The organism is Streptomyces bullii, from assembly GCF_042657145.1.
Lineage (GTDB): Bacteria > Actinomycetota > Actinomycetes > Streptomycetales > Streptomycetaceae > Streptomyces > Streptomyces bullii.
In genome coordinates this window covers 113,003-170,146 of the sequence record NZ_JBHSNY010000015.1, presented here as the reverse complement: position 1 = coordinate 170,146, position 57,144 = coordinate 113,003, and the positions used below count along the sequence as shown (strand labels likewise).

General features: G+C 72.7%; 46 protein-coding genes and 5 pseudogenes (2 of these 51 only partly in view). 24 read left to right on the top strand and 27 right to left on the bottom strand.

Annotation, left to right across the window (positions count from 1 at the left end; all coding sequences use genetic code 11):
- The 3 genes in view from ACFPZJ_RS35360 to ACFPZJ_RS35350 are tightly spaced (each overlapping or abutting the next) and all read right to left on the bottom strand, a layout consistent with a single transcriptional unit that may run on beyond the window.
- Positions 1–976, bottom strand: the 5' portion of a protein-coding gene (locus ACFPZJ_RS35360; RefSeq protein ID WP_381030437.1) for an aldo/keto reductase. The gene continues 11 nt to the left of window position 1, outside the view; the window shows 976 of its 987 coding nt (coding positions 1–976); the start codon lies at positions 974–976; the stop codon falls past the left edge of the window.
- A complete protein-coding gene (locus ACFPZJ_RS35355; protein WP_381030434.1) occupies positions 973–1,728 on the bottom strand; it encodes an SDR family NAD(P)-dependent oxidoreductase in 756 nt (251 codons plus the stop codon). The genes ACFPZJ_RS35360 and ACFPZJ_RS35355 overlap by 4 nt, the downstream gene beginning before the upstream one ends.
- Positions 1,725–3,074: an L-fuconate dehydratase gene (locus ACFPZJ_RS35350; RefSeq protein ID WP_381030432.1), complete on the bottom strand. Its 1,350-nt coding sequence runs from the start codon at positions 3,072–3,074 to the stop codon at positions 1,725–1,727. The genes ACFPZJ_RS35355 and ACFPZJ_RS35350 overlap by 4 nt, the downstream gene beginning before the upstream one ends.
- Positions 3,075–3,243: 169 nt before the next feature.
- On the opposite strand from ACFPZJ_RS35350, the gene ACFPZJ_RS35345 reads away from it, so the two are divergent.
- The 4 genes and pseudogenes from ACFPZJ_RS35345 (at position 3,244) to ACFPZJ_RS35330 (ending at position 7,476) form a co-directional block, all read left to right on the top strand.
- Positions 3,244–4,008: a FadR/GntR family transcriptional regulator gene (locus ACFPZJ_RS35345; RefSeq protein WP_381030429.1), complete on the top strand. Its 765-nt coding sequence runs from the start codon at positions 3,244–3,246 to the stop codon at positions 4,006–4,008.
- Between the two features lie 349 nt (positions 4,009–4,357).
- A pseudogene (locus ACFPZJ_RS35340) lies at positions 4,358–5,254 on the top strand (alpha/beta hydrolase family protein); the annotation flags it as partial.
- 262 nt (positions 5,255–5,516) lie between these two features.
- Positions 5,517–6,887, top strand: coding sequence for an amidase (locus tag ACFPZJ_RS35335; RefSeq protein ID WP_381030427.1), 1,371 nt, complete (start codon positions 5,517–5,519; stop codon positions 6,885–6,887).
- A 169-nt stretch (positions 6,888–7,056) separates the two neighbouring features.
- Complete coding sequence (locus ACFPZJ_RS35330) at positions 7,057–7,476, top strand: VOC family protein (protein ID WP_381030425.1); 420 nt, start codon at positions 7,057–7,059, stop codon at positions 7,474–7,476.
- Between the two features lie 35 nt (positions 7,477–7,511).
- Here the strand turns inward: ACFPZJ_RS35330 and ACFPZJ_RS35325 are convergent, their stop codons facing one another.
- Together ACFPZJ_RS35325 and ACFPZJ_RS35320 are read right to left on the bottom strand one after the other, a co-directional pair.
- Positions 7,512–7,994, bottom strand: coding sequence for a GNAT family N-acetyltransferase (locus ACFPZJ_RS35325; RefSeq protein WP_381030422.1), 483 nt, complete (start codon positions 7,992–7,994; stop codon positions 7,512–7,514).
- Positions 7,995–8,074: 80 nt separating this feature from the next.
- Entirely contained in the window at positions 8,075–8,248 is a 174-nt protein-coding gene (locus tag ACFPZJ_RS35320; protein ID WP_381030420.1) for a hypothetical protein, read from the bottom strand.
- 460 nt (positions 8,249–8,708) lie between these two features.
- On the opposite strand from ACFPZJ_RS35320, the gene ACFPZJ_RS35315 reads away from it, so the two are divergent.
- Positions 8,709–9,143, top strand: a complete 435-nt coding sequence (locus ACFPZJ_RS35315; protein ID WP_381030417.1) for a hypothetical protein — start codon at positions 8,709–8,711, stop codon at positions 9,141–9,143.
- A 276-nt stretch (positions 9,144–9,419) separates the two neighbouring features.
- Here ACFPZJ_RS35315 and ACFPZJ_RS35310 read toward each other — a convergent pair whose 3' ends face one another.
- The 6 genes from ACFPZJ_RS35310 to ACFPZJ_RS35285 all read right to left on the bottom strand — a co-directional run bounded on the left by ACFPZJ_RS35310 (position 9,420) and on the right by ACFPZJ_RS35285 (position 18,545).
- Positions 9,420–10,904 (bottom strand): SDR family NAD(P)-dependent oxidoreductase, encoded by a 1,485-nt coding sequence (locus ACFPZJ_RS35310; RefSeq protein WP_381030415.1) that lies wholly within the window; start codon positions 10,902–10,904, stop codon positions 9,420–9,422.
- Between the two features lie 104 nt (positions 10,905–11,008).
- A complete protein-coding gene (locus ACFPZJ_RS35305) occupies positions 11,009–12,412 on the bottom strand; it encodes a wax ester/triacylglycerol synthase family O-acyltransferase (protein WP_381030413.1) in 1,404 nt (467 codons plus the stop codon).
- Positions 12,413–12,557: 145 nt separating this feature from the next.
- Positions 12,558–15,179 (bottom strand): PA14 domain-containing protein, encoded by a 2,622-nt coding sequence (locus ACFPZJ_RS35300; protein ID WP_381030411.1) that lies wholly within the window; start codon positions 15,177–15,179, stop codon positions 12,558–12,560.
- Positions 15,180–15,331: 152 nt separating this feature from the next.
- A complete protein-coding gene (gene glgC / locus ACFPZJ_RS35295; protein WP_381030408.1) occupies positions 15,332–16,552 on the bottom strand; it encodes a glucose-1-phosphate adenylyltransferase in 1,221 nt (406 codons plus the stop codon).
- Between the two features lie 51 nt (positions 16,553–16,603).
- Complete coding sequence (gene glgA / locus ACFPZJ_RS35290) at positions 16,604–17,755, bottom strand: glycogen synthase (protein ID WP_381030405.1); 1,152 nt, start codon at positions 17,753–17,755, stop codon at positions 16,604–16,606.
- A 40-nt stretch (positions 17,756–17,795) separates the two neighbouring features.
- Positions 17,796–18,545, bottom strand: a complete 750-nt coding sequence (locus ACFPZJ_RS35285; RefSeq protein ID WP_381030654.1) for a (2Fe-2S)-binding protein — start codon at positions 18,543–18,545, stop codon at positions 17,796–17,798.
- Positions 18,546–18,785: 240 nt separating this feature from the next.
- On the opposite strand from ACFPZJ_RS35285, the pseudogene ACFPZJ_RS35280 reads away from it, so the two are divergent.
- Positions 18,786–19,646 (top strand): annotated as a pseudogene (locus tag ACFPZJ_RS35280) (DMT family transporter); the annotation flags it as partial.
- 796 nt (positions 19,647–20,442) lie between these two features.
- On the opposite strand, the gene ACFPZJ_RS35275 reads toward ACFPZJ_RS35280, so the two are convergent.
- On the bottom strand, positions 20,443–21,717 hold the full coding sequence (locus tag ACFPZJ_RS35275; protein ID WP_381030404.1) for a transglycosylase family protein: 1,275 nt from the start codon (positions 21,715–21,717) through the stop codon (positions 20,443–20,445).
- A gap of 445 nt (positions 21,718–22,162) precedes the next feature.
- Here ACFPZJ_RS35275 and gndA point away from each other — a divergent pair, with 445 nt between their 5' ends.
- Positions 22,163–23,602 (top strand): NADP-dependent phosphogluconate dehydrogenase, encoded by a 1,440-nt coding sequence (gene gndA, locus ACFPZJ_RS35270; protein WP_381030402.1) that lies wholly within the window; start codon positions 22,163–22,165, stop codon positions 23,600–23,602.
- A gap of 620 nt (positions 23,603–24,222) precedes the next feature.
- Here the strand turns inward: gndA and ACFPZJ_RS35265 are convergent.
- From ACFPZJ_RS35265 to panD, 3 genes are read right to left on the bottom strand one after another with little or no spacing between them, the layout of a single operon-like run.
- A complete protein-coding gene (locus ACFPZJ_RS35265) occupies positions 24,223–24,915 on the bottom strand; it encodes an aspartate/glutamate racemase family protein (RefSeq protein ID WP_381030651.1) in 693 nt (230 codons plus the stop codon).
- A 20-nt stretch (positions 24,916–24,935) separates the two neighbouring features.
- Entirely contained in the window at positions 24,936–25,280 is a 345-nt protein-coding gene (locus tag ACFPZJ_RS35260; protein ID WP_381030400.1) for a GNAT family N-acetyltransferase, read from the bottom strand.
- 32 nt (positions 25,281–25,312) lie between these two features.
- The gene (gene panD, locus ACFPZJ_RS35255) at positions 25,313–25,732 is read right to left on the bottom strand and encodes an aspartate 1-decarboxylase (protein WP_381030397.1); all 420 of its coding nucleotides are present in this window, start codon (positions 25,730–25,732) and stop codon (positions 25,313–25,315) included.
- A 763-nt stretch (positions 25,733–26,495) separates the two neighbouring features.
- Between panD and ACFPZJ_RS35250 the strand changes: the two are divergent.
- Positions 26,496–27,101: pseudogene (locus ACFPZJ_RS35250) on the top strand (response regulator); the annotation flags it as partial.
- A gap of 125 nt (positions 27,102–27,226) precedes the next feature.
- Here ACFPZJ_RS35250 and ACFPZJ_RS35245 read toward each other — a convergent pair.
- From ACFPZJ_RS35245 to ACFPZJ_RS35235, 3 genes are read right to left on the bottom strand one after another with little or no spacing between them, the layout of a single operon-like run.
- Positions 27,227–28,471: a beta-ketoacyl synthase N-terminal-like domain-containing protein gene (locus ACFPZJ_RS35245; RefSeq protein ID WP_381030394.1), complete on the bottom strand. Its 1,245-nt coding sequence runs from the start codon at positions 28,469–28,471 to the stop codon at positions 27,227–27,229.
- On the bottom strand, positions 28,468–29,691 hold the full coding sequence (locus ACFPZJ_RS35240; protein WP_381030393.1) for a beta-ketoacyl-[acyl-carrier-protein] synthase family protein: 1,224 nt from the start codon (positions 29,689–29,691) through the stop codon (positions 28,468–28,470). Before ACFPZJ_RS35240 ends, ACFPZJ_RS35245 begins: the two co-directional genes overlap by 4 nt.
- Positions 29,684–29,962, bottom strand: a complete 279-nt coding sequence (locus ACFPZJ_RS35235) for an acyl carrier protein (RefSeq protein WP_381030390.1) — start codon at positions 29,960–29,962, stop codon at positions 29,684–29,686. Before ACFPZJ_RS35235 ends, ACFPZJ_RS35240 begins: the two co-directional genes overlap by 8 nt.
- A 301-nt stretch (positions 29,963–30,263) precedes the next feature.
- On the opposite strand from ACFPZJ_RS35235, the gene ACFPZJ_RS35230 reads away from it, so the two are divergent.
- Positions 30,264–31,283 (top strand): ketoacyl-ACP synthase III family protein, encoded by a 1,020-nt coding sequence (locus tag ACFPZJ_RS35230; protein WP_381030388.1) that lies wholly within the window; start codon positions 30,264–30,266, stop codon positions 31,281–31,283.
- Positions 31,284–31,429: 146 nt separating this feature from the next.
- Here ACFPZJ_RS35230 and ACFPZJ_RS35225 read toward each other — a convergent pair whose 3' ends face one another.
- Positions 31,430–31,642 carry an acyl-CoA carboxylase subunit epsilon gene (locus ACFPZJ_RS35225; RefSeq protein ID WP_381030385.1) on the bottom strand — a complete coding sequence of 71 codons (213 nt, stop codon included), beginning with the start codon at positions 31,640–31,642 and terminating at the stop codon, positions 31,430–31,432.
- An 11-nt stretch (positions 31,643–31,653) separates the two neighbouring features.
- A complete protein-coding gene (locus tag ACFPZJ_RS35220; protein WP_381030382.1) occupies positions 31,654–33,213 on the bottom strand; it encodes an acyl-CoA carboxylase subunit beta in 1,560 nt (519 codons plus the stop codon).
- Between the two features lie 203 nt (positions 33,214–33,416).
- On the opposite strand from ACFPZJ_RS35220, the gene ACFPZJ_RS35215 reads away from it, so the two are divergent.
- The 4 genes from ACFPZJ_RS35215 to ACFPZJ_RS35200 all read left to right on the top strand — a co-directional run bounded on the left by ACFPZJ_RS35215 (position 33,417) and on the right by ACFPZJ_RS35200 (position 36,429).
- Entirely contained in the window at positions 33,417–34,445 is a 1,029-nt protein-coding gene (locus ACFPZJ_RS35215; protein ID WP_381030379.1) for a ScbA/BarX family gamma-butyrolactone biosynthesis protein, read from the top strand.
- The gene (locus ACFPZJ_RS35210; protein ID WP_381030376.1) at positions 34,442–35,101 is read left to right on the top strand and encodes an HAD-IA family hydrolase; all 660 of its coding nucleotides are present in this window, start codon (positions 34,442–34,444) and stop codon (positions 35,099–35,101) included. The genes ACFPZJ_RS35215 and ACFPZJ_RS35210 overlap by 4 nt, the downstream gene beginning before the upstream one ends.
- 60 nt (positions 35,102–35,161) lie before the next feature.
- Complete coding sequence (gene fabG, locus ACFPZJ_RS35205; protein WP_381030374.1) at positions 35,162–35,866, top strand: 3-oxoacyl-ACP reductase FabG; 705 nt, start codon at positions 35,162–35,164, stop codon at positions 35,864–35,866.
- Between the two features lie 98 nt (positions 35,867–35,964).
- Positions 35,965–36,429 carry an ester cyclase gene (locus ACFPZJ_RS35200; protein ID WP_381030372.1) on the top strand — a complete coding sequence of 155 codons (465 nt, stop codon included), beginning with the start codon at positions 35,965–35,967 and terminating at the stop codon, positions 36,427–36,429.
- A gap of 332 nt (positions 36,430–36,761) precedes the next feature.
- On the opposite strand, the gene ACFPZJ_RS35195 is transcribed toward ACFPZJ_RS35200, so the two are convergent.
- Positions 36,762–37,346, bottom strand: coding sequence for a TetR/AcrR family transcriptional regulator (locus tag ACFPZJ_RS35195; RefSeq protein ID WP_381030370.1), 585 nt, complete (start codon positions 37,344–37,346; stop codon positions 36,762–36,764).
- Between the two features lie 167 nt (positions 37,347–37,513).
- On the opposite strand from ACFPZJ_RS35195, the gene ACFPZJ_RS35190 reads away from it, so the two are divergent.
- From ACFPZJ_RS35190 to ACFPZJ_RS35160, 7 genes and pseudogenes are all read left to right on the top strand, one after another.
- Positions 37,514–38,797 carry an alpha/beta fold hydrolase gene (locus tag ACFPZJ_RS35190; RefSeq protein ID WP_381030368.1) on the top strand — a complete coding sequence of 428 codons (1,284 nt, stop codon included), beginning with the start codon at positions 37,514–37,516 and terminating at the stop codon, positions 38,795–38,797.
- 139 nt (positions 38,798–38,936) lie between these two features.
- Positions 38,937–40,559, top strand: a complete 1,623-nt coding sequence (locus ACFPZJ_RS35185) for an MFS transporter (RefSeq protein ID WP_381030366.1) — start codon at positions 38,937–38,939, stop codon at positions 40,557–40,559.
- 378 nt (positions 40,560–40,937) lie between these two features.
- Positions 40,938–41,774: an AfsR/SARP family transcriptional regulator gene (locus ACFPZJ_RS35180; protein ID WP_381030363.1), complete on the top strand. Its 837-nt coding sequence runs from the start codon at positions 40,938–40,940 to the stop codon at positions 41,772–41,774.
- Between the two features lie 149 nt (positions 41,775–41,923).
- Positions 41,924–42,997 carry an SMP-30/gluconolactonase/LRE family protein gene (locus tag ACFPZJ_RS35175; RefSeq protein ID WP_381030362.1) on the top strand — a complete coding sequence of 358 codons (1,074 nt, stop codon included), beginning with the start codon at positions 41,924–41,926 and terminating at the stop codon, positions 42,995–42,997.
- A 54-nt stretch (positions 42,998–43,051) separates the two neighbouring features.
- A complete protein-coding gene (locus ACFPZJ_RS35170) occupies positions 43,052–44,032 on the top strand; it encodes an aldo/keto reductase (RefSeq protein WP_381030359.1) in 981 nt (326 codons plus the stop codon).
- A 27-nt stretch (positions 44,033–44,059) separates the two neighbouring features.
- Positions 44,060–44,704 (top strand): NAD(P)H-binding protein, encoded by a 645-nt coding sequence (locus ACFPZJ_RS35165; RefSeq protein ID WP_381030357.1) that lies wholly within the window; start codon positions 44,060–44,062, stop codon positions 44,702–44,704.
- A gap of 322 nt (positions 44,705–45,026) precedes the next feature.
- Positions 45,027–45,770, top strand: a pseudogene (locus tag ACFPZJ_RS35160) (zinc-binding dehydrogenase); the annotation flags it as partial.
- Between the two features lie 95 nt (positions 45,771–45,865).
- Here ACFPZJ_RS35160 and ACFPZJ_RS35155 read toward each other — a convergent pair.
- From ACFPZJ_RS35155 to ACFPZJ_RS35145, 3 genes and pseudogenes are all read right to left on the bottom strand, one after another.
- On the bottom strand, positions 45,866–46,150 hold the full coding sequence (locus ACFPZJ_RS35155) for a phosphopantetheine-binding protein (RefSeq protein ID WP_381030355.1): 285 nt from the start codon (positions 46,148–46,150) through the stop codon (positions 45,866–45,868).
- A 304-nt stretch (positions 46,151–46,454) separates the two neighbouring features.
- Positions 46,455–47,159, bottom strand: coding sequence for a 3-oxoacyl-ACP reductase FabG (gene fabG / locus ACFPZJ_RS35150; RefSeq protein ID WP_381030353.1), 705 nt, complete (start codon positions 47,157–47,159; stop codon positions 46,455–46,457).
- 4 nt (positions 47,160–47,163) lie between these two features.
- Positions 47,164–47,463: pseudogene (locus tag ACFPZJ_RS35145) on the bottom strand (globin domain-containing protein); the annotation flags it as partial.
- 273 nt (positions 47,464–47,736) lie between these two features.
- Between ACFPZJ_RS35145 and ACFPZJ_RS35140 the strand changes: the two are divergent.
- The gene (locus ACFPZJ_RS35140; protein ID WP_381030350.1) at positions 47,737–48,336 is read left to right on the top strand and encodes a YdeI/OmpD-associated family protein; all 600 of its coding nucleotides are present in this window, start codon (positions 47,737–47,739) and stop codon (positions 48,334–48,336) included.
- Between the two features lie 78 nt (positions 48,337–48,414).
- Here ACFPZJ_RS35140 and ACFPZJ_RS35135 read toward each other — a convergent pair whose 3' ends face one another.
- The gene (locus tag ACFPZJ_RS35135; protein ID WP_381030648.1) at positions 48,415–50,319 is read right to left on the bottom strand and encodes an ABC transporter ATP-binding protein; all 1,905 of its coding nucleotides are present in this window, start codon (positions 50,317–50,319) and stop codon (positions 48,415–48,417) included.
- A gap of 307 nt (positions 50,320–50,626) precedes the next feature.
- Here ACFPZJ_RS35135 and ACFPZJ_RS35130 point away from each other — a divergent pair, with 307 nt between their 5' ends.
- The gene (locus tag ACFPZJ_RS35130; protein WP_381030645.1) at positions 50,627–51,526 is read left to right on the top strand and encodes a lysylphosphatidylglycerol synthase transmembrane domain-containing protein; all 900 of its coding nucleotides are present in this window, start codon (positions 50,627–50,629) and stop codon (positions 51,524–51,526) included.
- Between the two features lie 34 nt (positions 51,527–51,560).
- Here the strand turns inward: ACFPZJ_RS35130 and ACFPZJ_RS35125 are convergent, their stop codons facing one another.
- A complete protein-coding gene (locus tag ACFPZJ_RS35125) occupies positions 51,561–52,283 on the bottom strand; it encodes an SDR family oxidoreductase (protein ID WP_381030347.1) in 723 nt (240 codons plus the stop codon).
- A 985-nt stretch (positions 52,284–53,268) separates the two neighbouring features.
- Between ACFPZJ_RS35125 and ACFPZJ_RS35120 the strand changes: the two genes are divergently transcribed.
- Positions 53,269–54,366 (top strand): mechanosensitive ion channel family protein, encoded by a 1,098-nt coding sequence (locus ACFPZJ_RS35120; protein ID WP_381030345.1) that lies wholly within the window; start codon positions 53,269–53,271, stop codon positions 54,364–54,366.
- A 19-nt stretch (positions 54,367–54,385) separates the two neighbouring features.
- On the opposite strand, the gene ACFPZJ_RS35115 is transcribed toward ACFPZJ_RS35120, so the two are convergent.
- Complete coding sequence (locus ACFPZJ_RS35115) at positions 54,386–55,936, bottom strand: M1 family metallopeptidase (RefSeq protein ID WP_381030342.1); 1,551 nt, start codon at positions 55,934–55,936, stop codon at positions 54,386–54,388.
- 211 nt (positions 55,937–56,147) lie between these two features.
- Here ACFPZJ_RS35115 and ACFPZJ_RS35110 point away from each other — a divergent pair, with 211 nt between their 5' ends.
- On the top strand, positions 56,148–57,144 hold the beginning of the coding sequence (locus tag ACFPZJ_RS35110; RefSeq protein ID WP_381030340.1) for an NADP-dependent isocitrate dehydrogenase. It continues 1,223 nt past the right edge of the window; 997 of the gene's 2,220 nt are visible here — the first part of the coding sequence; the start codon lies at positions 56,148–56,150; the stop codon falls past the right edge of the window.

Genomic DNA, 57,144 nt, shown 5'->3' with positions numbered 1-57,144 from the left:
CCTCGGCGGGTACGGGGGCCTCGGCCGGCAGCAGGCCCTTGTCGCGCAGCTCCTGCCAGAACGCGGTGGGCACCCGCGCCTTGAACTGGTGGGCGCAGTCGCGCACTTCGTGCGCCGAACGGGCGCCGACCAGGACGCTCGCGACCGCCGGGTGGGCGGCGCAGAAGGCCAGGGCGGCGGCGCGCAGGGTGGTGCCGTGGCGGTCGGCGACCGACTTCAGCAGCAGGGCCCGGTGGAGCAACTCGGTGGGGGCCGCCGTGTAGTTGTACGTCGCTCCCGGTCTCGGGTCCGCCAGCAGACCCGAGTTGAACGCGCCGCCGATGACGACCGACGTGCCGCGTTCGTGCGCCGCGGGCAGCAGTTCGGTGAGCGCGCTCTGGTCGAGCAGGGTGTAGCGGCCCGCGCACAGCACCACGTCGATGTCGGTGTCGCGGACGAAACGGGTCAGCATCCCGGCCTGGTTCATGCCCGCGCCGATGGCCCCGACGACGCCCTCCGAGCGCAGCTTCTCCAGGGCCGGGTAGCCCTCCCGGAAGGCTTCCTCGCCGTGCTCGTCGGGATCGTGGAGGTAGACGACGTCGACGCGGGCGAGACCGAGCCGCTCCAGGCTGGCCTCCAGGGTGCGCCGTACGCCGTCGGCGCTGAAGTCCCACACGCGGCGGTGGGTGGCGGGGACGGCGAAGCCGTCGGCCAGGTCGTCGCCGCCCCGGTCGACGGGTTCCAGGCGGCGGCCCACCTTGGTGGAGACGGTGTACGCCGAGCGCGGGTGCCGGCGCAGGACGGCGCCCAGGCGGCGTTCGGACAGGCCGAGGCCGTAGTGGGGCGCGGTGTCGAAGTAGCGGATGCCGCGCTGCCACGCCGCCTCCACGGCCTCCTGCGCCTGCTCCTCGCCGACCTCGGTGTACAGGTTGCCGATGGCGCCGGCGCCGAAGGCCAGGGGGCTGACCTCGACGCCGCTGCGGCCGAGCCGGTTCACCGGGCCACCGTCCGCGGTCGCAGGCCCTGCATGCCCCCGTCGACCGCGAGGGCCGTGCCGGTGGTGGCGCCGGACAGCGGACTGGCCAGGTAGGCGATGGCGCCCGCGACCTCGGCGGCGTCGACCAGGCGGCCGGTGGGCTGACGGGCCTCCAGGGCGGCGCGTTCGGCGGCCGGGTCGTCGGCCGCGTCGAGCAGACGGCCGACCCATGGGGTGTCCACCGTGCCCGGGTTGACGCAGTTGACGCGGATGCCCTCCCGCACGTGGTCGGCGGCCATGGCGAGGGTGAGGGAGTACACGGCGCCTTTGGTCGCGCTGTACAGGGCGCGCTGCGGCAGGCCGGCGGTGGCGGCGACGGAGCAGGTGTTGACGATCGCCGCGTGGGCGGAGGCGCGCAGGTGCGGCAGGCAGGCGCGGGCCGTGCGGACCATGCCGAGGACGTTGACGTCGAAGACGCGGTGCCACTCGTCGTCGGGGTTGTCCTCGACGGTGCCCCGGGCGCCGATGCCGGCGTTGTTCACCAGGACGTCCAGGCCGCCGAGGCCGGCTGCGGCGGCCGCGACGGCCTGGCGTACGGAGGTGTCGTCGGTGACGTCGGCGCGATACGCGAGCAGCGGCTCGTCGACCGTCGACGGGTCCAGGTCGAGGACGGCGACCTGGGCGCCACGTGCGGCCAGGAGTTCGGCGGTGGCCCGGCCGATGCCGGAGGCGCCGCCCGTCACCAGGGCTCTGAGGCCCTCGAAGTCGCTCATGACGCCTGCCCTTCCTTCCGCTTCGGGTCGGCGGCCCAGAAGGCGCCGCCGGGGTAGGTGTACCGCGCGATCGACTCGGGCCGCATGGCCGCCGAGAAGCCCGGCGCGGTGGGTGCCGCGTAGTGACCATCGCGGATCACCACCGGGTCGAGGAAGTGGTCGTGCAGGTGGTCGACGTACTCGATGACGCGGTCCTCGGTGGTGCCGGAGAGGGCCACGTAGTCGAACATCGACAGATGCTGGACGAGTTCGCACAGGCCGACGCCGCCCGCGTGCGGGCAGACCGGGACGCCGAACCGGGCCGCCAGCAGCAGGATCGCGAGGTTCTCGGAGACGCCGCCGACGCGGGCCGCGTCGATCTGGACGACGTCGACGGCACCGGCCTGGAGGAGCTGTTTGAAGACGACGCGGTTGTGGACGTGTTCGCCGGTGGCCACCTTCACCGGGGCGACGGCCCGGCGGATCGCCGCGTGGCCGAGCACGTCGTCGGGGCTGGTGGGCTCCTCGATCCAGTACGGGTCGAACTCGGCGAGGGCCGTGGTCCAGCGGATCGCCTCGTCGACGTCCCAGCGTTGGTTGGCGTCGATCGCCATGCGCACGTCCGGGCCGACGGCCGAGCGGGCGGCCCGGCAGCGGCGGATGTCGTCGTCGAGGTCCGCGCCGACCTTCAGCTTGACCTGCCGGAAGCCGTCGGCGACGGCCCGGGTGGCGAGCCGGGTCAGCTTGTCGTCGTCGTAGCCGAGCCATCCGGGAGAGGTGGTGTAGGCGGGGTAGCCGCGCTCCAGCAGCCGGGCCGTGCGCTCCTGGGCGCCCTGTCGGCCACGGCGCAGCAGGGCCAGCGCGTCCTCGGGGGTGAGGGCGTCCGTGAGGTAGCGGAAGTCGACCTGGCGTACCAGCCATTCGGGTTCGGCCTCGGCGAGCAGCCGCCACAACGGCCGGCGGGCGCGCTTGGCGGCCAGGTCCCACACGGCGTTGACGACCGCGCCGATCGCCATGTGCATCACGCCCTTCTCGGGCCCGAGCCAGCGCAGCTGACTGTCGCCGATCAGGTCGCGGGTCAGGGTGGACGGGTCGGCGCACAGACCGTCCACGGACCGCCCGACCACCTGTTCGCGCAGCGCCTCGATCGCGGCGACCTGCACCTCGTTGCCGCGCCCGATGGTGAAGGCGAAACCGTGTCCCTCGTGACCTTCGGCGGCGTCGGTGCGCAGCACGACGTACGCGGCCGAGTAGTCGGGGTCCGGGTTTATCGCGTCGGAACCGTCGAGCTCGCGCGAGGTCGGGAACCGGATGTCGTAGGTGTCGAGCGCGGTGACGCGGGCGCCGGCGGTGGGCGTCGGGGACACGGAGGGCCTTTCGGTGAGATCGGCAACTGTCCGCTTATTTATCAGACCACTTGGCATCTGTAACACCCCACGCCAAAGACACACCATCGATTTCCCGCCGCGCTTTTCGACATTGGTCGGACCACCTGGATGGCTAGACTGCGGCCCACCGGCGATCAGGAGGAACGGCGTGGACGAGAGCCCGGCAGACGGGGGGCGCGCGCAGCCCACCGCGTCCGCCGCCCGGAAGGGCACGGTGACGCAGCGCGCCATCGAGCGGATCAAGGCGATGATCGCCGATGGACGGCTGGAGCCGGGGCAGCGGCTGCCGACCGAGCGTGACCTGGCGGTCCAGCTGGGCATCTCCCGCAGCTCCATGCGGGAGGCGATCCGCGCGCTCACCGTCCTCGGGGTGCTGGTGGCCCGGCACGGCTCGGGCATCTACGTGACGCAGTTGCAGGCCGGGGACCTGCTGGAGACGTTCGGGGTGGTGGCCGACCTGTCGCGGGGCCCGCGTCTGGTCGAGCTGTTGCAGGTGCGGCGGGTCCTGGAGTCGACGGCCACCGCGCTGGCCGCCGCCCGCATCACCCCGGAGCAACTGGCCGAGGTCGGCCGGCACCTGGCGGCGATGAACGCCACCGACGACCCGGAGGAGGTCCTCGCCCACGACATGGCCTTCCACCGCACGATCGCGGCCGCCGCCGGAAACGAGACCATGGCCGCGATCCTGGACGGCCTGTCCTCCCGCACGTTCCGCGCCCGCGTCTGGCGTGGCTACGAGGAGCAGGACGCCTTCGAGCGCACCCGCCGCGAACACGCCGCGATCCACCGCGCCCTCGCGGCCCGTGACCCGGAGGCGGCCAGGGCGGCGGCGGCCGCGCACGTGGCGGAGGTGGAGGAGTGGCTGCGCGGTCGACTCGGGGACCAGGCCGTGTCATCGGCGGGTGAGAACTGAGGCGGCCCGGGGGTGCGGCAGGCTTCGGCTGCCTCTCATCCGAGGGCACTTTCCGACGCGAGCGCGGACCGTCCGACCGGTGAGAACCGACGCGGGCTTGCATCGCACGCCCCGGCCGCCTCCACGCCGAAGACGGTGCCGAGCCGATGCGGGCCCGGGGGCACCGGAGGCTTCGGCTGCCTCCACTCCGACGGCACCTTCCGCACGCCCCCCGAGGACCGTCCGACGGGTGAGAACGACCGGGGCCCGGCAATACGCACCCCTCCCCCGCCTCCACTCCGACGACACCCTCCGCACGCACCCCCGCCATCCGCTGTCGCCGTCCGGGCTACGGCGTGACAATGGGCGCATGCGGCCTCGGGGTACCGCCTGTGCCGTCGCCGGACTGCTGCTGGTCACCGTGACCGGCTGCGGCGGCGGCGAGGACGACGCCGGGCCGACGCGGGCCCCGACGTCGGCCCGGGCCGAGAGCACGAGCCCGGGCGCGACGCCCTCGCCGGCCCGGACGCCGGTCGACCCGGTGTCGATCCCCGGCCTGATCCAGCGCGAGCACCGTGGCTTCGGACTGCGGCTCGGCGCCGTGCTCGACCGGACCTCCACCTACACCCGGTACGCGGTGACGTACGAGTCCGACGGGCTGACGATCTCCGGCATCATGAACGTCCCCGAGGGCGGCGGGCCTTTCCCCGCCCTCGTCCTGGCGCACGGGTACATCGACCCGGACGTCTACTCCAGCGGCCAGGGCATGCCCCGGGAACAGGACCGGCTGGCCCGCGAGGGCTACGTCGTCCTGCACACCGACTACCGCAACCACGCCCGCTCCGACAAGGACCCCGACAACGACGTCAACCTCCGCCTCGGCTACACCGAGGACGTCATCGGCGCCGTGCTGGCGCTGCGTTCCTCCGGGCGTCCGGAGATCGACGGCGACCGGATCGGCCTGCTGGGCCGGTCGATGGGCGGCGGCGTCGTGTACAACACGCTGGTGGTCGCGCCCGGACTGGTCGATGCGGCCGTGGTCTTCGCCCCGGTGAGCACGCGCCCGCACGAGAACGTCGACCACTTCCAGCGCCGTGAGGGCGACCCGATCGCCGCCGAGATCGAGCAACGGCACGGCACTCCCGAGGAGAACCCGGTCTTCTGGCGGGCTATCTCGCCGCTGACGTACGTCGACCGTGTCACCGCACCCCTGCTGATCCACCACGGCACCGCCGACGACACATGTCCCCTGGCCTGGTCGCGCCGGACCGCCGCCGCGTTCGAGGCGGCGGGCAAGGACGTCGAACTGCGTACGTACGAAGGGGAAGCCACACCTTCGGCCCGCGGTGGCCGGACGCGATGGACGCGACGACGGACTTCTTCGACCGGCACCTGCGCTGAGCATTCCGGCCCGGGCCGGTACCCGCGGTCCGCGATCTCGACGCGGCACCCTTTCCACGGGCACAGTTCTCCCTACGTACTCGCCAGTACGCCCGCGTCCCGTGCACCGCAGCCCCGAGGAGCCCGCCGTGACCAACTGGGTCGGCCGCCCCGCCGCCGAGACAGCCGCCGCCGTCCGCGAGAAGCGGGCCACGCCCCGGGAGGTGGTCGCCGAGCACCTGGCCCGGATCGAGCGGCTCGACGGCCGGATCGGCGCCTTCCGCAGGGTGCGGGCCGAGGCGGCGCTGGCCGAGGCCGACGAGGTGGCCGCCCGGGCCGACCTCGCCGAACTGCCCCTGGCGGGCGTGCCGGTGGCCGTGAAGGACAACCTCGCCGTGCGCGGCGAGTCCACCCGCGTCGGCACCACCGCGACACCGGACACGCCCGCCGCGGCGGACCATGTCACGGTGGCGCGGCTGCGGGCGGCGGGCGCGGTGGTCGTCGGTCTGACGAACGTGCCGGAGCTGTGCGTGTTCGGCACCACGGAGGGCGTCCTCGGCACGGCCCGCAACCCGTGGGACCCGGCCCGCACGGCGGGTGGTTCGTCGGGCGGCAGCGCGGCCGCGGTCGCCGCCGGCATGGTGCCGATCGCCCTGGGCAACGACGGCATGGGTTCGCTGCGCATCCCGGCCGCCAACTGCGGTCTGGTCACCCTCAAGCCGGGACACGGAGTGATCCCGGCGGGCATCGGCGACGGTGACTGGTTCGGCATGTCCGAGAACGGGCCCCTGGCCACGACGGTGGAGGACACCCGCCTGATGTTCTCGGTCCTCGCCGGCGCGGAGGTCGTACCCGCTTCCGAGCCCGGCCCGCTCAAGATCGCCCTGTCACTGCGCAGCCCGCTGGCCGGCGCGGCGATCAGCAGACCGTACGCGGCGGCGGCCCGGACGGCGGCGGGGGTGCTGATGAAGGCGGGCCACCAGGTGCGGCGCGCCGACCCGCCGTACCCGATGTCGCTGGGCATGACGGCGCTGGCCCACTGGACGGCGGGCACGGCGGTGGACGCAGCGGGCCTCGACCCGCGCCTGCTGGCGCGGCGCACCCGGGTCCACGCGGCCCTGGGGCGGCGCTTCGTGCGCACGGTGCGCACCGGTGAGAGCCGGGAGCGGCTGCGCCGACGGCTGGAGCCGTTCTTCGCCGAGTACGACGTGCTGCTGACGCCCGCGCTCGCCCGCCGCTCCCCGCGGGCCGCGCCGTGGCACGAACGGGGCTGGCTGCGCAACGTGCTGGCCAACTCCGCCTACTCGCCGCTGACACCCCCGTGGAACCTGACCGGCTGGCCCGCGATGTCCGTCCCGTGCGGCACCCTGCCCTCCGGCGCCCCGTGTGCCGTGCAGCTCGTGGGACGCCCGGGGACGGAGACCCTACTGCTGGGCCTGGCGGCGCAGTTGGAGCGGCGCAGCCCGTGGCCGCGGACGGCGCCCCTGGACGAGCCCGGCCGGAAAACGCCGTTGTCGTGATCCACTGCCGGGCACTAGAGTCGGCCGGGTGACTGCCGGGTCGGCCGTAGGCCATGCACGAGTGAGGCACCCGGCCTCGGCGTGAGCCCGGGGCGGGGCAGAGCCCCGCCGTTCGTCTCCGCGTCTTCCCCTTCCCTGACGGATCCCAGACCCGGAGAAGAGTTTCCGTATGCCTCAGCACCCAGTCGACCTGCCCACCACCACCGTCCGTCTCGACCACACCGTCGTGCACGCCACGGACCGCCGTCTGTCGGCGGAGTTCCTCGCCGCGATCCTCGGCCTGGAGGTAGGCGCCCCGTTCGGGCCGTTCCTCCCCGTGGACCTGGGCAACGGCGTGACCCTGGACTTCTACGAGAAGCGGGACGAGCCGATCCAGCCGCAGCACTACGCGTTCCTCGTGCCCGACGACCGGTTCGACACGATGATCGCCCGCCTGGAGGCGGTGGGGACGACCTTCTACGCCGACCCCCGCCACACCGAACCGGGCCGTGTGAACGGTCTCTTCGGCGGGCGCGGCGCCTACTTCGACGACCCTGACGGCCACAACATGGAGATCATGACCCGGCCCTACGCCCGGCCCGGCTCCTGAGCGCGACTACAGCGCCCGGTACATGATGTGCGGCTCTACAGGGCCCTGTACATGATGTGCAGCCCCACCCGTCCGTGCCGGGGGTGGTCGAAGGCGTCCGGCACCGTGCCGAGGATCGTGAAGCCGAGGGAGGTCCACAGCTTCACGGCCGGGTTGGTCTCGACGACGGCGTTGAACACCATGCCTCGGTAGCCGGCGGCCCTGGCCTCGTCCAGGACGTGTGCGGCGAGGGCGCGGCCGATGCCGCGGCCGCCCTGGCCGGGGTCGACCATGAAGCCGGCGTTGGCGATCCGGGCGGCGGGGCCGCCGTAGTTGGGGGTGAGGTAGGCCGAGGCGACGACCGCCCCGGTGTCGTCCTCGACGACGAAGACGCGCTTCGCCGGGTGCATCCACAGGACCCGGGCGTCCTCCTCGGAGGTGCCCGGGTCCCAGGTGTAGGTCTCGCCCTCGGCGACGATGCGGTGCCAGATGGGCCAGATGCGCGGCCAGTCGTCAGCCGTTGCTTCCCTGATCAGCATGGGTGTGAGTCTCGCACGGCCATGCGTCGGCGATCGCGAGGGGGCGAGCGTGGCCCTCCGCTCGACGAGCGTGGGAGGGGTCAGTCCACGCTGGGCAGGATGTGGGGCTCGGCGAGGTCCTCCTCGTAGCCCGCCAGACGGATCGGGGCGGACCGGGCCCACACGTCGAGACTGCCGAGTTCCCCGGGCCTGCGGCCCGCGCGCTCCGCGCGTTCCTTGGGGCGCTGATCGCGATTCGTCTTCTCCGGTGTCACCGCGCACTCCTTATGTGTCGGTCACCCTCGGGACAGATCGGCCCAGTGTCCGGCCTGGTGCCTGGCGTCCGCTCGGGTCTGTTGGGAAATGCAGGTCGGACGCGGTGGCGCCGGCAACTCGTGTGAGATCAGGCCGTTGTGAACCGGCTTGTCCCATGACGGACCGTGGGTGTGGGTGGGACCCCGTGTGCTGTCCGTCGGCTCCAGATTAACCAAATGAGCGGGGGTCCGCTCGATGGGGCCGAAAACAAGGGGTAACGATCGCGCGTCACCCCGTGTTCGATCCGTCATCCTATGATCCTGTTTGTTACATGGCGAGTTGTTTGCGGGTCACCCATACGGGCTATCGAGGCCCGGTCCTCGGCGAGGTGGCCACGCAGTTCAAGTGCCGTTGGCCGCGCCGCAAGCCGGCCATGCTCTGCTGACGTGAGCAACGGCTGTCTCGCGGGAGGACTGACGCATGGAGCTGCGCAGCGTCGAGGAGCTGATGGATCTGCTGAACGCCTGCCGCGGCATCCGGGACCTCCCGGACCGCGGCGGCGCCCCGGTCGACCTGCACGAGCACGCCCTGCGCACGGCCGCGCTGCTGCGCCGCGGCCGTCCCGCCGACAAGGAACTCCAGGTGGCGGGCCTGGTGCGGCCCGTCGGCCGGCTGCTGTGGCCGGGCGACCCGGCCGGGGCCGCGGACCGCGCGGCCGACGCCGTACGGCCCCTGCTCGGCGAACGGGTCCGCGCCCTCCTGCGCGGGCGTCCGGCCGGCGACGACCTGCTCACCCTGCGCCAGGCGCACGAGGAGGCCCGCACCGCCGCCTTCGACGCCGGGGTCCTGGAGGACTGGCGCACGGTGCTGGAGCTGCTGGCGGCACGCAACTCGAGCCTCGGCGCCGTCGACTGACGACCCGTCATGAGTGTCCGACGGTGACGGCCGCCCTACGGGCTGCGGGCAGGGCCGCCGTGTGACGGGGGGCCACGCGCGGGATCGGGCAGGCCGTCGCGCGGGCGTCGGCCGAGGCGGGGGCACGGGGTGCTTGACCGCTCGTGACGCGGGCGACGTCCTGCGGACGGCGCGCGGGGTAGTGGGTCACGGGGGCGGTCCTGCCGGTGGACAGGGGACGCGGATGCGGGACCCGTCGGGCTCGGCTCCGTGCGCCGTCCACGACCGGCTACGGCGTCACCACTTGCCCGGCGCGTAGTCCTTCAGGAAGACGCCGTACAGGTCCTCGCCCGCCTCGCCGCGCACGATCGGGTCGTAGACGCGGGCCGCGCCGTCGACCAGGTCGAGCGGAGCGTGGAAGCCGGCCTCGGCGAGGCGGACCTTGTCGGGGTGCGGGCGTTCGTCGGTGATCCAGCCGGTGTCGACGGCCGTCATCAGGATGCGGTCCTTCTCGAACATCTCCTGGGCGCTGGTGCGCGTCAGCATGTTCAGGGCGGCCTTGGCCATGTTGGTGTGCGGGTGGCCGGCGCCCTTGTAGCCGCGGGCGAAGACACCCTCCATGGCGGAGACGTTCACGATGTACGTCCGGCGGGCCTGCGACGCCGCCATCGCCGGGCGCAGACGGCTGATGAGGATGAACGGCGCCGTGGAGTTGCACAGCTGGACCTCCAGCAGCTCGACCGGCGTGACCTCCTCGACCGTCTGCACCCAGCTGTTGGTGTCGTGCAGGTCGGGTACCAGCCCGCCCGCGTCGATGGCCGTCCCGGCGGCGATGCGCTCCAGGGAGGCCGAGCCGGAGACGAGGGCCAGGTCGGTGACGTCCTGCGCGGTGAGCGCGCCGCCCCCGGCGACCGGGAGCTCGGCGACGGCGCCGGAGCCGAAGGTGCCGATCACCTCGGCGGCGGGCAGTTCGCCGGCGGGCAGCGGGGCGGACTCGGCGGCGAGCAGCTCGCTGTATGCCTGAGGGGAACGCCGTACGGTCTGGGCCGCGTTGTTGATCAGGATGTCGAGCGGGCCGGCGGCGGCCACCGAGTCGGCGAGGGCGACGACCTGGGCCGGGTCGCGCAGGTCGATGCCGACGATCTTCAGCCGGTCGATCCACTCGTCGCTGTCGGGCTGGGCCTTGAAGCGGCGGATGGCGTCGTTGGGGAACCGGGTGGTGATGGTGGTGTGCGCGCCGTCGCGCAGCAGTCGCAGCGCGATGTACATGCCGATCTTGGCCCGGCCGCCGGTGAGCAGCGCCCGCTTGCCGGTCAGGTCGGCGCGGGCGTCGCGCCTGGCCCGGTTCTCGGCGGCGCAGTTCTGGCAGAGCTGGTGGTAGAAGTAGTCGACCTCGACGTAGCGCTGCTTGCAGATGTAGCAGGAGCGAGGGCGCTGGAGTATCCCCGCGATCCGGCCCGGCTGGATCTTCGAGGAGGGCAGGACGCCCTCGGTCTCGTCGTCGATGCGCTCGGCGGAGCCCGTCGCGGTGGCCTCGGTGACGGCCCGGTCGTGGGCGGTCTTGGCGGCCCGGCGCTCCTGGCGGCGGCGCTGCTTGACGGTGCGGTAGATGTGCGAGGTGGCCCGGCGCACCAGGATCGCGTCGGGGTGGTCGACGTCGAGCTTGTCGAGTTCCTCGAGCACGCTGAGGCAGACGGCCAGCCGCTCCGGGTCGATGCCGGGCCCGTACGACGGCCCGGTCGCCTCGTCCATGGCCTGCGGGCCGTCCTCTGTCACCGTCATCGCCGCTGTCGTTCCCTGCTCTGCCGTCGCGGCGCTCCGGTCGCGCCCGCTTTCGAACGGGGAAGTCTACGGAGCGCCGGGCCGCACCGCCAAACCCGCGGTGATCAGGACCCGCAGGCAGCGATCAGCGCCTCAACCTCCTCGGAGACGGCCGCCGCGAGCCGGTCCAGGTCCGGTACGGCCTTCCCGTCGGCGACGAGCCCGTAGTGGACGTGTCCGCGGTACGTGGAGACGGCCACCGCCAGGGAGTGGCCGGGGGCCAGCGGCGCCAGCGGGAAGACCGCCGTGAGCGGGTGCCCGCCGAGCCTCATGCCGAAGCCGGGCAGCGGCACGCTGGTGACCAGGATGTCGAACCAGAGTCGGGCGGCCTGGCCGACCAGGGGGCCGCCGAGCCGGTGGCCGAGCGCCGGCACGTGGTCGGCGAGCAGGGCGACGGCGCCCGCTCCCCGGTTGGGTCCGGCGTCCTTGTTACGGTCCATGGCCGTGCGGACCGTGTCCAGGCGGCCCATCGGGTCGGGGTCGCCCACGGGAAGCCGTATCAAGTAGCCGGAGAGCCGGTTGCCCTGAGGGTGCGCGGTGCGTGGGCGGCGCTTGGAGACGGGGATCAGGGCGCGGGGCGCGACGCCCTCGCTGCCGTCACCCCGTTCGTCGAGCCAGCGACGCAGAGCGCCCGCGACGACCGCGATCAGGACGTCGTTGACGGTGCCGCCCTCGCTCTTGCGGACGCGGTGCACGTCGTCGAGGTCTACGACGACGCCGGCGGTACGGCGGGTGCCGCTGGGCGCGCAGCTGAGCGCTGGCGTGGAGCGCACGTCCAGGGAGGAGCGGGCGACGCAGGCGCCGATGTCCAGGGCGCGGCCGACGTCGGACAGGGCGCCGCGGACCAGCTCCGGCAGTCTGCGCACGTCCGGCAGCAGGCCGCGCGACGGCTCGGCGGGGCGGGGCCGGGGCGCGGGCATGTCGATCGGGTCCAGGACGGCGGCGGCCAGCGTCAGCGCCCGCAGCCCGTCGGCCAGCGCGTGGTGGAACTTGAACAGCACGGCGAAGGAGACGCCGTCCTCACCCGGCAGCACGTGGGCCTCCCACGGCGGCCGGTCACGCTCGAGCGGGCGCTCCATGAGCCGGCCCGCCATGCCGTGGAAGTCGGCGGTGGGGGCGTGCAGCCGGACGTGGTGGAGGGGATCGAAGTCCGGGTCGGGCTCGCGGGCCGCGCCGCCGAAGGCGAGCGGCTGCCGCAGGGCGGCGGACAGCGGCTCCCGGAGCGCGGAGAACGGCCGCTTGAGGGCCGTCAGCGGCTCCTGGAGGTCGAGCGGCTGCCAGACGTCCCGGATGCGCATCCGCAGTCCGGGGACGGCGGCCGCGCGGGAGGCCAGGAGGTCGGCCGCGTGGGCACCGGCGGCGGGCGAGTGCGTGGCGAAGATCCCGAGCGCGCCGAGGTGCATGGGGTGTTCGGCGGACTCGATGTTCCAGAACGCCAGGTCGAGAGGAGCGAGCAGGTCAGAAGTCAATGGCTTGCCTCGCGTCGACGACGGGTGTGCCAGCAGTCAATCGCCCCCGGCCGATTACAGTCAAGTACGATCAAGCTACGCACAGTTAACAGTGGATTAAGTCCCGCCCCCTCACGAAGGGGCGGGACTTATCGTGCATATGAGGTCACTTCAGCACAGGTTGCGCCGCCGGGCATCCCGTGGGAGTCACCCGGGAGGCGTCACGGATCAGGTCCTCGTGCGCGTCCCTCACCCGTGCCACGTCCGGCTTGAGCACCTCGCGGTCGTACGTCAGCAGGCCGTTGAGCTCTCCCTCGACGTCCGCGATCTGCGTGTAGACGGCGCCGTTGCCGCCCCGGCAGGCCAGCGCCCGGACCTCGTCGAGCTTGGCCAGGTAGTCGTCGGTGTAGGTCGCGGGGTCGACGTCGACGTACGACTGCTGCACGGACCAGGCGTGCCCGGGCACGGCCAGGCCGAGGCCGCCGTACTCGCCGCTGACCAGGGCGCGCCGGCCGTCGGGGCGGGGCGGCAGGGCGGGGCTGGGATAGCCGTGCTCGTCCATGATGTCGCCGGTGCCGCCGTCGGCTCCCAGGTTGAGGCCGGACTGGCCGTTGACCAGCCGGGTCGGGTCCCAGGCCTTGGCCTGCTCGGCGACGCGGCCCACGTCGTACTGGCCCCAGCCCTCGTTGAAGGTCACCCACATGACGACCGACGGGCTGCTGGCGTGCTCGTCGATCATCTCCTTCAGTTCCCGCTCGTACCGCTCGCGGGCCTCGGTGCCCGGGTTCACGCCGGCCGTCATGGCGGGCATGTCCTGCCACACCAGCAGGCCCAGCCGGTCGGCCCAGTGGAACCAGCGGTCGGGCTCGACCTTGATGTGCTTGCGCACGGCGTTGTAGCCGAGCCTCTTGTGCGTTCTCAGGTCGAAGGCGAGGGCCTCGTCGGTGGGCGCGGTGTACAGGCCGTCGGGCCAGAAGCCCTGGTCGAGCGTGGCCATCATGAAGACCGGTTCACCGTTGAGGAGGGTGCGCGGCACGCCGTTCACCCGCTGCACGGCGACGGAGCGCATCCCGAAGTAACTGCCGACCCGGTCGGCGCCGACGGTGACCTTCAGGTCGTACAGGAACGGGTCGTCCGGCGACCACAGACGCGGGTCGCGGAGGGTCAGGGTGAGGGGCCGGCCGGTGCGCCCGCTCGCGGTGGCGACCCTGCGGTGCCCGTCGTACGCCGTCGCCGTGACCGGTACGCCGTCGCGGACGCCCCGCGGCTCGACGGTCAGCGTGCCCGCCGGGACGTCGGGGGTGAGCTTGAGGGAGTCGACGTGGTCGCGGGCGACCGGCTCCATCCACACGGTCTGCCAGATGCCGGAGGACGGCGTGTACCAGATGCCGCTGGGGTCGAGCCGCTGCTTGCCCAGCGGCGGGTTCTCGCCACCGGCCGCGTCGGTGGGGTCGTACACGCCGACGATCAGTTCCTGGGTGCGGCCTGGCTGGAGCGCGTCGGTGATGTCGGCGCTGAACTTGTCGTAGCCACCCTCGTGGGTGGCGACCTCGGTGCCGTTGACGTAGACCTCGGCCCGCCAGTCGACCGCCCCGAAGTTCAGGCGCAGCCGCTTGGCCGATCCGATGCGCCAGTCGGCGGGCACGGTGAAGGTGCGGCGGTACCACATGCGGTCCTCGTGCCGCTGGATGCCGGAGAGCTGGGACTCCACCGGGTAGGGGACGAGGATGCGCTCCCGGAGCGTTCGGCCGACGGGCGGTGCCTCGCCCGCCTCGGCGGCGGCGAACTGCCAGCGGCCGTTGAGGGTGCGCCACTCCTTCCGGGTCAGCTGCGGACGCGGGTACTCGGGATGGGCGTTGTCCGGGCCGACCTCGTCGGCCCATCGGGTGCGCAGTTCGTACGTGGAGCGGTTGGGGCCGCTGGTCCAGAACTGCTCGACGACGTCGCCGTCGGCGCCCGTCAGGCCGCCTTCGCCGTCGTAGCGGACGTCGGCGGCGCCGCGGGCGGTGCCGGTCCGGTTGCCGACGACGGGTTCGTCGAGCGCGATCAGGAGGGCCGTGGGATCGGCCGGGTCCGGGGCGGCCGCCCTGAGGGGCCAGGTGGCGCCGCCGATCACCGCGTCGAGGTGGTCCGTCAGTCCTGCCGGGGGTGCGGCGAGGCGCTGGGCGAAGTCGAGTTTCAGGGTGCGGCCGTCGGGCAGGACCGTGGTCGCTACCGGGCCGTCGTAGTCGAATCCCTCGGGGAGGCGGAACGCGGACTGCGGGACGGGCTGCTTGCCGCCGCCGGGCGGCGTCCAGCGCAGGTGGAGGTTGGAGCCTCCGTAGTGCTCGAAGTACTCGACCTTGATGTCGTAGGCCTGTCCGGCGGTCAGTTCCACGGGGGCGGCGGTCTGTTCGCGGTCCCAGTCGTCGACCCAGTGGTCGATGAGCAGCCGGCCGTCCACCCAGAGGCGGAAGCCGTTGTCGCCGATGAGCGAGAAGGTGTGGGGGCCGGTCCGCTCCGGGACGATCCGGCCGGTCCAGCGGACGCTGACGTCGTCCGGGCGTCCGGTGGTGAAGGTCAGGCGCGGTTCCAGGATGTCGAAGTCGAGCCGTGGGTCGACGGTGGTGGCCTTGAGCGTGTGGAAGTCGAAGGTGCCGGGGGCTGAGTGGGTGTAGTACTCGCCCTTGAGGCCGTGGACCTCGGCGGGATCGTCCGCCGCCGGCGCGGGCGCCGCGGTCAGGCCGGTGAGGCCGAGGAGCGCGGCGAGGAGTAACGCGAGTCGTCCGATGAGGCGTCTGGTGTGCACGGAACCTCCATAACAACGTTGTCATGGACAGCAGTTGGCATGACAACACGGTTTCCGCTTTGCGTCCAGGTACATGACAAAGCGCGGACGTGGCGGAGGCCCCGGCCCACCCGCCGGCCGGGGCCTCGTCGCCGGTCTCGGCGCCGCGGTCGTTACGGGACCTGCTGTCCCTTCCCGAGAGCGATCACTCCGCCCTTGGAGACCGTGTACAGCTCCGCGTCCCGCTCCGGGTTGACGCCGATCGTCGCGCCGGGCGGCACCTCGACGTTCTTGTCGAGGATGGCGCCGCGCACCACCGCTCCCCGGCCGATGTGGACGTTGTCGTGCAGCACCGAGCCCTGGACCACGGCGCCCGGATCCACCACGACGCCCGGCGACAGCACGGACCGCGTGACCTGCCCGCGGATCAGGCAGCCCGCGCTGATGATCGACTCGCTGGCGATGCCGCCGGCGTTGAAGCGGGCCGGCGAGAGTTGGTAGGAGTGCGTGTAGATGGGCCACTGACGGTTGAAGAGGTTGAACGCGGGGCGCTCGGCGATGAGGTCCATGTGCGCCTCGTAGTACGCGTCGAGGGTCCCGACGTCACGCCAGTAGCCCTGGTCGCGAGTGGTCTCGCCCGGCACGTGGTTGGCGCTGAAGTCGTACAGGGCGGCCTCGCCCCGGTCGGTGAGCTGGGGCAGGATCGATCCGCCCATGTCGTGCACCGAGCTCTCGTCCTCGGCGTCCCGCTGCAGCGCCTCGATCAGGGCCTTGGTGGTGAAGATGTAGTTGCCCATGGAGGCGAAGACGCAGTCGGGGTCGTCGGCGAGTCCCGGCGGGTCGGCGGGCTTCTCCAGGAAGCGCTCCACGGTCTGGCCGTCCGAACCCGGGGTGATCACACCGAAGGCGGAGGACTCGGTGCGCGGCACGCGGATCCCGGCCACCGTGACGCCCGCGCCGCTCTCGATGTGCTGGGCGAGCATCTGGCGCGGGTCCATGCGGTAGACGTGGTCGGCGCCGAAGACGGCCACATACTCGGGGCGCTCGTCGTAGATCAGGTTCAGCGACTGGAGGATCGCGTCGGCGCTGCCGAGGTACCAGCGCGGGCCGAGGCGCTGCTGGGCGGGGACCGGCGTGACGTAGTTGCCGAGCAGGCTCGACATCCGCCAGGTGGTGGTGATGTGCCGGTCCAGCGAGTGCGACTTGTACTGCGTCAGCACGCAGATGCGCAGGATGTCGCCGTTGACCAGGTTGGACAGGACGAAGTCGACCAGGCGGTACGTGCCGCCGAAGGTGACCGCGGGTTTGGCGCGGTCCGTGGTCAGGGGCATCAGGCGTTTGCCCTCTCCGCCCGCCAGCACGATTCCCAGGACCGAAGGACCACCACGACGCATGGCCGCTCCCCTCACGCCGATTTCCCCATGCCTGCCCCTGCCCAGGGCGGACTAAGCCTGTTTGAGGATCTCCTCGTAGAGCCGGACCGTGCGGCGGGCCACCGCGTCCCAGCCGAACTCGCCGACCGCCCGCTCCCGCCCGGCCTCGCCCATCCGCCGGGCGCCCTCCGGGTCGCCGATGACCCGGTCCAGGGCCCGTGCGAGGCCCGTCTCGAAGTCGTCGTCCACGGGCACCAGCAGGCCCGTCCTGCCGTCGTCCACGACCTCCGGGATACCGCCGACCCGCGACGCCACGACGGGGGTGCCGCACGCCATCGCCTCCAGGTTGACGATGCCGAGGGGCTCGTACACCGAGGGGCACACGAACACGGCGGCGTGGGTGAGGAGCTGGATCACCTCCGGGCGCGGCAGCATCTGCGGGATCCAGTACACGTGCTGCCGTACCCGGCTCAGCTCCTGGAACAGCTCGCGGAACTCCTGGTCGATCTCCGGTGTGTCGGGCGCGCCCGCGCACAGCACGACCTGCGCGGCCGGGTCGATGTCCCGCACCGCGCGCAGCAGGTGCGGCACGCCTTTCTGGCGGGTGATGCGGCCGACGAACAGCACGTACGGTCGGGAGCGGTCCAGGCCGATCCGGTCCAGGGCGTCGGTGCCGTGGTCGGGCCGGTACAGGCTCGTGTCGATGCCGTTGTGCACGATGTGGACGCGGTCGGGGTCCAGCGCCGGGTAGCAGCCGAGGATGTCCTCACGCATGGCGCCGGACACGGCGATCACCGCGTCGGCGGCCTCGATCGCGGTCCGCTCGGCCCAGCCGGACAGCGCGTACCCGCCGCCGAGCTGCTCGGCCTTCCAGGGACGCAGCGGCTCCAGGGAGTGCGCCGTCATCACATGCGGGACGCCGTACAGCAGCTTGGCGAGGTGGCCGCCGAGGTTGGCGTACCAGGTGTGGGAGTGGACCAGTTCGCGGCCCTCCAGCCCGGCCGCCATGGCCAGGTCCACGGAGAAGGTGCGCAGCGCGTCGTTGGCGCCGTCGAGCGTGGACCAGGGCCGGTGGCGCAGCACCCCGTCGGCGCGGCCCTCGCCCCAGCAGTGCACCTCCAGGTCCACCAGGGGCCTCAGCTCGCGGGCGAGGAACTCGACGTGGACACCCGCGCCGCCGTACACGTCCGGGGGGTACTCCCGGGTCAGCAGTCCCACTCGCACCCGGAACCCCCTGACTGAAGTGGCCGATTCCCTTTCATGGTCACCCAGATGCGGCTCGCGGGGAAGAGCGCGGGGGTCGTGGGAAGCAACAGTCGCCGCAGACGCCTGCGTGCGGCACGCGGTAGTACAGGCAGCAGCTGCGCCGTCGGAAGGCGGTTCCGGTGAGGGTTCCGGCGCCTTCGAGCAGGGGGTGGCCGAGGAGCGCGGCGGTCAGGGAGCGGGCCCGGGCGGCGGCGTCCGCACGGCCGTGCCGCCGCGCCCAGCCGTCCAGTTCCCGGGCCGCACCGGCCAGCGCGGAGGCGGCGTTGCCGCGCAGCAGGCCGGACGCGAGACGGTACCGGGCGCGCAGGGCGGCGGCCAGGGGTTCGAGGTGGCCGTGCAGCACGGTGGCCGCGACGGTGGCCGCGTCCCCCGGCAGCGGCCGGACTCCGGACAGCCACAGGTCGTCGGGGGCGCTGCCGTCGGGGTCCCAGTGCAGCAGCCGGCCGTCGAGGTCGGGGACGTGGCCGTACAGGACGGCGCAGGCCAGCGCCACGGACCACAACCGGGCCGCGAGCCCCTGGTGCGCCACGGACGCGGCGACGCGTGTCTCCGGGACACGCAGGGCCGTCGCGACCTTGCGGACACGGAAGGCCAGGGGATCCGGCCGAACATCCTCTGGCCAACCGCCGTACGCCTGTGCGAGCGTGGGGAGAGGGCCGTACGGTTCTTGCGCCGTACGCGCACCCGTGCGCAGGACGAAGAAGCCGCCGAGCGGGCGGAGGGCGGCGAGGCCGGGGTCGAGGTCCACGTCGAGGTCCACGGAGAGCAGTAGTACCAAGACCCCTAGGGGATGAGACCGAGGGGTCTCCACCCGCCGGTGACCACCTTGGGGATGACGGGTGTCCCGGCGTACTCCATCGGCAGTAGGACCGATTGAGTGCTCAGGGACGACGACGGGAAGAGCCCGGCAAGGAATCGTGTTGGTCATGAGAGCCGACCCTTCACCGCGCCGGGCCCAGGGCCCCCGCTGCACGCAGAGGAGCAGCCGATGAGCGCCCTCGCGTTGTCCGTGCTGCTGTCACTCGTCTCCGCCGTGGCGTACGCGGGCGGGGCGATCGTGCAGGAGCGGGTCGCGGTGTCCTCGCCGGACGGGCAGTACGCGCCGCTGCGCCGGCCGATCTGGTGGTTCTCGCTCGCGCTCAACGGCCTCGGCGGACTGCTCCACGTCGTGGCGCTCGCCTACGGGCCTCTCAGCGTGGTCCAGCCGCTGGGCGCGCTGACCATCGTCTTCGCCCTGCCCATGGCGGCGCTGTTCGTCGGCCGCAGGGCGGGCACCACGGCCTGGCGGGGCGCGATCATGGCGACGGTCGGCCTGGCGGGGCTGCTGTCCCTGGTCGGCGCGTCGGACACGCACTCCCTGGGCACCGCCCAGCGGGTGGCGGTCGGCCTGGTCACGGCCGGGGCGGTCGTGGCACTGATGATCGCGGGCCGGGCCGCGCACCGGCACCCCGCGGTGCGCAGCGTGCTGCTGGCGACCGCGTCCGGCATCGCGTTCGGCATGTCGTCGGTGTTCACCAAGACGGCCACGGTGGACTGGGCCGGCGGGATGTCGGCGGCCGACCTGCCGTCCCTGGCCGCCATCGGCGTGTTCGCCATCGCGGGCGTGCTGCTCTCCCAGGCCTCCTACCAGGGCGCCGGTCTCGCGGCTCCGCTGGCCACCCTGACGGTCGTGAACCCGGTGGTGGCGGCCGTGGTCGGCATAACGATGTTCGGTGAAACCTTCCGCTACGGCACCGCGGGCACCGCGCTCGCCCTGAGCTGCGGGGTGGTGGCGGCGGGCGGACTGATCCTGCTGACGACGGAACGACTCGCCCACGAGCACCCGCGGATCGCGGTCGCCGGGGCGCCGGACGCCGGCGCCGTGTCGTTGACCGGGCCTGGCGGCGGGGCCGACAGGGCAGGAGTCGGGGACGTCCTGGAGACCCGGCCGGAGGTGGCCATCATCCGCCGGGAGGGGGCGCTCGCCCACCCGGAGGACGCGCACACGCTGCTCGTCGGGGCGGGCGCGGGCGCTGGGGCCGCCACGCGTCCGCGGTCGGAGCTCGGCGGGGTCCCTGCGGAGGCGGGGCGAGCCCTGCCGGAGACCGTGCGAGCACGGGAGACGGTGCCGGCGGCGCGGTCCGGCGCCCTGCGGGAGTCCATTGCGCCGGCGCGGTCCGGCGCCGACGGCTCGCGGGAGCCCGTGTCGGCGACGCGGGCGGACCCCGGCCTCGTGCTGGAGCCCGTGTCGGCATCGCGGTCCGGCCCCGGCGTGGCGCCGGAACACGTGGCGGCATCGCGGTCCGGGGCCGACGCCTCGCGGGAGCCCGTGTCAGCGACGCGGTCGGGCGCCGGCCTCATGCTGGAGCCCGTGTCGGCATCGCGGTCCGGCCCCGGCGTGGTGCCGGAGCACGGGTCCGTATCGCGGTCCACGACGGCTGCTCGGACAGCGGCGGCCGTCGGGGCGGTGCCGGGCGACGAGGCGCTCACCGAGCTGCGCGAGGACGTCGTCGCGCCGGTCCCGGTGCTGCCCGTCCCCCAGGGCCAAGGGCCCTACGGGGACGAGGAACCGTCGGCTGCCTCCGGCTTTCCTCCGATGCTCTACGTCCCCTTCTTGGACGGCCCGTTCGTCGCCGCGCCCCTGCTGGACCGGCATCGCGTGCGCGTCAAAGCCTGACGCCGCCGGCCCGGAGGTACGCCACCGGGTCGACGTCCGTGCCGAAGCCGGGCCCCGTCCGCACCTCGAAGTGCAGATGCGGGCCCGAGCTGTTCCCGGTGGAGCCGGAGCGGCCGATGCGCTGGCCCGCGCCGACCGTCTGCCCGGTCCGCACGGAGATCGCCGACAGGTGGGCGTACTGGCTGTAGCGGCCGTCCTGGTGCCGGATCACCACCTGGTAGCCGAACGAGCCCTCCCAGCCGGCGCTGACGACGCTGCCCGCCGCGATCGACTTCACCGACGTGCCGGTCGGCACGGGGAAGTCGACACCCGTGTGGTAGCCCTTCGACCAGGCGGCGCCCGCCTTGTGGTACGGCGTTCCCAGCGAGCCGCTGACCGGAGCGACGAGGCCGTGACGGGTCGTCGTCGACCGGTCGGCGCGGCGCTCGTCCCGGTCCTGGGACTTCTTCTTCGGTGCGGGCTTGGGCTGGGGCTTGGACGACGGCTTCGCCGACTTCGGCGGTCCGGTCCGGGTGTCTGACGGTTTGTCCCGGGTGTCCGAGGGCTCGGTCGTGGGGCGCGTCGCCGTACCGGCCCCGGCACGCAGTTCGAGCCGCTGACCCGGCAGGATCAGGTCGGGGTCGGAGCCGATGGTGCCGCGGTTGGCGTCGTACAGGCCCCGCCAGCCGCCGCGGACCCGCTGGTCCGACGCGATGCCGGAGAGGGTGTCGCCGCGCACGACCGTGTACATCTCGGCGGTGCCCGCGCGGGACTGCGGTGTGGTCTGCGGCTGTACGTCCTGGACGGAGGTCCGGCCGCTCTTCCTGCCCTGGCCCGTCTCGTCCTGGCCGGTTTTCTTCGCCGTGCCCGTGGAGGTGCCCGCGGGACGGATGTCGGGTGTGTCGCCGCCCTGGGTCAGTCCGGCCCGTACGGAGCACACCGGCCAGGCGCCGGGGCCCTGCCCGTCGAGCACCTTCTCCGCGACGGCGATCTGCTGGTCCTTGGTGGCGAGGTCCGCGCGCGGCGCGTACCGGGTGCCGCCGTACGCCTCCCAGGTGGACTGGGTGAACTGCAGTCCGCCGTAATACCCGTTGCCGGTGTTGACGCTCCAGTTGTTGCTCGACTCGCACGCGGCGACCTTGTTCCAGGTGTCCACGTCGGCCGCCTGCGCGGCTCCGGTGCCCATGAACGGGAGGGCCATTCCGGCACCGCCCGCCGTGACCGTGAGCGAGGCGCGGTTGATCCTGCTCGGCTGGTACCGGCGATGCCGGCCTCGTACGGCCATGGAGCCCCCCTCGGCATGCGTCAGGAGGGGCCAAAGTAAGCGCTGCGAACTGGCCAGGACAAGACGGCAATCAGCCGCGAGGGTGCGTCAAGTGGCCGGAGAGCGGCCGGGGTTGCGCGGCGCGTGCGACGTACGGGACCGCGCACACGGGCGGGCGGGAGGCACGTCGGACGAGCGCCCTGGACGCGTCGGGTGAGTGCGGCGGGCGCTTTCGTGCGTATCTGGCTGCGCGGCGTCGCCCGACCCGCGCGTGCGGACGCGGAAGCGGCACGTCAGGATGGGCGATGCGCCCCCACCGGCGGGCGCCACCGGCAGCACCGATACAGCACCCATACAGCACCGAATCAGCACCGATACGGCATCGGTACCGCTTCGGCACCGCACCGACAGATCACCGGTCCCGAGGACGTTCAACCGGTACCGAGGGCATTTAGGAGCCAACCCCATGAGCAGTTCAGCACAGATCGGCGTCACGGGTCTCGCGGTCATGGGCCGCAACCTCGCCCGCAACTTCGCGCGCAACGGCTACACGGTCGCGGTGCACAACCGGACGCCGTCCCGCACGCATGCCCTGGTGGAGGAGTTCGGGCACGAGGGCCAGTTCGTCGCGGCCGAGACCGCCAAGGAGTTCGTGGCGGCGCTGGAGCGTCCGCGGCGCCTGGTGATCATGGTGAAGGCCGGTGAGCCGACCGACGCGGTGATCCAGGAGTTCGCCCCGCTGCTGGAGTCCGGGGACATGATCATCGACGGTGGCAACGCGCACTTCGCGGACACCCGGCGCCGGGAGCGTGAGCTGCGCGAGCAGGGCATCCACTTCGTCGGCACCGGCATCTCCGGCGGCGAGGAGGGCGCGCTGCACGGGCCGAGCATCATGCCGGGCGGGTCGAAGGAGTCGTACGAGTCCCTGGGACCGATGCTGGAGAAGATCTCCGCGAAGGCGGCGGACGGCGCGCCCTGCGTGACCCATGTCGGGCCCGACGGTGCCGGGCACTTCGTGAAGATGGTGCACAACGGCATCGAGTACGCCGACATGCAGCTGATCGGCGAGGCCTACCAGTTGCTGCGTGATGTCGCCGGGTACACCCCCGCCGAGATCGCGGAGATCTTCCGCACGTGGAACCGGGGCCGCCTCGACTCCTACCTGATCGAGATCACCGCCGAGGTGCTCTCCCACGTGGACGAGGCGACGGGCAAGCCGTTCGTGGACGTGGTGGTCGACCAGGCGGAGCAGAAGGGCACGGGCCGCTGGACGGTGCAGATCGCCCTGGACCTCGGAGTGCCCGTGTCCGGTATCGCGGAGGCGGTGTTCGCCCGCTCGCTGTCCGGTCACGCGGCGCTGCGGGAGGCCTCGCGCGGGCTCGTCGGCCCGAAGGCCCTGCCGCTGAGCGGCACGGAGGCCGGGGCGTTCGCCGACCGGGTGGAGCAGGCCCTGTACGCGTCGAAGATCGTGTCGTACACGCAGGGCTTCCACGAGATCGACGCGGCGCGCGGCGAGTACGGCTGGGACATCGACCTCGGCGCCGTCTCCGCGATCTGGCGCGGCGGCTGCATCATCCGCGCGGCGTTCCTGGACCGTATCCGAGCGGCGTACGACGCCCGGCCGGACCTGCCGAGCCTGCTGTCGGACGAGACGTTCGCACAGGAGATCGCGGCCGCTCAGGACGACTGGCGCGAGGTCCTGATCGCCGCGACCCGTCAGGGCGTACCGACGCCGGGCTTCGCGGCGGCCCTCGCCTACTACGACGCCCTGCGTGCCGAGCGGCTGCCCGCCGCGCTCACCCAGGGCCAGCGGGATTACTTCGGGGCGCACACGTACCGCCGCACGGACCGGGACGGCTCGTTCCACACGCTGTGGGGCGGCGACCGGTCGGAGGTGTCCGCGTAGCGCCGACGCGTCGGCAGGCTGACTGGGCGTCGGCCGGCGTGACCGGGGGCGGTGGGCGACCGAGGTTCGCCCACCGCCCCTGACGGCCCCGCCGTCAGGGCCTCTGTCAGACCCACGGTCAGGTTCTCTGCCAGGACGGACGGCCAGGACGGACGGTCAGGACAGCGGGGGCCCCGGCTCGGGATTCGGCACCGGCTCCGGTCCCGGCGGGATCGGGGACGGGTCGGGCTCCGGTACGGGACCGGGGCCCGGGGGCGGACCCGGGTGCGGGGGCGGCTGCGGCGGCTGGGGGGTCGGGCCCGGTTGCGGCGGCTGGGGCGTGGGGCCCGGCTGGGGCGGTGGCTCCGGAGAGGGAGGCGGCTCCGGTGTCGGGACGGGGCCGGGGTACGGATCCGGGTGCTGGGGGTCCGGGCCCGGTGTCGGTCCCGGCGGCACGGGGTCGGGATACGGGTTCGTCATGATGTCCTCCAGCCAGTCGGTCGACTCCGGCTCTGGACTACTCCCCCGCCTACCCGGCGGCCGTGTCCTCAGTCACTCCCCCGCAGGACGGGGAGGGGGCCGGGTGGAGCCAACCGGCACTCGCTGTCACCCCTGTGGCCGGGTGCGGGTGGTCGCGGCGGTCACAGGGCGGCGGTTTTCCGGCCACCGCCCGGGGCCCGGAGACAGCGCGCCTGCCCGCCCACTCCCACTGCCGCCGCCCCCGCCGCCAGTCCCGGGCGCGGGCTGGACAACACCGGGGTCGGGGTCGTCGTCAGATGCTGGGCGGGAGTCATCGAGGCCTGGGCGAGGACGATCGAGTCGGCGCCGGTGACCGCGTCGGCCGCCGCCGCGACCATGCGGACGTAACCGTCGGTGTCGCCCGCCTCGAAGCGGGCCCAGGCGCCCTCGACGAGGCGGGTGCGCACCTCGACGGGTTGAGGGGCACGGTGGGCCTCCTCCTTTATCAGCGACACCGTCGGACCGAACGTGCTCTCCGAGGTCGCCAGCACCACCACCCGCGGGCCGGCGGCCACCGCGGCGGCGGCCATCGGACGGTCGACGCGCAGCACCGGCACCCCGGCCCCGGCGGCGGCCGCCTCCGCGACGCCGCCGATGGTCGAGCAGGTGCACAGCACGGCCCGCGCGCCTTCGGCGACGGCCCGGCGCAGCCACACCGACACCTCGTCCGCGACCGCGTCCGGGCCGGCCGCGCGGGCCCGGCTCAGCAGTGCCTCGTCGACGAAGTGCCGCAGTTCCAGTCCCGGATGGGCCTCGTCGCGCAGGGCGTCGAAGACCGGGACGTGCAGGGACGAGGTGTGCAGAAGCGCCAGCACGCTCGTGGCGTGCTCCCGCATCAGAACCGTCCGGGATGCGCCGCCAGCCACTCCTTCGCCGCGGCCCTGAGCTCCGGGACGGCCGCCGGGGCTTGCTCCGGGTGCCGTTCGGCCCACTTGGCGACGTACGGGCACAGCGGGACGACCGCGCTGTTCTCACGGTCGGCGCCGGCGTACAGCTCGCGGGCCAGGGAGCCCGCGATGCCCTTCCCCTCGTGGGCCGGTTCGACGACGGTGTGCACGGGGACGAGGGCGCGCGCGGGGGCTTCGAGGACGAAGTACTCGATACGGCCGACGACGTCCCCGTCGGCCACCGCCTCCAGGCGGCCGGCCGCCCGGTCGTCGCGGATCTCGATGTCGCTCATGGGCACCCTCCCGGTGCGTCCGACCGCCTCGGTCAGGCCGTCACGGCCTGCGGGCTGCGCTGCTGGTCCGAGCCCGGCACCGGCTCGGACGGGTCGGCCCCCAGGGCCACGATGCGGTTGTCGCGGTCCACGTGCACCACCCGGGGCTTCAGCGCCCGCGCCTCGGCGTCGGTGACCTGAGCGTAGCTGATGATGATCACCAGGTCACCGGGGTGGACGAGATGGGCGGCGGCCCCGTTGATCCCGATCACACCGGACCCGCGCTCGCCCTCGATGACGTAGGTCTCCAGCCGGGCGCCGTTGGTGATGTCCACGATGTGCACGAGCTCGCCGGGCAGCAGGTCGGCGGCGTCGAGCAGATCGGCGTCGATGGTCACCGATCCCACGTAGTGCAGGTCGGCCTGGGTGACGGTGGCGCGGTGGATCTTGGACTTGAACATGGTACGCAGCATGTCGCACTCCTGAAAGACGGCTCCCTGCCCGCTTTCTGCAGGTCAAGGGCGATGGTCACTGTACAACGGCACGGGTCGGACTCGAAGGTGTGAGGACCATCGATGTCACTCGGGCAAGAAGGATCCTTGCCTGCGCTTCCGTGCGAACCAGGTTGTTGCGCCACTGCCGACCAAGCACCCGTCCGAACGCCCGTTCCCAAGGCTGCGAGGACTGACGCTGACCAGATGCCGACCTGCCTGACGACACATCAGGTACGACCTCGTCGAGGGGCGGGACCGGGCCCGGGGTGGGCCTCGTCACCTCGTTCAGGCAAACGTTGACAGGCTGGGCGGCCGGTTTGCTACCTTCCGAAGGTCCTGTCACGAGGGTCGGCCCCGGTACCAGGTTGCCTTGACTTCGAGGAGCCTCATGCGTGTCTGCCCGAGCGCCGACCGCCCGGCGCAGAGCGGGCGTCGGGCCGTCACGACCGGCGGGACAGCACTGCACCCTCACGTTCCTCCTCGCTCCCGCGTCGCCCGTTCGCTCGGCTCGAGTCCGACCGCCCCGGACCGGCGTCACGGGGGGCTGACAACGGTGTCAGCCACCTCGTCGGGGACCAGGCACGCGGCCGTCCGGCCCGCGCGGCGGCGGTCCGTCCCGACAGACAGCGGAGCGGGGGAGCGATGAGCGGCCGCTTACGGGGGGTGGGCGGCCGGATCACGGTTGCCGCGTCGACGTCCGCCCCTCCTAGACGTCAGACCGCGATCATCAGGGGCTCTTGTCATGACATCGCCATCGATACGTATCGTCATAGCGGACGACCACGCCCTGGTCCGTGACGCACTCAGCGAACTGCTGGGCTCTCAGGCAGGGATCGACGTGGTCGGGCACGCGGCCTCCTGCACCGAGGCGGTCCGGGTCGTGCGCGCGCTGCGGCCCGACCTCGTCCTGCTCGACCTGCGCATGACCGGTCAGCGGGGCAGCGAGACGGTCCGGAGGATCCGGCGCGCGGCTCCCGCCACCCAGGTACTGGTGCTGTCCGCCCGCAGCTGCCCCCGCGAGACCGGGGAACTGCTCGCCGCCGGGGCCGACGCGTGCCTGCACAAGGACGTCGGCCGTGGCGAGCTGCTGCGCGCCATCGACGCCGCACGCGCCGGCCGGCCCGTCGCCGTGCCGCCGTCACTTCCGGACGGCCCGCGCCCGGTCGCGTCGCCGGCTCCGTCCCGGCCGGCGGCGGACTTCTCGTTACGGGAGCGCCAGATACTCGGCTGCGTGGCCTCGGCGATGAGCAACCGTCAGATAGCGGCGGCGCTCGGCGTCACCGAGGGCACCGTCAAACGGCACCTGCACAACGTGTACCGCAAGCTCGGTGCCGTCTCCCGGGTCGACGCCGTCAACAAGGCGGTGGCGGCGTGCCTGATCCCGGACCGGCCGCCGCTGCCCGCGTCGGGGGCCGGCCGTACGGCCACGGTCGTCGCCGCGGCGGTACGGCCGGCCGGGCCGGGGCCCGTCGCTCAGGTGACCGTCGGCGGTCGCCGCAGCAGCGCAGCCGCCACCGAGCCGTCCGCGCCGACCGACGTCACCAGACCCCAGCGGGCCCGTCCGGGCGCCGCCTCCTGCTCCCAGAAGCCGAGGAGAGCGGCCAGCTGAAGGGCCGCGCCCGCGCTGTGGGTCTCGCCCAGCACGTCCTGCGCCCGCAGCACCACGGGGCGGCAACCGTCCAGGGCACGGCCGCGGCCCCGCGCCTCGACCGCCGGCCAGCCACGCAGTGCGGTGGCGCCGGCCGACACGACCTCCACCTGACCCGGTGCGGCGCCGCCGACCGTCAGGGCGTCGGTCACACAGCGGGCCAACGCCTCGGCGACCGCGCCGGGACCGTCCTCGGGCGGGGCGAAACCGGTCTCGCAGGCGAGCAGTTCGGCCGTCGTCGCGTGGGCGGTGCCGGTGCCGCGTTCCAGGACGAACACCGCGCCGCCCTCGCCGACCGGGTGCCCGGCGGGCGCTCCGGCCCGGTGCCACGCCCAGGCGGTCTGCGGGCTCAGCTCCTCCATGGCGCCGGCCAGCACGCGGGAGGCCTGACCGGTGAGCAGGGCGTTGCGCGCGTACCGCAGCGCCGACAGGCCGGAGATCCGGCCGCCGGCCAGGGAGGCGTTGACACCGGTGAACCCGTGGCGCATCGCGACCTGGCTGGCGGCGTGGTTGAGCAGGATGCCCGGGAAGAGCGCCGGCCTGATCAGGTACGGCCGTTCCTGCTCGTAGGTGTCGCGGAAGAACTCGCCGATCGCGCGGGCGCTGCCGGTGCTGGTGCCCAGGACCACCCCGGTGGTGGACCGCTGCTCCTCGGGCACGGGTTCCGGCAGGCCGCGCAGGGCCAGCTCGCAGGCGGTCATGCCGAGCACGGCCGTGCGACTGAGGCTGCTCAGGCCCTTGCGTCCGAGGTACTCGCGCGGGTCGAAGTCCGGCACGGGCAGCAGGCGCAGAGGCGGCAGCGGCTCTCCGGCCGGCGCATCGGCGGGCTCGGTGGTCCCCTGCTCCCGGGGCGGCAGGGTCCCGGTCCGCAGGGCCTCGCCGAGCGCCTTGCCGCCGACACCGGCCGGGCTGAGCACCCCGTAGCCGGTGATGGTCACGACGGTGGACGGGTCGTGGTCCGTCGTCACGGCGCCCGCCGGCACGGCTTCCGTTGCCACGACGTCCGTTGCCACGGCGTCCGGTGTCACGGCACCCGTCAGTGCGGCGTCCGTCGTTGCCACGTCCGTCATTGCGGCCTCCCCAGGATGACGATGGCGTTGTTGCCGCCGAAGGCGAAGCCGTGGTTCTCCACGATCCGGGGCCGCGTCTGCCGGGCCTCGCCGGCGACGCAGTCCAGGTCCGGCCCCAGCGCGGGATCCGGGGTCCGGACCGTCGCGGTGGGCGGCAGGAAGCCCTCGTGGAGGGCCGCGCAGCAGGCGAGGGCGCCGAAGCCGCTGGCCGCCCCCATGGTGTGCCCCAGCATCGACTTGATGGAGCTGATGGGAGGGACGCGGTCGCCGAACACCTCGCGGACCGCGGCCACTTCGGTGGTGTCGTTGGCCCGCGTGCCGGTGCCGTGCGCACAGATGTAGTCGATCTCGTCCGGCTTGACCCCGGCGTTGTGCTGGGCGCGGCGGATGCACTCGGCGATGCCGTCGCGGTCCGGCTGCGTCGGGTGCTTGGCGTCGCAGGTGAGGGCGTGGCCCAGCACCTCGGCATAGATGCGGGCTCCGCGCGCCTGCGCGCTCTCCCAGGACTCCAGGACCAGTGCGACGCCGCCCTCGCCGGTGAGGATGCCGGCCCGTGCCTCGTCGAACGGGCGGCAGGCGTCGGGGGCGATGGCGCCCAGGCGGTGGAAGCCGGCGTGGGTGGCGCGGTTGACCGCGTCGGCACCGCCCACCACCATCACGTCGGCGGAGCCGCCCCGGATCTGGTCGAAGCCGTACCCGAGGGCGTAGTTGCTCGCCGCGCAGGCGGTGCCGAACGTCTGGGCCTCGCCCCGCAGGCGAAGTTCGGTGTTGACGGCCGCCGCGATGCGGTCGGCCGGTGCCTGCGCGACCAGGCCGGGGTCGGTCCCGGCCAGGCCGCGCTCCAGCCACTGTTCGGTCAGCTCCTGGAAGACGCGGGCCTCACCGTTGGTGGTGCCCATGGCACTGCCCGCCCGGCGGGCGGACAGCTCGGCCGTGTCCCATCCGGCGTCCCGCACCGCGAGACGGGCGGCCGCGGCGGCGAACTGGCTGCTGCGGCCCCAGCGTCGCGGGTCGAGGCGTTCCAGGTGCTCCTCCGGCACGAAGTCGTGCACCTCACCGGCCTGGGTGTGGTCGAATCCGGAGGCGTCGAAGGACCGGATCGGCGAGATGCCGCTGCGGGCGGCCCGCAGGGAGTCGATGAACGGCCGGGCGCCGATGCCCAGGCTGCTCACCGCGCCGAGTCCGGTCACGACGACGCGGTGTGTCGCCGTCTCAGACACCCGCTTCCTCCGCGGACGGCTGGTGACGGGCGACCATGTCGTAGGCGGTCCTCAGGTCCTCCAGCTCGGTCAGCTCCTCCTGCGGTATGCGGATACCGAGCTGCCGCTCGAAGCGGGAGAAGATCTCGATGGCCATCAGGGAGTCGGCGCCGAGGTCCTCCAGGCTCTTGTCCTCGACGAGCTCGTCGGCCGGGACCTCCAGGACATCCGCGACGATCTCCCGGACCCGGGTGCGCAGTTCGGAGGAGAGCGACGACGTCAGGTCGGACATGGTGGTGGTTTCCCTTCTCTGCGGACGGGTGCGATGCGGAATGCGGTCGGCAACGGCAGTCCGGAAAGTGGTTCCGGTCATTTCCGCCGGCCCCTCGGTCAGCATGCTGCCACGGCAATGAGAACCTGCCGACAGGCACCCGGTGAATATGACCCTCATTCCATTCCGGTTTTATGCGCCGTCTATTTCGACCCGGGTTTTATGCGACGTCGACTTCCCTTCCAGAGAATGCCCTCTGCTGGGACGGTGGCGTCCAGCTGTCGAGTTGAAGGGGCTTGCACCGATGAGACCGCCCGTACCCGTGGGTATCGCCTCAGTCGCCCTGTGGCTTCCCTCCGGACGCGACGTCGCCGCCGACGCGGTGGCCGAGGGCCGACTGGAGGCGCGGGTGGCGAGGGACCTGGGGCACCGTCAGCTGCCCGTGGCCGAGGACGTGTCGGCTCCCGACATGGCGGTGCGCGCCTCGTCCGAGGCACTGCGCCGGTCGGACGCGGTCGCCGGCGACCTGGCCCTGCTGTGCCATTCCTGGATGTACTACCAGGGCCACGACCTGTGGTCCCCGCCCCACTACATCGCCGACCAGCTGGGCGCGCACGCCGCCCTGCCGGTCGGCGTACGGCAGATCTGCAACGGGGGAGCCGCCGCGCTGGAGCTGGCCGTGGCGCGGATGTCCCTGGAGACCGGCGTACGGCACGCCCTGGTCACTACCGCGGACCGGTTCGTCCCGCCGGGCTTCGACCGCTGGCGCAGCGACTACGGCGCCGCGTACGGCGACGCGGGGACGGCGGTGCTGCTGCGGCAGCCCGCCGCCGCCTCCGATCCCCTCGTGCTGCGCGCGCTGCACAGCGCCGCGGCGCCGCAGCTGGAGGGCATGCACCGGGGCACCGACCCCTTCGCCCGGCTGCCCCGGGACGCCTCCCCCGTCGTCGACATGCGCCGCACCAAGCGGCTGTATCTCAAGGACCACGGGACGGACGTCTTCCACAAGATCAACCGCGACATGATCCGGCACGTCCTGCGGCGGGCGCTGCGGGACGCCGGGGTGCGCCCGGACGATCCGCGGATCCGTCTGGCGGTGCTGCCCCGGCTCGGCGCCAAGGTGCTGGACACCGCCTGGATCCCGGTCCTGAGCGAGCTGCTGCCCGCCCCCGCGGCCGACTGGGGCACGGACACCGGTCACCTGGGCACCGGTGACCTGGCGGCCGGCCTGCACGACCTGCTGCGCCGTGAGGCCCTGCGCCCCGGCGAGGTCGCGGTGCTGCTCAACGCCGGCGCGGGGTTCACCTGGACCTGCGCGGTCGTGGAAGCCGCGCGCCACTGAGCAACCGCCCCCGCAGGCCGCGCGCCGCTGAGCAACCGCCCTACAGGCACGCACCACCGGGCAACCGCCAACCGCCCTACCGGCACGCACCACTGAGCAACGGACGTCGGGGCCCGCCCGAGGACGGGCGGGCCCCTGCGGTGCGTTCAGCCCACGGTGCGCCAGGCGCCGGCCGGGACGTGCGGGAGGGGGCGCAGCCAGCCGGGCGCGGCGGGCTCGGGCTCGGCGGGCGCGGGCCCGGTGCCCTCCGGCGGGCCGCCGCGCAGCAGGAGGCACAGGACGGCGGCGGTCGCGGCGATCTCCTCCGGCGTCGGCCGGCCGCGGACGATCCGGAACTCGGGAGCGCGAGGCTCGGTCACGACGGTCTCCCTCACATCGGCGGGTTGCCGTGCTTGCGCGGCACCAGCCGCTCCTGCTTGGTGCGCAGGGTCCGCAGCGCCTCGGCCACCACCGCCCGGGTGCGCCGGGGGTCGATCACGTCGTCGACGAGGCCGCGTTCGGCCGCGTAGTACGGGTGCATCAGTTCCTCCCGGTACTTCTGCGCCAGGATGCCGCGCGTGGTCTCGGGGTCGTCCGAGGCGGCCACCTCCCGCCGGTGGATGACGTTGACCGCGCCCTCCGCGCCCATCACGGCGATCTCGTTGGTGGGCCAGGCGTACGACAGGTCGGCGCCGACGGAGCGTGAGTCCATCACGATGTACGCGCCGCCGTAGGCCTTGCGCAGGATGACCTGCACCCGTGGCACGGTGGCCGCGCAGTAGGCGTACAGCAGCTTCGCCCCGTGCCGGATGATGCCGCCGTGCTCCTGTGAGGTGCCCGGCAGGAAGCCCGGCACGTCCACCAGCGTCAGCAGCGGGATGTTGAACGCGTCGCAGACCTGGATGAACGAGGCGCCCTTCTGGGAGGCGTCCACGTCCAGCACGCCGGCCAGGTGCCGCGGCTGGTTGGCGAGGACGCCGACGGTGCGGCCGTCGATGCGGGCGAGCGCGCACAGCAAGTTGGGCGCCCACCGCTCGTGCACCTCCATCAGCTCCCCGTCGTCGACGAGGCGCTCGACGACGGCCCGCATGTCGTAGGGCTGGTTGGGGTCGGCGGGCACCAGGTCGAGCAAATCCTCGTCGAGGATGTCCACGGGGGGCGCCGGCACCGACGGCGGCGGCAGCTCGCGGTTGTTGGAGGGCAGCAGCGAGAGCAGGTAGCGGACGTCCTCCAGGCACGACTCCTCGTCGTCGTGGACGAAGTGGGCGGCGCCCGACAGGGCGGCGTGCACGTCCGCGCCCCCCAGTTCCTCATGGGTGACCTGCTCGCCGGTGACGGTCTCCACCACGTCGGGGCCGGTGATGAACATCTGGGAGATGCCGCGCACCATGAACACGAAGTCGGTCAGCGCCGGCGAGTAGGTCGCTCCGCCCGCGCACGGCCCGAGCATGACGCTGATCTGCGGGATTACTCCGGAGGCACGGACGTTGCGGCGGAAGATGCCGCCGTAGCCGGCCAGGGCGGTGACACCCTCCTGGATCCGCGCGCCGGCGCCGTCGTTGAGGCTGACCAGCGGGGCGCCCGCCGCCTCGGCCATGTCCATGATCTTGTGGATCTTCGCGGCGTGAGACTCCCCCAGCGACCCGCCGAAGACGCGGAAGTCGTGCGCGTAGGCGAAGACCGTGCGGCCGTGCACCCGGCCCCAGCCGGTGACGACACCGTCGGTGTGCGGACGGCGCAGCTCCAGCCCGAAGCCGGTGGCGCGGTGCCTTCTCAGTCCCTCGATCTCGACGAAGGTCCCCTTGTCGAACAGGGCCTCCAGCCGCTCGTGCACGGTCAGCTTCCCGCGGGCGTGCTGCGCCTGGGTGGCGCGCTCGCTCGGCCCGCCGCGCACCTTCTCCCGCAGGCGCAGCAGTTCGTCGGTCCGCTCCCTCATTCCTGCCTGTGTCATGGGCGGACATCCCTCCCTTTTCTTTTCCCGAGCGGATCCAGGTGACGGGCCGCATCATGTGACGGGTGGATGAAAGCCGGTTAAAAGCTGCCGATTCTGCGGGCGGCGGAAGGCACCGGGGCGTTGATTCGACGTCTTCTTTACACGCCTTTCATACGTGCCCCGGAACATCGTGTCGGCACCGAAACACAAGGAGTTCCGACATGACGACAGTCACCGAAGGCGTCGAAGAGGCGGCGAGACCGGAACCGCCACCGCCGCCCGCGGCGGCCGACGCCGCGCCGGAGTTCGTGCGCACCGTCGACCGCCGGCTGGTGCACCGCGCCGCGGTGAGCGAGGTGTTCGTCACCGACCTGCGGCGCGACGGCGACGGATTCCTGGCCGGGGCACAGCTTCCGCTGTCGCACGGCTACTTCGGCGATCATCTGCGCCGGCCGGCCGCGTTCGACTTCCTGCTCCTGCTGGAGTCCGCCCGGCAGGCGTGCACCGCCGCCGGACACCTGTACTACGGGGTGTCCCGGGACACCGTCTTCCTCGTCAACGGCTTCTCGGTCCGCATCACGGACCAGGGCGCCCTCACGGCCGGGGCCCGGCCCGGCGAACTGGTCCTCGCGGGCAGCGCCGTGCGCGACGAGGGGAGGGGCGGGCGGTTGCGGGGGGTGCGCTTCGACGTGGCCCTGAGCCTGGCCGGACGGCAGACCGCGCGGATCGGCATCGACACCAGCACCGCGGCGGGCGAGGACTACCGCAAGCTCCGTTTCCTCCAGCGCAGGTCCACTCCCCCGGTCACCGAGGAACTGGACACCACCGCGGCCGGCCGGCCCGCGGACGCCGCCGCCGTGGGGCGGCGCAATCCGCTCAACGTCGTGCTGGGCGAGCCGGTGCGCGAGGGCGGCGCCGTGTCCGCGCCGGTCGAGCCGCGGTGGGAGAACCGCAGCCTGTTCGACCACTCCTACGACCACATCCCGGCCATGGTGCTGGTGGAGGCGGCGCGGCAACTGGCCCATCTGGCGGGCGTTCCCGTGACCGCGCCCGTGACCGCGTGCACGGCGCGCTTCACGCGCTTCGTCGAACTGGACAGCTCCGTCACGGCCTCGGCCCGCGCGGCCCGGCCCGGCGCCGGTTCCCCGACGCCGCCGTGCGGCCTGGGCGTGGAGTTCCGGCAGAACGGGGTGACGGTGGCCGAGACGGAGCTGGACTTCGGTCCCGCGGCCGGCGAGGAGGGGGCATGACCGCGACGCCCGCCGCCGTACGGGCGGTCTGGAGCGACTTCGGGGGCGTACTGACCCCGCCCATCGACCGCGACCTGGAGGACTTCTGTGCCCGCGAGGGGCTGCCCGCCGCGGCGTTCCGCCGGGCGATGGCCGAGGTGGCCCGGCCCTTCGGCGGTGACGTCATGGCCCCGCTGGACACTCCGCTGATCAGCGAGGAGGAGTGGGCCCGCCGCATGGCGACCGAACTCGCCCGGGACACCGGGGTGGAGGCCGACCTGTCCGGCTTCGGCGAGCGGTGGTTCCGGGGGCGGCGGACCAACGACGCGTGGCTGCGCTTCCTGCGCGAGCTGCGCGACGGGGGCCTGTTCGTCGGCATGCTGTCGAACATGCCGCCGGCCTGGGACCGGCAGTGGCGCCGCATGATCGAACCGGACGGCCTCTTCGACGCGTTGGTCCTGTCGTTCGAGGCCGGCTCCCGCAAACCGGAGCGGCGGATCTTCGAGATCGCCGCGGAGGCCGCGGGAGTGCCCGCGGAGTCCTGTGTGCTGATCGACGACTCCGCGGCCAATTGCGCGGGTGCCGAGGCGGCCGGCTGGCGGGCCGTCCACTTCACCGACGCCGAGCAGGCCTCGGCCCGGTTGCGTCCGCTGCTGGCCCTGCCCTCCGGCGTCTGAACCGGCGGGCCGCTCCGGCAGACCGCCTTCCACCACGTGCCCCAACGACAGGAGACCATCGTGTCGAGAACCGTTCTGATCACCGGCGGGAACCGGGGGATCGGGCTCGCCGTGGCGCGCGCGTTCAGCGCGGACGGCGACAAGGTCGCCGTCACCCACCGCACCGGGGAACCGCCCGAAGGGCTCTTCGCCGTGCGCTGCGACGTGACCGACCGCGACTCCGCCGAGCGCGCCGTGTCCGAGGTCGAAGCCCAGTACGGCCCCGTCGAGGTGCTCGTCGCCAACGCCGGCATCACCCGGGACGGACTGGCCCCGGCGATGCGGGACGACGACTTCGAGGACGTGCTGCAGACCAACCTGGTGGGGGCGTTCCGCATGGCCCGCCTGGTCGCCCGGTCGATGATCAGCGCCCGGCGGGGCCGGATCGTCTTCATGTCGTCCGTGATGGGCTTCCTCGGCTCGCCCGGCCAGACCAACTACGCCGCGTCCAAGGCCGGGTTGCTGGGGCTGACCCGCTCGCTCGCCTGGGAGCTGGGGTCGCGCGGCATCACCGTCAACATGGTCACCCCCGGCCTCATCGAGACCGACATGATCCGCGACGTCACCGACAAGCGGCGGGACCAACTGCTCAGCCAGACCCCGCTGCGCCGCACCGGCACCCCCGAGGAGGTCGCCGAGGTCGTCCGCTTCCTCGCGAGCGACGGCGCCTCGTACGTCACCGGGGCCGCCGTTCCCGTCGGGGGCGGTCTCGCCATGGGCCAGTAGCGCCCCAGTACGCACACCGCGCACCGCGGAGCCCACACGAACCACACGCCATCGCATCACAACCACACACTCGACCGACGAAACGAGAGGAGCACATCGTGACGACCCAGGCCCTGACGGATGAGGACGTCCGGCAGATCGCCGTGGACATGGGGCTGATCTTCAACGACGGGGACGAGGAGGCCGCGCACCGGCTCGTGGCCGAGGACTTCATCGACTGGGAGGCCCCGGAGGGCGCGCCGCGCGGCCCGGAGGCGTACGCCAACACCGCCCGGTGGATGCGCAGCGTCTGGGAGGACGCCCGCTGGGAGATCGTCGACTCGTTCGCCAAGGGCGACAAGGCGGCGCTGCGGGTGATCTTCACGGGCCGGCAGGTCAAGGACTTCATGGGGATCCCCGCGACCGGCAAGCGGGTCCGGGTCCAGCACATCCACCTCTACCGGATCGCCGACGGCAAGGTCGTCGAGCACTGGGCGGTGCGGGACGACCTGGAGCTGATGCGTCAACTCGGCGCGTGGGACAAGCCGCTGGAGGGCGCGCCCAAGCCGGCGCCGCGCGCCTGACCCGGGACCTCCCCTCTCTCCGTCTTCCCCCCTCACACGTGTGGGCGGCACCGCACCGGTGCCGCCCACATGGCGTTCCCGCACACCGGGTGCACCGGGTACGCCGGATCCCGCACACCGGGTGCGCTGTACCCGTCGTCACCACCCACCGGCACGGCGACCACTGGCAGGCGCTCCGGGTTCTCGGATGTCGCGGACCGGCCCGCGCCCTGCCCCTCCCCTGCCCTGTCCTGACGCCCCGCGCCGCGCCGCCCGCGGGCCAGGCTGCGCCGCCGCCCGCCGGCTCGGCCGCGCTGCCGCCCGCCGCCCGGACGGCGGCGGAGGCAGTCCGCTCACCGTTTCAGCGGCCCCACGCCGCTCAGCAGCGTGTCCACGACGGCTGCGGCGAGCGCGTCCGGGTCGATGCCGCTGGCCGCACGCTCCTGGATCGCCTGCTCGATCAACGCGTGGTAGACGCGCTGCGCCCACACCAGGTCCGCACCGGGACGCAGCAACTCCGCGTCCCGGGCCCGTTCGAGCAGCTTCATTCCCTTGGCGAAGATGCGGTCGTGCGCGGCGACGGCCTCGGGGTCGCGCAGCTGGGGCTGGTGAACGGCGAACCGCCAGCTGCTCTTGACCTCGATCACGTTCGCGGTGACCTGGTGGAGCGCCACCATCGGCGGCGCGGTCTCCGGCCGCCCCGCGTCGATGGCCTCCTCGACCTGCCGGAAGGCGTGCGAGGCCATCGCGTCGAGCAGGGCCTCGCGCGAAGCGAACCGCCGGTGCACGGTGGTGCGTGCCACGCCCGCGGCGGCCGCAATCTGGGCCAGGCTCGCAGCGGGATCCTCGCTCAGCACGCGCTCCGCGGTCTCCAGGATCAGCCGGACCGTGCGCTCGGAGTCCGCACGCAGCGGCCGCTCTTTGGTGGTGTCCGGCACGGTGCCCGCCTTTCTGCCCTGGTCTCGGCGTTCTGTTGACTCTACCAACCTACACCCGAGTAGCAGGTGAGTGAATAGTTGCAACACGGTGTTGCATCTTCGCGAGTTTCGACTACAGTCATGTACCGACTAGTGACGGAGTTGCAACCAACAAGGAGTGTGATCTCGTGTCGCACGACCAGCAGGACTGGATGGAGACGTACGAGTTCCACGACGGGGTCACCGCGAGCGGCCCCGCGGAGCTGCAGAAAGTCGGCGTGCTCAAGATCGGCCGTCCCGACGCCCGGCGCGTGCTCGTGCTGGTGGGCGGCCGCGAGGGCGGCGCCGCGGTCTTCAAGCACACCGCGCGCTGCCTGGCCAAGGCCGCCGACGACCTCCAGGTGTGGGCGGTCGACCGCCGCGAGCAGAACCTCGCGGACCTCTCCGGCTTCTCCCGCAGCCCCGAAGAGGCCACCGAGTACTACCTGGGCGGCCGGTACCGGGCCTGCGAGTCCAAGGACCACCTGTACGCGGCGCAGTGGGGCCTAGGCGTGCTCGTGGAGGACCTGCGCCGCGTGGTCCGGGCCGCCTCGGACGGCGGTCGGCGGGAGGTCGTCCTCGGCGGTGTGTCCGTGGGCGCGACCGCCGCGCTGTCGTACGCCGCCTGGGACTTCGACGGCACCCCCGGCCACCGTGACCTGGTGGGCCTGGCCGTCGTCGACGGCGGTGTGCACAACGCCTACGCGGGCGCCGGCATGGAGTTCGACCTGCCGCTGGCCGCTGCCGAGGGCTGGCTCGCGCAGATCGAACAGGGCGCGGTCTTCGAGGACTTCACCAGCACCACGGTCGGTCTGGGCACCCGGCCCGAGGACGCCGCCGTCTGGTTCCAGCTGGCGGCTAAGCACGCCCTGGCGGATCCGCAGGCCCCGGCCGTGCTCGCCGACCGGCTGCCCGAGGCGGTCCGCACCGACCGCAAGCTGACCAACGCGGGCCTGCTGGGCTGGCTGTTCGACGCCGAGCGCGCCCACCCCTCGTTCTCGGTGAGGGCCGGCACGCTGGAGGACAGCGGCGTCTGGAGCGACGGCGGCCCCACTCGCCTGGCCACGATCGCCGAGGCGTTCGCCGGCCCGCAGCCCGGCGCCTGGCTGTGGTACACGCTCAACCGGGTGCTGCTCGACTACGTCGCGGCCCTGCCCTTCACCGAGACGGACGTCACCCGGCGGCTCGGCCTGCGGCTGACCCACACCGCCGGCATCGACATCCCGCTGTACGCCTTCCAGTCGGGTCTCACCAACGGCACCACCGGACAGGCGGCCGCCTCGGTCGCCGCCGGCAGCCGCATCCCCGGACTGGCGCTGTACTCCGACGCGGCGCTGACCCACCAGGACGTGGTGTACGCCCGCTGGGAGGACAACCGCTTCCTCCAGACCCTGTCGCAGTGGCTGCGCAACCTCCCGGCACGCGACCGCTGACCGGCATGCGCGCCCGGGCGGCGAGGCCGTCCCGCGGCCCCGCCGCCCGGCGCAACCGGCTCCGCAGCCCGGCGGAACCCACCCCGATCCCACCCCGGGTTCTCGCCCCGGATCTCACCTCGGAAGGAGCAGCAGTCCGATGACTGCCGTCACCGCCCGTGAAGCACCTCCACGGGCCGGACTCACCCTCTTCGCCCTGTGCCTGGCCGTCTTCATCGTCCCCTACGGCCTCAGCAGCCCCCCGGTCGCGCTGCCGGCCATCGGCCGCGACCTCGGCGCCGGCGTCGTCCCCCTCCAGTGGGTGGTCAACTCCTACAACGTGATGGCCGCCAGCTGCATGATGGCCGCGGGCTCCATCGCCGACCGCATCGGCCGCAAGCGGGTCTTCGCCTTCGGTGTCGCCCTGTACGGCGTCTCGTCGCTGATCGGCGCGCTCGCTCCGCACGTCGTCGTCCTCGACGTGGCGCGCGGTGTCTCCGGTGTGGCCGCGGCCTGCATCATGACCGCCGGCGTGTCGGTGATGGCGAACATGTACGAGGGCGCCGCCCGGACCAAGGCGTTCGCCTACGTCGGGGTCACCATCGGCGCGGGCCTCGCGCTCGGTCCGACGACCTCCGGCCTGCTCGCGTCGGCGCTCGGCTGGCGCTCGGTGTTCTGGATCCACGTCGCCATCACGGCGCTGTCCCTGCTCGGCTTCCGCCTCGTGCAGGAATCCAAGGACCCGGAGGCCAACTCCGTGGACTGGCCCGGCACCATCACCTTCACCGTCGGCCTGTTCCTCTTCACTCTCGGCGTCATCGAGGGCCCGCAGTGGGGCTGGGGCAGCCCGCAGGTGCTGGGGCTCTTCCTCGGCTGCGTGGTGTTCCTGGCCGCCTTCGTCGCGGTGGAGCGGCGCCATCGGATGCCGATGTTCGACCTGAGCCTGTTCCGGGAACCGCGCTTCATGGCCGTCAACCTGCTCGCCACCGCGGTCTCCTTCGGCTTCGTCGGCCTGATGGTCCTGCTGCCCTCCTACCTCGTCGGCGCCAACGGGCAGAGCGACGGCGAGGCGGGCCTGACCATGCTGCTGCTGACCGTTCCGGTGCTGGTCTTCCCGCTGATCGCCGGGCGCCTGGTGCAGCTCGGGGTCAGCATGCGCACCGTCCTCAGCTCCAGCCTGGGGCTGGTGGCCGCCGGCTGCGCCTGGCTGACGGTGGTCCACCCGGGCATCGGCCTGCTCGGCCTGGCGGGTCCGCTGCTGGTGGTCGGCATCGGCATCGGCCTCATCTACGGCCTGATGGACGGCGCGGCGGTCAGCACCGTCCCGCCCACCAAGGTCGGCATGGCCAGCGGCATGTTCAACACGATCCGGCTCGCCAGCGAAGCCGTCGCCGTGGCGGGCATGGTGGCCACGCTGGTCTCCCTCGTCCAGAGCCGGATCTCCGACGGGCTGGCCCGCTTCGCGACCGAGGCCGGCCTGCGCACCCGCGAGGTCGCCGACAGCGTGACCAGCGGCGACGTCGACGGCCCGGTCCGTGAGGCGGCCACTGGTCTGCGCAGCGAGTTCGCGGACTTCCTGCGCACCGGGTACACCGAGGGTTTCCGGATCGTCCTGTGGTGCGCCGCCGCCATCTGCGTCGTCAGCGCCGTGGTGCTGCACCGCATCCTCACCGACCGGGCGGACGACGCCGGTCAGGACACGACGGAGGACGAGCGCGCCGAGGCCCCGGCCTCAAAGCGCAGCGAAGCCCCTGCCGTGTCGAGGACGGACGCCACCGTCTGACGGACCCATCGGCCGACGGCCGGCGCCACCGCCGAGGGCCGGTCGCCCCGTCCGACGGCCGACCGCACCACTGACGGCCGCCGCACCGTCCGAGGGCCGGCGCCACCGGCGAGGCCGGCCCTCCCCCACTCGTTCGCCGCCCGGTGCCCGGCGCCCGGGCGGCGAACGCGCTCGCTCCCGCGGATTTCGCTCCCTTTCCGCGTGCACAGCGTTGCCTGCACCGGCGTGGCGGAATTCACACGCCAACTCCCCGGAAAAGCAATGGTGAAGAGCCGGTACACGGGGTCAACCTTCGTTGCACTCCCTTGAAAGCACTCTTCACATGTGTGAGCCTTTTGTCGAAAGGTTGTTGGAGTGAGCGCGAACTCAAGGATCCCAGTGCTTCGGTTCAATATTCTCGGCCCGCTGACCCTCACCTGGAACACTGAGACGATCACCGTGCCGCGGGGCCCAAAAGTCCGTCAACTGCTGAGTCTTCTGGTGCTCCAGCCGGGAGCGGTGGTGTCACACGGCACACTGGTGGACGAACTCTGGGGCAAGGAACCTCCGAAGACGGCACTCTCCACAGTGAGAACGCATGTGTACCACCTGAGAAAAATTCTGCGCGAGGCGCTCGGCGAGCGAACAGCGCACGACCCGATCGAGACCTGGTCGACCGGCTACATCCTGCGGGCGCTGCCGGAGCAGGTGGATGCGGAGAACTTCCAGCGACTGGCCCGCCAGGGCGAGGCGCTGCTCAACTGCGGTGATCTGGCGGAGGGTTCCCGCCTGGTCAGGCAGGCCCTGGCCCTGTGGCGCGGCGATCCGCTGACCGATGTGGCCAGCGGTCCGGTGCTCACCCAGCACGTGCGGCATCTCGAGGAACTGCACATGCGGACCCTCCAGTTGCGCATAGACGCCGATATGCGTATGGGCCTGCACTGCCAGATCGCCGCCGAACTGAAAAGGCTGGTCGCCTGCCATCCGCTCAACGAATGGCTGCACGGGCAGCTCATCACGGCGCTTTACCGAAGCGGCCGGCGGGGCGACGCCCTGCACGCCTATCACGATATGCGGAGCCTGCTGAGGGAAGAACTCGGACTCGACCCCTCACTTGAACTCCAGACGCTGCACCAGGCAATACTGTCGGACAAGGCGGGGAATCACTGTTTCGTCCATTCCCCGGTCGCCGCCGCGGGCCGGCTCTTCACCGGAGAAATGCACCGCGCATCCTGACCCCCGGCCGACGGCCTGCCTCCCCCGGGTGCCCTCCCGCATTCGCACCGCCCTGCCCTCCGCCGGGGAATTCCTGGATGCGGCGCGGACGCCATCGACCCGGGTCACCCCCACCGTCTCACCGACCCCGCTACCGGAAAGGCACTCCCATGGTCAACGGACTCCGGCGCGCGCACCGGGCGCTCATGCCCGCCGCCCTCCTCCTCTCCACCGCCCTACTGCCCTCGACGGCACTCGGTACGCCCGTCGCGGCCGGCGCGGACGGCACCAGACCGGCCGCGGCCGACGCGGCGCTGCCGTCCGTGATCAGCGGATCGGGCACGGCCATCCACCCCGAGGGCGTCACATGGGACCCGACGCGCTCCGCCTTCCTCATCGGTTCCCTCCGCTACGGCACCGTGTCCGTGGTCGGCTCCGACGGCACGCCCCGCACGCTGATCGACGACCCCGCGCTGATAGCGACCGGCGCGATCCGCGTCGACGTGCCCCGCAACCGCCTCCTCGTCACCTACGACGACGTCTACGCGGGCCCGGACGCCCTGCTCAGCGTCGGCTCGACTCCCGAGACCCGCGGGCGCCACGCGGGGCTGGCCGTCTACGACCTGCGGACCGGGAAGTTGCACAAGCGCATCGACCTCGGCGAGGCGCCCGGTCTGCACCTCGCCAACGACATCGCCCTGGACCCCCGCGGCAACGCCTACGTCACGGACTCCTTCTCCGGCCACATCTTCAAGGTCACGCCGTCGGGCCATAAGTCGACGTTTCTGTACGACCCGGCGCTGGACGCCGGCGCGGACGAGAACGGCCTGCCCAACGTCGGTGTGAACGGCATCGTGTACCACCCTGACGGCTACCTGCTGGTGGTGCGCTACGACACGGGGGCGATCTTCCGGGTCCCGCTGGACCGGCCCCAGGACTTCCGCGAGGTCGACCTCGAGCAGCGGATCCCCGGTGCGGACGGCATGGCCCTCGCCCCGGACGGCACCCTGTGGGCGGCGACGAACACCATCCGCTCCACCGGCATCGACGGGGTCTTCCGGCTCCGCTCGGACGACGGGTGGCGCACCGGCCGCACGCTCAGCGCCCAGGCGTCGCCGGAGGCGGCACCCACGACCGTGGCCATCACCCCGTCCGGCGGCTACGTGCTCAGCAGCAACCTGAACGTCCTGTTCGGCAGCGGAGGCTCGCAGACCCGGGACGGCTTCGTGCTGCGCCGCTACTGAGCGCGGGCGCCGTCCCCGGAAGGAACCACTGCGCACGAACACGGGAGAGAACGCATGGAACGTCGATTGCTCGCCGGGCTGGAGGTCTCCGCCCTCGGCCTCGGCTGCATGGGCATGAGCGACCACTACGGTGTGCCCGACGACACGGAGTCCCTGGCGACGATCCGGCGCGCGCTGGACAGCGGCGTGACGCTGCTGGACACCGCCGACATGTACGGCCCGTTCACCAACGAACGCCTCGTCGGCAGGGCCGTGGCCGGCCGCCGGGACGAGGTCGTCGTCGCCACCAAGTTCGGTATCGAACGGCTGCCGGACGGCACGGTCAAGGGCATCAACGGCCGCCCCGAGTACGTCCGGGCGGCCTGCGACGCCTCGCTGCTGAGGCTGGGCGTCGACCACATCGACCTGTACTACCAGCACCGGGTCGACCGGCAGGTGCCCATCGAGGAGACCTGGGGCGCCCTGTCCGAACTGGTCGCGGCCGGCAAGGTGCGGCACCTCGGCATCTCCGAGGCGGCCCCCGGCACGGTGCGCCGGGCACACGCCGTCCACCCGATCACCGCCGGGCAGTACGAGTACTCGCTGTTCACCCGCGACATCGAGGACGCCCTGCTGCCCACGCTGCGGGAACTCGGCATCGGGCTGGTGGCCTACAGCCCGATGGGCCGCGGACTGCTCACCGGCCGCATCGCGGACACCGACGCACTGCCGTCCCATGACGTGCGGCACCTGTCGCCGCGCTTCCGTCGGGAGAACCTGGAGGCCAATCTCGCGCTCGTGGACGCGCTGCGGAAGCTGGCCGCGGACCACGGCGTGACGGCCGCGCAACTGTCCCTGGCCTGGCTGCTGGCCCGGGGCACCGACGTCGTGCCCATCCCGGGCACCAAGCGGCGTGCCTACCTCGACGAGAACCTCCAGGCGCTGGAGCTGGAGCTCACCGGGGAACAGCTGGCCGCGATCGAGGCGGCCGTACCGGCTGCGGCCGTCGCGGGTGAGCGGTACGACCCGCCCCGTATGGCCACCGTCAACATCTGAACGAAGTCCGTCAACCAGGAGACACACATGAACGTCACTGTCCTCGGGGCCACCGGCGCCACGGGCCGGCGCGTCGTCAGGCGGCTGCTCGCCGACGGGCACACGGTCCGTGCGGCGGTGCGCGACGCCGCGCGGGCCGAGAAGCTGTTCGGCGCGGACGTAGCCACCGCCGTCGTGGACCTCGCCGCACCCGGCGCCGCCCTGGCCGACGCGTTCGCCGGAACGGACGCGGTGATCAACGCGGCGGCCACGCGCAGCATGGACAAGCGGCAGGCCGAGCTGATCGACCACCGGGGCGTCGTCGCCGCCGTCGACGCGGCGGTGGCCGCCGGGGTACGGCGCTGGGTGCAGCTGTCGATGTGGGGCACCGCCGACCCCAGCCGTCTGCCCGGGTACCTCCGCGACACCGGCCACGCCAAGCTGGCCGCGGACACCCACCTGGAGAAGACGGAGCTCGACTGGACGATCGTCCGGCCGCCGTGGCTGAACGACAGCGCCCCCGGCGACCGCATCACCGTGGGTGACGAGGTCGAGGAGGGGTCCCTGAGCCGTGAGGACCTGGCGACCGTCCTGGTCTCCTCACTGGACCACCCGGCCACCGTCCGCCGCGCCTTCGAGGTGACGGGTGGCGGCCGTCCGATCGCCGACGCCCTGGACTCGCTGGCCTCCTGAGTCCGCCCCCGCCCCGGGTGAGCCCTCGGCAGCCGCCGCGGCAGGGTGCGCACCCGGGGCCCGACAACCCAAAAGCAGGAGAAAGCAGCAAAACGCTCGACATCCGGCGCCGCCGGGGCCGCCACTGCTGCGCGTATTCCGCGACCGTCTGTTGACCGAGTTGTCGGCGGGCCTCGGCAACGGACGGGGCCGTCTTCTTTCGTGTACAGGTGCGAGCAACGGACCATGTGCCGACCCGAACGCGACGATCAGGGCTCTGACACTTCCCTCGTCAGTCCTGTTCCGTGACCGTGATCGCGCTGCGCGGGCAGGCGCGGACGTCATGCAGACCCATGGGACCTACGCAGGAGGACCACAGGCGCCCTACGTGGCGGGTTTCGAAGCGGCCGGCGAGATCGTTGCCGTTGGTCCGGAGGTCGCCAACCCACTTGAGGTTGGCACCCACGTTGTTGGAGCCGGGCCAGGCGCCTTCGCGCAGTACATGACGATGCCGGCCGCGGAGGTGCTTGCCGTCCCATCTGGCTGGACGGACCTTGAAGCCCTTGGCCTGGTGTTGAACTGGGCGACCGCGTTGGCGGCACTGAAGCCGCTGGGCGAGGTCAAGAAGGGTGAGGCGGTGCTCATTCATGCCGCGGCCGGCGGTGTGGGCCAGGCCGCCGTCCGCCTCGCCCACCACTACGGCGCACGCGTGATCGCCACGGCATCACCGGCCAAGCACGGCACCGTCAAAGCTCTCGGCGCCGACGCGGTCCTGGACAGCGCCCGCCCCGATCTGGCCGCGGAGATCACGCGCCTGACCGGCGGCGTGGACCTGGTGTTGGAGTCCGTAGGACAAGCCACGTTCCAAGTCAGCTTGGCCGTCACCAAATCCTTCACCGGACGCATCGTCGTGTTCGGTGCCGCCTCCGGCAACGCCGGCCTGACCACACACGACCTGCAAGTCAAGGGTCTGCACATCGGCGCGCTGGCAGCTGCGGCCCCGTCCATCTATGGCGAACTGCTCGCCGAGATCGACACGCTCATCGCCGCCGGCGTGTACTTGCCCGGCACACCCGAGGTTCACCCCCTGACGGAGGGACCGGCCGTGTTGCAGGAGTTCGAAGCGGGCCGAACCCGTGGCAAGCACGCTCTCGATCCGTGGCGACAGGAACCGGCTGTGACTCACCGAAACGCCCCGCTGTCGTTCGAGGGGCGGCTGCGTCTCGTGCGGCGCTGCCAGAACCGCCCGATCGCGCCGGAGGTGAGCTTCTCCAGTGGCAGATCGATGTCCAGCTCCTCCAGCACAGCGGTCAGGGTCTCGGCCCGGTCGATGCTGTTGCAGCCCAGCTCGTCCAGGGTGTGCTCGGGCACCATCCGAGCGGGGTCGACCTCCGGGACGACGGCCACCGTGTGCCGCCGTATGGCCTCCAGGATCTCGTCGTGGGTGACGGCCGTGGTGTCGCTCATCGCGCGGTGGCTCCTTCCACGATCCAGTCGTAGTGGCGGTAGTGGTCCTTCACCGAGGTCAGTGCCAGCAGCCGGCCCCGGCCCGGCACGCGGTCGAGCAGGTCCTTCCAGGCGCAGGGGTCGATGTCGCGGTCCGCGACCGGGACCAGGCAGCTCGTGCTGTGTGGGAGCAGTTCCTCGTACTCGGCGAAGGTGAGGTCGGCGCGGCGGTCCAGCCGCCCCCCGCGCCCTTGCTGCCCTCCGCCCGTCCCGTGTGCGCCCCTCGGGCGCGCCGCTCACCCGCCCCGGGGCGGACGCCGTGCCGTCAGTGGCCCATGGCGAGTCCGCCGTCCACGGGGACGACCGCCCCGGTCACATAGGCCGCCCGGGGCCCGGCCAGGAAGGTCACGACGTCGGCCACCTCCTCGGGGGCCGCCGTGCGTCCCAGCGGGATCTGCCGCATCAGCTCGGCGCGGCGGGCGTCGGTGATCCGGTCGGTCATGTCGGAGCGGACGTAACCCGGCGTCACCACGTTGCAGGTGATGCCGCGCGACCCCAGCTCCCGGGCGAGGGAACGGGCCATCCCGATCAGCCCGGCCTTCGCCGCCGCGTAGTTGGCCTGGCCGGCAGCTCCGGCGTACGCGCTCACCGAGGAGATGAAGATCATCCGCCCGCGCCGCATCCGCACCATGGGCCCGACCGCCCTGCGGGCAGCGCGGTACGCGCCGGTGAGGTTCGCGTCGAGGACCCGGGTGAAGGTCTTCTCGTCCATCCGCATGAGCAGGGTGTCGTCCGTGACGCCCGCGTTGGCCACCAGCACCTCGACCGGCCCGTGCAGGGCCTCCGCCTCGGTGAAGGCCCGGTCGACGGACGCCTCGTCGGTGACGTCGCAGCGTACCCCCGCCACACCGTCGGGCACCCCGCTGCCGCGGTGCGTGGCGGCCACCCGGTCGCCCGCCGCGGCGAAGGCGCGGGCGATGGCGGCGCCGATGCCGCGGCTGCCGCCCGTGACCAGTACCGACCTGCTCACCGGCTCACCACTCCCAGGCGACCAACTCGGGGTAGGGCGCGGTGAAGTGGTCGAGTTCGCCGCGCGACACCTGGGTGGAGAACCCCGCGGCCCGCGTGATCTGACGGGTGAAGGCGGTGCGGAAGCGCTCGTCCGCGGGCAGCCCGACGGCGTCGGCGGATTCCAGCATCAGCTCGACGAAACGCTCGCGCTGATCGTCGCCGATGTTGAGCCCCTGGTGGGCGCGGTAGATCGACTCGAAGCCGCCCAGTTCCTCGCTGTAGCGGCGTGGGCCGCCCAGCATCTCGGCCAGGAAGGCGGTGAGGTGGTCGACGTGGTGGGAGCTGCCGTACCGGAGAGCTTGCCGAGCAACTCGTCACCGAGTACGGCCGCATGGAAGTGCTCGGCCATCCTGCGCAGCGTGGCCTCCCCGCCGACGTGCTCGAACATGCTCGCCACAACGGCCCTCCTCGCTGTGTTCCGGGACGTGTTCACGCTAGGTGGCGCGGGCGGAGGCTTCTGCTCAAGAGTGCGCAGTCGCACCGGACGACTCCGCCGCGCGGGGCTCCGGTTGACCGTGCCAGATGGGTGGGCTTTCATGAGGGCCATGTCCGGTGGAACCCAGAACGCGACGGACCCGGTCCTCGCCTTCGCCACGCAGGAGGCGTGGGAGAAGTGGCTGGAGGAGAACCACGCAGACGTCCCGGGAGTCTGGCTGAAGATCCCGAAGAAGGACTCCGGGCTGGACGGCGTCGACTACGCGGGAGCGCTGGAGTCGGCCCTCTGCTACGGCTGGATCGACGGGCAGAAGAAGAAGCTGGACGAGCGGCACTGGCTGCAGCGCTTCACGCCGCGGCGCCCGGGCAGCAAGTGGTCGAAGGTGAACCGGCAGAAGGCCACCGAACTCATCGAACTAGGCCGGATGCGGCCGGCCGGTCTGCGCGAGGTGGACCGGGCCAAGGCGGACGGCCGCTGGGAGGCGGCGTACGCCAGTCAGAGCAAGGCCACGGTCCCCGACGACCTCCAGGCAGCCCTGGACGCCTCGCCGAAGGCGCGTGACTTCTTCACCACGCTCGACAGCCGCAACCGGTACGCGATCCTCTACCGGATCCAGGACGCCAAGAAGCCGCAGACCCGAGCGGCCCGCATCGAGAAGTACGTCGCCATGCTCGCCGAGAAGAAGAAGATCTACCCCTGACCACGGGACGCGTCGCGGGCCGGGCGCGCAGGGGAGCGCCCGGCGGGCCACGGTGGGCTGCCGACCGCCCGCGCGGGCCTACGCCGCCGCCTCCTCGGCCCCCGCCACCGCCGTGGCCACCCCACCCGACTGCCGCTCGAACTGCGTCCGGTACAGCTGCGCGTACCGCCCGTCCCCCGCCACCAACTCCTCGTGCCGGCCGCGTTCCACTACCCGGCCGGCCTCGATCACCAGGATCTGGTCCGCCGCGCGGACCGTGGACAGGCGGTGGGCGATCACGATCGCCGTCCTGCCGTCGAGGGCCTCCGTGAGCGCCTCCTGGACGGCCGCCTCCGAGGTGTTGTCCAGGTGGGCCGTCGCCTCGTCGAGGATGACGACCCGCTGGCGGGCCAGCAGCAGGCGGGCGATGGTCATGCGCTGGCGTTCGCCGCCGGAGAGGCGGTAGCCGCGTTCGCCGACGACCGTGTCGAGGCCGTCGGGCAGGGACCGTACGAGGTCGTCCAGGCGGGCGCGGCGCAGGGCGCCCCAGAGGTCGTCCTCGGTCGCGTCGGGGCGGGCCAGGAGCAGGTTGGCGCGGACCGTGTCGTGGAAGAGGTGGCCGTCCTGGGTGACCATGCCGACGGTGTCGCGCAGGGAGGCCGTGGTCAGGTCGCGGACGTCCACCCCGCCCACGCGTACGGCGCCCTTGTCGACGTCGTACAGGCGCGGCAGGAGGTTCGCTACGGTCGACTTGCCGGCGCCGGAGGAGCCGACGAGGGCGACGGTCCGGCCGGGTTCGGCGCGGAAGGAGATGCCGTGCAGGACTTCGGCGCCGCCCCGGGTGTCCAGGGAGGCGACCTCCTCCAGGGAGGCCAGGGAGACCTTTTCGGCGGAGGGGTAGGCGAAACGGACGTCGTCGAACTCGACGGAGACCGGGCCGTCGGGGACCTCGCGCGCGTCCGGCTTCTCCTCGATGAGCGGCCTGAGGTCCAGCACCTCGAAGACCCGCTCGAAGCTGACCAGTGCGCTCATCACCTCCACCCGCGCCCCGGCGAGCGCGGTCAGCGGGGCGTACATGCGGGTCAGGAGCAGGGCCAGGGAGACGACCGCGCCCGGTTCCAGGGCGCCGCGCAGGGCGAACCAGCCGCCGAGGCCGTAGACCAGGGCCAAGGCCAGGGCGGACACCAGGGTCAGGGCGGTGATGAAGGCCGCCTGGGCCGTCGCCGTGCGCACCCCGATGTCCGCGACGCGGCGCGCGCGGAGCGCGAACTGGGCCGACTCCTCCTCCGGACGGCCGAAGAGTTTGACCAGCGTGGCGCCGGGCGCGGAGAACCGCTCGGTCATCCTCGTGCCCATCGCCGCGTTCAGCGTGGCCGCCTCCCGCTGCATACGGGCCATGCGGCTGCCCATGCGCCGGGCCGGCACGACGAAGACGGGCAGCAGCGCCAGCGCGAGCAGGGTGATCTGCCAGGACAGGGTGAGCATCACAGCGAGGGTGAGCAGCAGGGTGACCACGTTGCTGACCACTCCGGACAGGGTGTTGCTGAACGCGCGCTGCGCGCCGATGACGTCGTTGTTGAGCCGGGAGACGAGCGCGCCCGTACGCGTGCGCGTGAAGAACGCGACCGGCATGCGCTGCACATGGTCGAACACGGCCGTCCGCAGATCGAGGATCAGCCCTTCCCCCAGGGTCGCCGACAGCCTCCTCGCGACGACGCCCAGCACCGCCTCGGTGACGGCGATGAGGGCGATCAGCAGGGCCAGCCGTACGACCGTGCCCTCGTCGCCGTTCGACACGATCGCGTCGACCACGCGCCCGGCCAGGACCGGCGTCGCGACGGCGAGCAGCGCGGTCACCACCCCGAGCAGCACGAACCAGGCGATGCGGCGGCGGTGCGGGCGGGCGAAGGCGCCGATGCGGCGCAGCGTCGCGCGGGCGAACGGGCGGCGTTCCTGCTGGGCGGTCATGACACTGTGCAGCTGTGTCCACGCTGTGGTCTCCATGCTCATGGCAGTGAACGTAGAACCTCAAGCATCGTTGAGGTCAAGGTCCGCTCCCGGTGCCCGCACCCTGGTTGCGGCCCCCCGCACGACGACTCCCCGCGCAAAGGCCCCGATGACGCTCCCTCCCCAGCCGCTCCCCGCACGTAAGCCGCCGTCCCCGCCCGCGCAACCCGCCGTTGGCGCGACGCCGACACCCTCTGCGGATGTGACAGCGGTCCAACTCCCCGATCTTCCCGATCTCGCGCACGTCTCCTCGGGGCGGCTCCCCCGGCGCGTCCCGGGCCGCCGCATCCGCCAGATCCTGTGTCTGCTGCCGCTCCTGCTCGTCACCGTGGTGGCGGTACGGCACCGCTCGGTGCTCGCCGAGGGCTTCGCGCACCTCGGCACCGCCGAGTGGCCCTGGCTGCTGGCCGCGGTCGGCGCCACCTGCCTGACATGGGTGGCGGCGGCCTGCACCCGGCAGGGCGCGGTGGTCGAGCCGCTGCCCAAGGGGCGTCTGCTGGCGACGCAGTTCGCGGCCGGCGCGGCCAACCACCTGCTGCCGACGGGCCTGGGCGCGAGCGCGGTCAACCTGCGGTTCATGACGGTGTGCGGGCTGCCGGCGGCCCGCTCCTGCGCGGCCCTCGCGCTGTACCTGCTGGCGGAGAGCATCGGCCGGCTGGCCCTGCTGGGGGCGCTGCTCCTCGCCTTCCCGGACGCGTTGCGGCTCGGCCCCCTGCTGCCGGAGGGCGCGTCCGGCCCGCTGCTGGCGGTGGTCGGTGCGGTGCTGCTCGGCGCGGCGGCCGGGCTGCTCCTCGTACGACGGCTCCGCTCGGCCGCCGTCTCCTTCCTGCGGACAGCCCTCGGAGAGGCACGGTCGGTGCACGGGCGGCCGGCCCGGGCACTGGCCCTGTGGGGTGGCTCCCTGGCCTTCCCGGCGCTGCAGGCCACCGGGCTCGTGCTGGTGGGGCGGGCGCTGGGCCTGTCGGTGCCGCCCGCGCACATCGCGCTGGCATACCTCGCGGCGACGGTGGCCGTCGCGCTGGTGCCCACGCCCGGCGGCCTCGGCTCGGTGGAGGCGGCGCTGGTCGTGGCGCTGGTGGCGGTGGGCGGTCCGGCCGCCGTGGCCACGGCGGTGGTGCTGGCGTACCGCGTCATCACGGTCTGGCTGCCGCTGCTGCCGGGCGCGCTGACGCTGGCCGCGCTGGTGCGGCTCAAGGTGATCTGAGCCGCCGGCGGCCGGCGCGGCACAGGCCCTCGGATCACCAGGGCACGGGCCGCCCGTCCCGGAAGAAGCCTCCGGTCGGCCCGTCGTCGGGGAGGGTGGCCGCCCAGACGACGCCGGCGGCGCCCTCGGCCACGGGCTGCCCGCCGCCGCCCATGTCGGTGGCGGTCCACCCCGGGCAGACGGCATTGACGAGGACGCGGTCCCGGCGCAGTTCGCCGGCGAGGAGCCGGGTGAGGGCGTTGAGCGCGGCCTTGGAGACGCTGTAGGCGGGGGTGCCGCCGGTCATGCCCCGCAGCGAGCCGCTCTCGCTGCTGACGTTGACCACCCGCGGGTGCGGGCTGCGGCGCAGCAGCGGCAGCAGGGCCTGCGTCACTCTCCAGGCACCGAACAGGTTCGTCTCCATCGCCTGCCGCACCTCGTCCAGGTCGGCCGAGCGGGCCCGGGCCCAGGTGTCGTACAGGATCGCGGCGTTGTTGACGAGCACGTCGGTGCGGCCCAGGTGCAGTGTGACCCACTCCGCCATCGCGGTGACGCTCGCGTCGTCGGCGACGTCGAGTCGTACGGCCGTGACGCGGGCGCCGCCCGGGTCGAGGTGCGCGGCGGCGGCGCGGCCCTTGGCGAGGTCGCGGGAGCCGAGCACCACGCGGTGTCCCCGGCCGGCGAGCTGCCGGACGACCTCGTACCCGATGCCGCGGTTGGCTCCCGTCACCACGGCGACGGGCTGCGTCTGCGGATCGCCGGCGGGGTCGACGGACATGGGACGCTCCTGCTCACGGGGCCGCGTGCCGGATCAGCCTCGCACACGGTGCCGCGCCCCGCTCCCCGCCCGGCTCCGGGTGACGAGCAATGGGCGCCCGGTGCGGCGAACCCCGGCGGCCCGGCGGGGGCGTGCCGGCAGAGAGCCTGGGGGGCGCGGCCCGCTTCACCTCCGGCGCGGGACGGCACGGGTCGTTCACGGGCGGGTGAGGATTAGTCGTAACCGGCCATCTTGTGTGCAGTGGCGTGCGGGGGGGCGGATCGTGGCCCCCGCGCGTGGGGCCTTCCCCGGCCTCACACTCTGTCAGGCGGGGCGGCCTGGAAGACGATCACCGGACTCCTGGCCACGCCCCGTCCTCGCCGGGCGCCTGCTGCACCCCGTCCTCGCCGGGCGCCTGGTGCACCCCGTGCTCGCCAGGCGCCTGGCCACGCCCCGTCCTCGCAACGTACCGGGCCACGCCGGAGTCCGCGCGCCGTACCGGGCCACGCCCAGTTCTCGAGGGGCGATGGCCGCCGCCGCAGCCCGGGGTGGCGACCCCGCGTGGCACCCCGCGCATGCGGCCGACCGCAGGCCATCCCGACACGTACCCGGGCGCGACGGGCGCCACCCTCCCACCCGCGCCTCACAACGACACCTCCAGAGCCGGCCACCACCGGGCCCATGCCCTCTACAGCCCGGCCCCGCTGCGGCGCGCCGCCCGCGTGCGGTCGCCCGCGCCGCGGCGGACCACGGCCCCGCAACCGCATCCGCGCACCCCCGCACCGTCGGCGTGCGCCCACACCACCCACGCGCGCCCCCGCCGCCTGACCGGGACGTGACGAACACCCGTGCCGGATACGGCAGGATGAACGACCGTGCCGACCGCGGATCAGGTGGCCGGCGCGACGGAACATCCCGGAAATCGAGCAGGTGACGACGTGACGCAACTTCACATCCGGTCGTCGGCGAGGGCATTCGCCGCACCGCGTTTCCCCGGAGGTGAGCGGTGAATCGAGCGCTCACCGTGGACGACCTGGTCCTCGCCGGCATCGCCCTGGCCGCGGGCCTGCTGGCGGCGTTCCTGCTGCGCATGCTGCTGCGCTGGCTGGGCAAGCACGCCGACCGCACCCGCTGGAGCGGGGACGACGTGATCGTGGACGCGCTGCGGACCGTGGTGCCGTGGGCCGCGGTCACCGGCGGCGCGGCGAGCGCGGCGGCGGCGCTGCCGCTGACGAGTACCGTGCAGCGGCACACCAACCAGGTGCTGACCGTGCTGCTCATCTTCGTGGTGACGGTGTCGGCGGCCCGGGTCGTGGCGGGCCTGGTGCGGACGGTGACCCAGTCCCGGTCCGGAGTCGCCGGATCGGCCACGATCTTCGTCAACATCACCCGGGTCCTGGTCATGGCCATCGGCTTCCTGGTGGTGCTGCAGACGCTGGGTATCTCCATAGCGCCGATGCTCACCGCTCTGGGCGTCGGCGGTCTGGCCGTCGCGCTGGCCCTGCAGGACACGCTCGCCAACCTCTTCGCGGGCATCCACATCCTCGCCTCCAAGACCGTGCAGCCCGGTGACTACATCCGGCTGAGCAGCGGCGAGGAGGGCTACGTCGAGGACATCAACTGGCGGCAGACGACGATCCGCAACCTGTCCAACAACCTCGTCGTGATCCCCAACGGTCAGCTCGCCAAGTCGAACATGACCAACTTCATGCGTCCCGAGGAGCAGTTGACCATCCTGGTCCAGGTGGGCGTGGCCTACGACAGCGACCTGGAGCACGTGGAGCGCGTGACCAACGAGGTCATCGCCGAGACGATGACCGAGGTCGAGGGCGCCGTCGCGGACCACGAGCCGATCATCCGGTTCCACACCTTCGGCGACTCCCGCATCGGCTTCACGGTGATCCTCGGGGTGGGCGAGTTCAGCGACCAGTACCGGATCAAGCACGAATTCATCAAGCGGCTGCACCGGCGCTACCGCGCGGAGGGCATCCGCATCCCCGCCCCGACCCGGACGGTGGCGGTGCAGCAGGGCGCGGTGGTGATCCCGCAGCAGCGCGGCCCGGAGAGCGAGCCGGGCGACGTGAGTTCCGCCCGGCTCGACTGAGGCCTCCCGGCCGACGGCCCTACAGCGTGGCCGAGTTGTCGTGGGAGCGGCTGTCCCGGCGGCTGTGCGGTGCCGCCAGGGACGGCTTCACCGGCGTCACCGTCCAGTCCGGGTGGCCCGGCATCCGCGGAGTCTTCGTGCCGTACAGCCACTCCCGCAGGAAGCCGGTCAGGTCCTGGCCGGAGACCTCTGAGGCGACGGTGATGTAGTCCTGCGTCGAGGCCGTGGAGTCGCGGTGGCGCTCCAGGAAGGCGCGCTCGACCGCGGTGAAGGCGTCCTCGCCGATCTGCTGCCGCAGCGCGTACAGGACCAGCACGCCACCGAGGTAGCGCTGGCTGTCGAACAGGTTGGCCGCGTTGGGCGCGGCGACCGGGCCGGAGGTCTGGCGCCACTGGTCGCCGCGCGCGTAGGTGTCCCTCATCCGGGCCTCCAGGGTGGTCATGCCCAGGGAGTCCGGCCAGCCGCGCTCATAGCGGTACAGCAGCCCGTAGTAGTCGGCGTGGCCCTCGTTGAGCCACAGGTCGGCCCAGGTGGCGGGGCTGACGCTGTTGCCGAAGTAGGAGTGGACCAGCTCGTGCATCATGTGCGAGCCGATCTTCTTCTCCTCCTGGAGGAGGTAGTTCGGCTTGTAGATCGTCAGGGTCTGCGTCTCCAGGCCCGTGAAGCCGAACGCGTCGGAGGCGTCGTTGTTGCAGGGCAGCAGGCCGTACGTCTCGAAGGGGTAGGCGCCGAGCCGCTGCTCGATCCACTCCACCAGCCCCGGCGTGAGCGCCAGCGCGGGCTCCAGGGCGGCGGCCCGGGCGGTGGGGACGACGTCCCGCAGCGGCAGCCCGTGCGGGCCCTGCCGCTCCTTGACGACGTAGTCGCCGACCGTGATCTGCACGACCTCGGTGGCGATCGGCGAGCGCGAGCGGTACGTGTACGCGGTGCGCTCGCCGTCCAGCTGCTCGGTGCGGACGAGGTGGCCACTGGCGACGCCGCGCAGCCCGCCGGGCACGGTGAGGCGGAAGGTGAAGTCGGCCTTGTCGGACGGGTGGTCGTTGCACGGGAAGACGGTGTGCGCCGAGTCGGGCTGGCAGCACACCGCGAAGCCGTCCGGGGTGGCGACCCAGCCGGTGTGCGGCAGGGCGCGGCGTGGGTCGGCGGAGTACGTCACGCAGACGCTGACGCCGGTGTCGGCGGGCAGCGGCAGGGCGGGCGTGATGCGCAGCTTCTCACCGGCCTGCTCGAAGGTCGCCGGGCGGCCGCCGACGCGCACGGACCGTATGTCCAGGCCGAGGGCGTCGAGCGAAAGCCGGGTCAGCTCCTGCGTGGTGCGGATCGTCAGGGTCGCCCGCGCGTCGACGAGCCGGGTCATGGCGTCGTAGGCGAAGTCGAGGTGGTAGGCGGAGACCCGGTAACCGTCATTGCCGAGGCCGGGGTAGACGGGGTCGCCGAGGGTCTCGGGGCCCGGGGAGCCGGTCGCGCTCCGCTGCCCCGTGGCCGCCTGGGCCGGAACTGTCGTGGTCAGGGCCGCTGCCGTGCCGATCAGGGCGACCGCCGGGGCCGTCACTCTGGTGCGATATCTCATGGTCCGCTTTCGCTCGGGCGGCCGGGTGGTCAGGTCCGGCCGTCGCGTGAAGTGAGTGATCTCACCTGCTTGACGGCAAGATCGGGCCGATCGGTTGCCCGGCGGTCCCCGCGGACCGTGGCGAAAGTCGGTGCGGACCCCTGTCGAGACGAGGTCGATCACGAGATATCTTGATGTCGAGCAATGTTGCAGACGTGGAGCGGAGCACCCGGTGACTGACTCGACCATCATCTATACGCACACTGACGAGGCCCCGGCCCTGGCGACGTATTCCTTCCTGCCGGTGGTCCAGGCGTACGCCTCGCAGGCGGGTGTCGCCGTGGAGACGCGGGACATCTCGCTGGCCGGGCGCATCATCGCCGTCTTCCCGGAGTACCTGACCGAGGAGCAGCGCATCCCGGACGCGCTGGCCGAGCTGGGCGAGCTGGCCAAGACGCCCGCCGCCAACATCATCAAGCTGCCGAACATCTCGGCGTCGATCCCCCAGCTGAAGGCCGCGATCGCCGAGCTGCAGGCCCAGGGGTACGCGCTGCCGAACTACCCGGACGACCCCAAGACCGACGAGGAGCGGGAGATCCAGGCCCGCTACGACAAGATCAAGGGCTCCGCGGTCAACCCGGTGCTGCGTGAGGGCAACTCCGACCGCCGCGCCCCGGCCTCCGTCAAGAACTACGCCAAGAGCCACCCGCACCGCATGGGCGCCTGGACCTCCGAATCCAGGACGAACGTGGCGACCATGGGCGAGAACGACTTCCGCTCCACCGAGAAGTCCGTGGTCATCGCCGAGGACGGCGCGTTCCGGATCGAGCTCGTCGGCGACGACGGCGCCACCACCGTGCTGCGCGAGTCCGTACCCGTCCTCGCGGGCGAGGTCGTCGACGCCTCCGTGATGCGGGTCGCCGCACTGCGCGAGTTCCTGACCGCGCAGGTCGAGCGCGCCAAGCAGGAGGGCGTGCTGTTCTCCGTGCACCTGAAGGCGACGATGATGAAGGTCTCCGACCCGATCATCTTCGGCCACGTGGTGCGCGCCTTCTTCCCGAAGACGTTCGCGAAGTACGGCGACAAGCTCGCCGCGGCCGGCCTCACCCCGAACGACGGCCTGGGCGGCATCTACAAGGGCCTGGAGAACCTCCCGGAGGGCGCCGAGATCAAGGCCTCCTTCGACGCCGAGCTCGCCGAGGGCCCGGACCTGGCCATGGTCGACTCCG

Coding starts and splice junctions, on each gene's coding strand:
- ACFPZJ_RS35220 (WP_381030382.1), bottom strand. CDS start 33,213: ATGACACAGGCAGGAATGAGGGAGCGGACCGACGAACTGCTGCGCCTG.
- ACFPZJ_RS35260 (WP_381030400.1), bottom strand. CDS start 25,280: ATGAGCGACATCGAGATCCGCGACGACCGGGCGGCCGGCCGCCTGGAG.
- ACFPZJ_RS35275 (WP_381030404.1), bottom strand. CDS start 21,717: ATGGCCGTACGAGGCCGGCATCGCCGGTACCAGCCGAGCAGGATCAAC.
- ACFPZJ_RS35355 (WP_381030434.1), bottom strand. CDS start 1,728: ATGAGCGACTTCGAGGGCCTCAGAGCCCTGGTGACGGGCGGCGCCTCC.
- ACFPZJ_RS35245 (WP_381030394.1), bottom strand. CDS start 28,471: ATGACGGACGTGGCAACGACGGACGCCGCACTGACGGGTGCCGTGACA.
- ACFPZJ_RS35115 (WP_381030342.1), bottom strand. CDS start 55,936: ATGAGATATCGCACCAGAGTGACGGCCCCGGCGGTCGCCCTGATCGGC.
- ACFPZJ_RS35140 (WP_381030350.1), top strand. CDS start 47,737: ATGAGGGCCATGTCCGGTGGAACCCAGAACGCGACGGACCCGGTCCTC.
- ACFPZJ_RS35235 (WP_381030390.1), bottom strand. CDS start 29,962: ATGTCCGACCTGACGTCGTCGCTCTCCTCCGAACTGCGCACCCGGGTC.
- ACFPZJ_RS35325 (WP_381030422.1), bottom strand. CDS start 7,994: ATGCTGATCAGGGAAGCAACGGCTGACGACTGGCCGCGCATCTGGCCC.
- glgC (WP_381030408.1), bottom strand. CDS start 16,552: ATGCGTCGTGGTGGTCCTTCGGTCCTGGGAATCGTGCTGGCGGGCGGA.
- ACFPZJ_RS35310 (WP_381030415.1), bottom strand. CDS start 10,904: ATGACGGTGACAGAGGACGGCCCGCAGGCCATGGACGAGGCGACCGGG.
- ACFPZJ_RS35175 (WP_381030362.1), top strand. CDS start 41,924: ATGGTCAACGGACTCCGGCGCGCGCACCGGGCGCTCATGCCCGCCGCC.
- ACFPZJ_RS35330 (WP_381030425.1), top strand. CDS start 7,057: ATGCCTCAGCACCCAGTCGACCTGCCCACCACCACCGTCCGTCTCGAC.
- ACFPZJ_RS35185 (WP_381030366.1), top strand. CDS start 38,937: ATGACTGCCGTCACCGCCCGTGAAGCACCTCCACGGGCCGGACTCACC.
- ACFPZJ_RS35155 (WP_381030355.1), bottom strand. CDS start 46,150: ATGAGCGACACCACGGCCGTCACCCACGACGAGATCCTGGAGGCCATA.
- ACFPZJ_RS35215 (WP_381030379.1), top strand. CDS start 33,417: ATGACGACAGTCACCGAAGGCGTCGAAGAGGCGGCGAGACCGGAACCG.
- panD (WP_381030397.1), bottom strand. CDS start 25,732: ATGCTGCGTACCATGTTCAAGTCCAAGATCCACCGCGCCACCGTCACC.
- ACFPZJ_RS35315 (WP_381030417.1), top strand. CDS start 8,709: ATGGAGCTGCGCAGCGTCGAGGAGCTGATGGATCTGCTGAACGCCTGC.
- gndA (WP_381030402.1), top strand. CDS start 22,163: ATGAGCAGTTCAGCACAGATCGGCGTCACGGGTCTCGCGGTCATGGGC.
- ACFPZJ_RS35125 (WP_381030347.1), bottom strand. CDS start 52,283: ATGTCCGTCGACCCCGCCGGCGATCCGCAGACGCAGCCCGTCGCCGTG.
- ACFPZJ_RS35210 (WP_381030376.1), top strand. CDS start 34,442: ATGACCGCGACGCCCGCCGCCGTACGGGCGGTCTGGAGCGACTTCGGG.
- ACFPZJ_RS35170 (WP_381030359.1), top strand. CDS start 43,052: ATGGAACGTCGATTGCTCGCCGGGCTGGAGGTCTCCGCCCTCGGCCTC.
- ACFPZJ_RS35165 (WP_381030357.1), top strand. CDS start 44,060: ATGAACGTCACTGTCCTCGGGGCCACCGGCGCCACGGGCCGGCGCGTC.
- ACFPZJ_RS35135 (WP_381030648.1), bottom strand. CDS start 50,319: ATGGAGACCACAGCGTGGACACAGCTGCACAGTGTCATGACCGCCCAG.